Origin of the sequence: Bradyrhizobium jicamae, from assembly GCF_018130695.1 — a bacterium.
In the GTDB taxonomy this organism is placed as follows: Bacteria; Pseudomonadota; Alphaproteobacteria; order Rhizobiales; family Xanthobacteraceae; genus Bradyrhizobium; species Bradyrhizobium jicamae_B.
In genome coordinates this window covers 1-45,000 of record NZ_JAFCJX010000015.1, presented here as the reverse complement: position 1 = coordinate 45,000, position 45,000 = coordinate 1, and the positions used below count along the sequence as shown (strand labels likewise).

General features: G+C 64.5%; 41 protein-coding genes, 1 rRNA gene and 1 riboswitch (1 of these 43 only partly in view). Of the genes, 19 read left to right on the top strand and 23 right to left on the bottom strand.

From position 1 onward, the window contains the following. Positions 1 to 1,458, bottom strand: a 16S ribosomal RNA gene (locus JQ604_RS22175); it reaches 31 nt to the left of the window's first position. A 1,003-nt stretch (positions 1,459 to 2,461) separates the two neighbouring features. On the opposite strand from JQ604_RS22175, the gene JQ604_RS22170 reads away from it, so the two are divergent. Together JQ604_RS22170 and JQ604_RS22165 are read left to right on the top strand one after the other, a co-directional pair. Continuing rightward, positions 2,462 to 4,537: a M23 family metallopeptidase gene (locus tag JQ604_RS22170; RefSeq protein WP_212361655.1), complete on the top strand. Its 2,076-nt coding sequence runs from the start codon at positions 2,462 to 2,464 to the stop codon at positions 4,535 to 4,537. 107 nt (positions 4,538 to 4,644) lie between these two features. Further along, on the top strand, positions 4,645 to 4,905 hold the full coding sequence (locus JQ604_RS22165) for a hypothetical protein (RefSeq protein ID WP_212361651.1): 261 nt from the start codon (positions 4,645 to 4,647) through the stop codon (positions 4,903 to 4,905). A gap of 53 nt (positions 4,906 to 4,958) precedes the next feature. On the opposite strand, the gene clpB is transcribed toward JQ604_RS22165, so the two are convergent. Continuing rightward, positions 4,959 to 7,598 (bottom strand): ATP-dependent chaperone ClpB, encoded by a 2,640-nt coding sequence (gene clpB, locus JQ604_RS22160; protein WP_212361648.1) that lies wholly within the window; start codon positions 7,596 to 7,598, stop codon positions 4,959 to 4,961. Positions 7,599 to 7,799: 201 nt separating this feature from the next. Further along, complete coding sequence (locus JQ604_RS22155) at positions 7,800 to 8,366, bottom strand: helix-turn-helix domain-containing protein (protein WP_212361644.1); 567 nt, start codon at positions 8,364 to 8,366, stop codon at positions 7,800 to 7,802. A gap of 56 nt (positions 8,367 to 8,422) precedes the next feature. Here JQ604_RS22155 and JQ604_RS22150 point away from each other — a divergent pair, with 56 nt between their 5' ends. Together JQ604_RS22150 and JQ604_RS22145 are read left to right on the top strand one after the other, a co-directional pair. Next, positions 8,423 to 8,938, top strand: coding sequence for a GNAT family N-acetyltransferase (locus tag JQ604_RS22150; protein WP_212361640.1), 516 nt, complete (start codon positions 8,423 to 8,425; stop codon positions 8,936 to 8,938). A 38-nt stretch (positions 8,939 to 8,976) separates the two neighbouring features. Then, positions 8,977 to 9,765, top strand: a complete 789-nt coding sequence (locus JQ604_RS22145) for an MOSC domain-containing protein (protein WP_212361636.1) — start codon at positions 8,977 to 8,979, stop codon at positions 9,763 to 9,765. A 2-nt stretch (positions 9,766 to 9,767) separates the two neighbouring features. Here JQ604_RS22145 and JQ604_RS22140 read toward each other — a convergent pair whose 3' ends face one another. After that, a complete protein-coding gene (locus tag JQ604_RS22140) occupies positions 9,768 to 10,445 on the bottom strand; it encodes a TIGR02594 family protein (RefSeq protein ID WP_212361631.1) in 678 nt (225 codons plus the stop codon). A 228-nt stretch (positions 10,446 to 10,673) separates the two neighbouring features. Here JQ604_RS22140 and JQ604_RS22135 point away from each other — a divergent pair, with 228 nt between their 5' ends. Next, positions 10,674 to 11,546: an alpha/beta fold hydrolase gene (locus JQ604_RS22135; protein ID WP_212361628.1), complete on the top strand. Its 873-nt coding sequence runs from the start codon at positions 10,674 to 10,676 to the stop codon at positions 11,544 to 11,546. Here the strand turns inward: JQ604_RS22135 and metW are convergent, their stop codons facing one another. Both metW and metX read right to left on the bottom strand, forming a co-directional pair. Further along, complete coding sequence (metW, locus tag JQ604_RS22130) at positions 11,547 to 12,209, bottom strand: methionine biosynthesis protein MetW (protein ID WP_212361625.1); 663 nt, start codon at positions 12,207 to 12,209, stop codon at positions 11,547 to 11,549. Next, positions 12,206 to 13,426: a homoserine O-acetyltransferase MetX gene (gene metX / locus JQ604_RS22125; protein ID WP_212361621.1), complete on the bottom strand. Its 1,221-nt coding sequence runs from the start codon at positions 13,424 to 13,426 to the stop codon at positions 12,206 to 12,208. The genes metW and metX overlap by 4 nt, the downstream gene beginning before the upstream one ends. Positions 13,427 to 13,513: 87 nt before the next feature. After that, positions 13,514 to 13,593, bottom strand: a riboswitch (SAM riboswitch). Positions 13,594 to 13,775: 182 nt separating this feature from the next. On the opposite strand from metX, the gene JQ604_RS22120 reads away from it, so the two are divergent. The 3 genes from JQ604_RS22120 to JQ604_RS22110 all read left to right on the top strand — a co-directional run bounded on the left by JQ604_RS22120 (position 13,776) and on the right by JQ604_RS22110 (position 16,757). Continuing rightward, a complete protein-coding gene (locus JQ604_RS22120; RefSeq protein ID WP_212361618.1) occupies positions 13,776 to 14,624 on the top strand; it encodes a chorismate mutase in 849 nt (282 codons plus the stop codon). Positions 14,625 to 14,711: 87 nt separating this feature from the next. Further along, positions 14,712 to 15,809 (top strand): histidinol-phosphate transaminase, encoded by a 1,098-nt coding sequence (gene hisC / locus JQ604_RS22115; protein ID WP_212361613.1) that lies wholly within the window; start codon positions 14,712 to 14,714, stop codon positions 15,807 to 15,809. Between the two features lie 9 nt (positions 15,810 to 15,818). Further along, positions 15,819 to 16,757, top strand: coding sequence for a prephenate/arogenate dehydrogenase family protein (locus tag JQ604_RS22110; RefSeq protein ID WP_212361610.1), 939 nt, complete (start codon positions 15,819 to 15,821; stop codon positions 16,755 to 16,757). A gap of 789 nt (positions 16,758 to 17,546) precedes the next feature. On the opposite strand, the gene JQ604_RS22105 is transcribed toward JQ604_RS22110, so the two are convergent. The 3 genes from JQ604_RS22105 to JQ604_RS22095 all read right to left on the bottom strand — a co-directional run bounded on the left by JQ604_RS22105 (position 17,547) and on the right by JQ604_RS22095 (position 18,543). Then, positions 17,547 to 17,810: a hypothetical protein gene (locus tag JQ604_RS22105; protein WP_212361607.1), complete on the bottom strand. Its 264-nt coding sequence runs from the start codon at positions 17,808 to 17,810 to the stop codon at positions 17,547 to 17,549. A 108-nt stretch (positions 17,811 to 17,918) separates the two neighbouring features. Next, the gene (locus tag JQ604_RS22100) at positions 17,919 to 18,080 is read right to left on the bottom strand and encodes a hypothetical protein (protein ID WP_212361604.1); all 162 of its coding nucleotides are present in this window, start codon (positions 18,078 to 18,080) and stop codon (positions 17,919 to 17,921) included. Between the two features lie 220 nt (positions 18,081 to 18,300). Then, complete coding sequence (locus JQ604_RS22095; protein ID WP_212361601.1) at positions 18,301 to 18,543, bottom strand: hypothetical protein; 243 nt, start codon at positions 18,541 to 18,543, stop codon at positions 18,301 to 18,303. A gap of 232 nt (positions 18,544 to 18,775) precedes the next feature. Here JQ604_RS22095 and JQ604_RS22090 point away from each other — a divergent pair, with 232 nt between their 5' ends. Beyond that, on the top strand, positions 18,776 to 19,039 hold the full coding sequence (locus JQ604_RS22090; RefSeq protein ID WP_212361596.1) for a DUF3551 domain-containing protein: 264 nt from the start codon (positions 18,776 to 18,778) through the stop codon (positions 19,037 to 19,039). On the opposite strand, the gene JQ604_RS22085 is transcribed toward JQ604_RS22090, so the two are convergent. Continuing rightward, positions 19,040 to 20,029 carry a Bug family tripartite tricarboxylate transporter substrate binding protein gene (locus JQ604_RS22085; RefSeq protein WP_212361593.1) on the bottom strand — a complete coding sequence of 330 codons (990 nt, stop codon included), beginning with the start codon at positions 20,027 to 20,029 and terminating at the stop codon, positions 19,040 to 19,042. 367 nt (positions 20,030 to 20,396) lie between these two features. After that, a complete protein-coding gene (locus tag JQ604_RS22080) occupies positions 20,397 to 21,515 on the bottom strand; it encodes a cyclase family protein (protein WP_212361590.1) in 1,119 nt (372 codons plus the stop codon). 133 nt (positions 21,516 to 21,648) lie between these two features. Between JQ604_RS22080 and JQ604_RS22075 the strand changes: the two genes are divergently transcribed. After that, a complete protein-coding gene (locus tag JQ604_RS22075) occupies positions 21,649 to 22,665 on the top strand; it encodes a CobW family GTP-binding protein (RefSeq protein WP_212361587.1) in 1,017 nt (338 codons plus the stop codon). A gap of 40 nt (positions 22,666 to 22,705) precedes the next feature. Here JQ604_RS22075 and JQ604_RS22070 read toward each other — a convergent pair whose 3' ends face one another. Further along, positions 22,706 to 24,127 (bottom strand): hypothetical protein, encoded by a 1,422-nt coding sequence (locus tag JQ604_RS22070; RefSeq protein ID WP_212361584.1) that lies wholly within the window; start codon positions 24,125 to 24,127, stop codon positions 22,706 to 22,708. Positions 24,128 to 24,323: 196 nt separating this feature from the next. Beyond that, positions 24,324 to 25,508, bottom strand: coding sequence for a DUF2125 domain-containing protein (locus JQ604_RS22065; protein ID WP_212361581.1), 1,185 nt, complete (start codon positions 25,506 to 25,508; stop codon positions 24,324 to 24,326). A gap of 109 nt (positions 25,509 to 25,617) precedes the next feature. On the opposite strand from JQ604_RS22065, the gene JQ604_RS22060 reads away from it, so the two are divergent. The 4 genes from JQ604_RS22060 (at position 25,618) to JQ604_RS22045 (ending at position 31,022) form a co-directional block, all read left to right on the top strand. Then, positions 25,618 to 26,214 (top strand): gamma-glutamylcyclotransferase, encoded by a 597-nt coding sequence (locus JQ604_RS22060; RefSeq protein ID WP_212361577.1) that lies wholly within the window; start codon positions 25,618 to 25,620, stop codon positions 26,212 to 26,214. A 171-nt stretch (positions 26,215 to 26,385) separates the two neighbouring features. After that, positions 26,386 to 26,622, top strand: coding sequence for a hypothetical protein (locus JQ604_RS22055; protein WP_212361574.1), 237 nt, complete (start codon positions 26,386 to 26,388; stop codon positions 26,620 to 26,622). A gap of 54 nt (positions 26,623 to 26,676) precedes the next feature. Continuing rightward, positions 26,677 to 28,104 (top strand): class I SAM-dependent methyltransferase, encoded by a 1,428-nt coding sequence (locus JQ604_RS22050; RefSeq protein WP_212361571.1) that lies wholly within the window; start codon positions 26,677 to 26,679, stop codon positions 28,102 to 28,104. After that, positions 28,101 to 31,022, top strand: coding sequence for a sulfatase-like hydrolase/transferase (locus JQ604_RS22045; protein ID WP_212361568.1), 2,922 nt, complete (start codon positions 28,101 to 28,103; stop codon positions 31,020 to 31,022). Before JQ604_RS22050 ends, JQ604_RS22045 begins: the two co-directional genes overlap by 4 nt. A gap of 40 nt (positions 31,023 to 31,062) precedes the next feature. On the opposite strand, the gene JQ604_RS22040 is transcribed toward JQ604_RS22045, so the two are convergent. The 4 genes from JQ604_RS22040 to ftsE all read right to left on the bottom strand — a co-directional run bounded on the left by JQ604_RS22040 (position 31,063) and on the right by ftsE (position 34,286). After that, positions 31,063 to 31,830 (bottom strand): lysophospholipid acyltransferase family protein, encoded by a 768-nt coding sequence (locus JQ604_RS22040; protein WP_212361565.1) that lies wholly within the window; start codon positions 31,828 to 31,830, stop codon positions 31,063 to 31,065. 31 nt (positions 31,831 to 31,861) lie between these two features. Further along, complete coding sequence (locus JQ604_RS22035; RefSeq protein ID WP_212361562.1) at positions 31,862 to 32,566, bottom strand: YdcF family protein; 705 nt, start codon at positions 32,564 to 32,566, stop codon at positions 31,862 to 31,864. A gap of 96 nt (positions 32,567 to 32,662) precedes the next feature. Continuing rightward, positions 32,663 to 33,634: a cell division protein FtsX gene (locus JQ604_RS22030; RefSeq protein WP_212361558.1), complete on the bottom strand. Its 972-nt coding sequence runs from the start codon at positions 33,632 to 33,634 to the stop codon at positions 32,663 to 32,665. Further along, positions 33,627 to 34,286 carry a cell division ATP-binding protein FtsE gene (ftsE, locus tag JQ604_RS22025; RefSeq protein ID WP_212361555.1) on the bottom strand — a complete coding sequence of 220 codons (660 nt, stop codon included), beginning with the start codon at positions 34,284 to 34,286 and terminating at the stop codon, positions 33,627 to 33,629. Before ftsE ends, JQ604_RS22030 begins: the two co-directional genes overlap by 8 nt. Positions 34,287 to 34,448: 162 nt before the next feature. On the opposite strand from ftsE, the gene JQ604_RS22020 reads away from it, so the two are divergent. Together JQ604_RS22020 and JQ604_RS22015 are read left to right on the top strand one after the other, a co-directional pair. Further along, positions 34,449 to 35,285 (top strand): MJ0042-type zinc finger domain-containing protein, encoded by an 837-nt coding sequence (locus JQ604_RS22020; RefSeq protein ID WP_212361552.1) that lies wholly within the window; start codon positions 34,449 to 34,451, stop codon positions 35,283 to 35,285. A gap of 34 nt (positions 35,286 to 35,319) precedes the next feature. Beyond that, positions 35,320 to 35,697, top strand: a complete 378-nt coding sequence (locus JQ604_RS22015; RefSeq protein ID WP_212361549.1) for a response regulator — start codon at positions 35,320 to 35,322, stop codon at positions 35,695 to 35,697. 159 nt (positions 35,698 to 35,856) lie between these two features. Here the strand turns inward: JQ604_RS22015 and JQ604_RS22010 are convergent, their stop codons facing one another. Next, positions 35,857 to 36,993 carry a DUF4175 family protein gene (locus JQ604_RS22010; RefSeq protein ID WP_212361546.1) on the bottom strand — a complete coding sequence of 379 codons (1,137 nt, stop codon included), beginning with the start codon at positions 36,991 to 36,993 and terminating at the stop codon, positions 35,857 to 35,859. Continuing rightward, positions 36,981 to 38,912 carry a TIGR02302 family protein gene (locus JQ604_RS22005; protein ID WP_212361543.1) on the bottom strand — a complete coding sequence of 644 codons (1,932 nt, stop codon included), beginning with the start codon at positions 38,910 to 38,912 and terminating at the stop codon, positions 36,981 to 36,983. Before JQ604_RS22005 ends, JQ604_RS22010 begins: the two co-directional genes overlap by 13 nt. A 171-nt stretch (positions 38,913 to 39,083) precedes the next feature. Here JQ604_RS22005 and JQ604_RS22000 point away from each other — a divergent pair, with 171 nt between their 5' ends. Next, entirely contained in the window at positions 39,084 to 39,464 is a 381-nt protein-coding gene (locus JQ604_RS22000; protein ID WP_212361540.1) for a carboxymuconolactone decarboxylase family protein, read from the top strand. A gap of 193 nt (positions 39,465 to 39,657) precedes the next feature. Beyond that, the gene (locus tag JQ604_RS21995; protein ID WP_212361538.1) at positions 39,658 to 40,563 is read left to right on the top strand and encodes an NAD(P)-dependent oxidoreductase; all 906 of its coding nucleotides are present in this window, start codon (positions 39,658 to 39,660) and stop codon (positions 40,561 to 40,563) included. A 178-nt stretch (positions 40,564 to 40,741) separates the two neighbouring features. On the opposite strand, the gene lysA is transcribed toward JQ604_RS21995, so the two are convergent. From lysA to argH, 3 genes are all read right to left on the bottom strand, one after another. Continuing rightward, complete coding sequence (lysA, locus tag JQ604_RS21990) at positions 40,742 to 42,007, bottom strand: diaminopimelate decarboxylase (RefSeq protein ID WP_212361533.1); 1,266 nt, start codon at positions 42,005 to 42,007, stop codon at positions 40,742 to 40,744. A gap of 12 nt (positions 42,008 to 42,019) precedes the next feature. After that, entirely contained in the window at positions 42,020 to 42,289 is a 270-nt protein-coding gene (gene lptM / locus JQ604_RS21985; RefSeq protein ID WP_212361530.1) for an LPS translocon maturation chaperone LptM, read from the bottom strand. A 93-nt stretch (positions 42,290 to 42,382) separates the two neighbouring features. Continuing rightward, positions 42,383 to 43,780 carry an argininosuccinate lyase gene (gene argH, locus JQ604_RS21980; RefSeq protein ID WP_212361527.1) on the bottom strand — a complete coding sequence of 466 codons (1,398 nt, stop codon included), beginning with the start codon at positions 43,778 to 43,780 and terminating at the stop codon, positions 42,383 to 42,385. Between the two features lie 127 nt (positions 43,781 to 43,907). Between argH and tlpA the strand changes: the two genes are divergently transcribed. After that, complete coding sequence (tlpA, locus tag JQ604_RS21975) at positions 43,908 to 44,576, top strand: thiol:disulfide interchange protein TlpA (RefSeq protein WP_212361524.1); 669 nt, start codon at positions 43,908 to 43,910, stop codon at positions 44,574 to 44,576. Here the strand turns inward: tlpA and JQ604_RS21970 are convergent. Then, positions 44,573 to 44,761 carry a putative motility protein gene (locus tag JQ604_RS21970; RefSeq protein WP_212361521.1) on the bottom strand — a complete coding sequence of 63 codons (189 nt, stop codon included), beginning with the start codon at positions 44,759 to 44,761 and terminating at the stop codon, positions 44,573 to 44,575. The two genes, tlpA and JQ604_RS21970, sit on opposite strands and share 4 nt — an antisense overlap. Between the last annotated feature and the right edge of the window lie 239 nt (positions 44,762 to 45,000).

Sequence of the window (45,000 nt, the reverse complement as noted above, 5' to 3'; positions counted from 1 at the left end):
CGGCTACCTTGTTACGACTTCACCCCAGTCGCTGACCCTACCGTGGCCGGCTGCCCCCTTTCGGTTAGCGCACCGTCTTCAGGTAAAACCAACTCCCATGGTGTGACGGGCGGTGTGTACAAGGCCCGGGAACGTATTCACCGTGGCGTGCTGATCCACGATTACTAGCGATTCCAACTTCATGGGCTCGAGTTGCAGAGCCCAATCCGAACTGAGACGGCTTTTTGAGATTTGCTAGGGGTTGCCCCTTCGCTTCCCATTGTCACCGCCATTGTAGCACGTGTGTAGCCCAGCCCGTAAGGGCCATGAGGACTTGACGTCATCCCCACCTTCCTCGCGGCTTATCACCGGCAGTCTCCTTAGAGTGCTCAACTAAATGGTAGCAACTAAGGACGGGGGTTGCGCTCGTTGCGGGACTTAACCCAACATCTCACGACACGAGCTGACGACAGCCATGCAGCACCTGTCTCCGGTCCAGCCGAACTGAAGAACTCCGTCTCTGGAGTCCGCGACCGGGATGTCAAGGGCTGGTAAGGTTCTGCGCGTTGCGTCGAATTAAACCACATGCTCCACCGCTTGTGCGGGCCCCCGTCAATTCCTTTGAGTTTTAATCTTGCGACCGTACTCCCCAGGCGGAATGCTTAAAGCGTTAGCTGCGCCACTAGTGAGTAAACCCACTAACGGCTGGCATTCATCGTTTACGGCGTGGACTACCAGGGTATCTAATCCTGTTTGCTCCCCACGCTTTCGTGCCTCAGCGTCAGTATCGGGCCAGTGAGCCGCCTTCGCCACTGGTGTTCTTGCGAATATCTACGAATTTCACCTCTACACTCGCAGTTCCACTCACCTCTCCCGAACTCAAGATCTTCAGTATCAAAGGCAGTTCTGGAGTTGAGCTCCAGGATTTCACCCCTGACTTAAAGACCCGCCTACGCACCCTTTACGCCCAGTGATTCCGAGCAACGCTAGCCCCCTTCGTATTACCGCGGCTGCTGGCACGAAGTTAGCCGGGGCTTATTCTTGCGGTACCGTCATTATCTTCCCGCACAAAAGAGCTTTACAACCCTAGGGCCTTCATCACTCACGCGGCATGGCTGGATCAGGGTTGCCCCCATTGTCCAATATTCCCCACTGCTGCCTCCCGTAGGAGTTTGGGCCGTGTCTCAGTCCCAATGTGGCTGATCATCCTCTCAGACCAGCTACTGATCGTCGCCTTGGTGAGCCATTACCTCACCAACTAGCTAATCAGACGCGGGCCGATCTTTCGGCGATAAATCTTTCCCCGTAAGGGCTTATCCGGTATTAGCACAAGTTTCCCTGTGTTGTTCCGAACCAAAAGGTACGTTCCCACGCGTTACTCACCCGTCTGCCGCTGACGTATTGCTACGCCCGCTCGACTTGCATGTGTTAAGCCTGCCGCCAGCGTTCGCTCTGAGCCAGGATCAAACTCTCAAGTTGGACTTGAAACCTTGAACCGGCTGATCACAACGTTTGACGAGGTCCCACCATTCTTCGCAAACCGAAGTCTGCGAGCTGCCCGCGATTCACATCGCTGGCAACGATGGTGTAACCTTTAAAACGTGTACCGCCGAAGTCTTTCGTCCACTCCCAGAACCCAAATGCCGAAGCCTTCAGGATTTCCGAGAGACGCAAGGACTCCGCCGTCCACGTTTCTCTTTCTTCATCTTCACTTGTCAAACAGCCCGGGACCGTGGAGGTCCCAACCTTCCAGGGAGGAAGGGTTCCGACACCCTTACCGACGATGAATGACTCCAACCGATTTGTGTCGGCTGTTGTGCACTCAACGAGGTGAGGAGCATCAGTGGCGCGTCCGCTCGCCTTGGTCAGTGACCCGGCGGCGCCGCGCTCAGTGGTCGTGCTTATAGGCCCCTCCCCTCGGCGTTGTCAACGCCCATTGTCAACAAATCGTCGCACGCCAAAATCGCTTGTGCACCGCAGGAAAACTTCCGTGTTTTCCATGACTTAGGTGCAGTGCGAAAAACCGCTCCACCGGGCGCGCCGTAAAAAACTTCAAAAAAAGTTTGCGGCCGAGGGGGGCTCGGGAGGGGCCGGCAGCGCCCCCTCCAGGCCGATCTATTGCGCGTGCCCGTTTAGGGAAACTTTTCCATATTAGGCGCCGCACTTGAGCCACAATCCTGCGACGTTCTGGCTATAAGGAATGCATTGAACCATCCAATACCGGTGGGGGCTTGGATGGTCAGTACCGGGAAAAGGCGATTTCTGACGAACCCGTCGCCTTTCCCCTACGCGGCCGAGCAATATCGAGAGATCTTCACACCATTGATGTTCGAAATATCGGCTGGCTGATGGCCTTCGTGTTTTCGAACTTCCATGCGTGTGGCTCGCCACACTCCCGCTGACCCTTGCCAAGGGGTAAAGATGGGATTCGGGGACGAGCGAAGGTCGATCGCATGTTGATGGAATTTGGGGGGATGCAGGGTTGAGCCAGCGTGTGTCACGCGGAAGCGGCTATGGGCGCGAGACCGGGATGATCGATCTCGGTCACGAGCCGCCGCTTTCTGTCGATGGCACCGAGGCTGCGGTGATCGACCGCCGTCGCGTCTCCGTACAATGGTTCAGCGGCACCATTCTGACTGGTCTGTGCGGCGCGGCCTTGATCGGCGGCGCCGTTTTTGCGTCGCTCGACGGCGAGATGACATTTGCGAAAGTGCCGGAGCGCGTCGAAGGCGCGCTGCGCGGCGCATTCGGCGCCAATGAGCGCGCCGTCACCTTGCACAAGAGCGACCGCCTGCCGCCGCCGAGCGAATCCTCGGCCTCGCGCAATGTGGTGCGCGTCTCGACGGTGACGCGCGTCGGCAACCGCGACGTGATGCGGGTGCGGCCCTTCATCCGGATTTCCGGCAATCTCGCGATGGCGACGAGCGATCTGTCGGCGAAGATTCCGCCCTTCAATGCGCAGCGCATGTTGACCGATGTCGGCTCCGAGACCCAGGTCGCGGCCGATCCGAACAATTCCGACGCCGCCGAGCCCGACGCCGAAGTCTCCTTCGTCACCAAGGATCTGGCGACCGTACTGCCGAAGGCGAAGCTCGCCGCCGTCGTCGCGCTCGACGACGTGTTGATGCGGGTGCGCGATGCCGCCAATTGGCGCGGCGGCGGCGCGGTCCGCTATGCGTCTCTCGCGAATGCGACCGCGGACGCCACCGGCGCAGCCGGCACTGCCGATATCAAGCTCGGCTACGCCGCCGAGGGAGGCAACGTCAACGATCCCTATGCCGGTTTCGAGACCCGCGTGGTGCCGGAAAACGTCACGCTGCTGCCCAAGACCAAGGAGCAGGTCACCGGCGGCAACCCGACCGGCGAGCGCGTCCATGTCGTCAAGAAGGGCGACAGCATCGCCTCCATCCTGCGCGACCAGGGTGCAACTCCCGAGGAAGCCAAGGCGATCGCCGCGACCCTCGGCCCGCGCGGCCGCGACGGCGGCCTGAAGGAAGGCCAGAAGGTGCGGATCCTGATGGCGGCCGCCGCGCCCGGCGCCCGCCTGCAGCCCTATCGCGTCATCGTCGCCAATGAATCCAGCATCGAGGCCGTGGCAGCGCTGTCCGATATGGGCAAATACGTCGCCGTCGACGTCTCGAGCATGAACACCGTCGCCGACACCGCGGATAATTCCAAGGACGACGACGATGAGGATGACGGTACCGGCGTCCGTCTCTACCAGAGCATTTACGAGACCGCGCTGCGCAACAAGGTGCCGAGCAGCGTCATCGAGGACATGATCAAGATCTATTCCTACGATGTCGACTTCCAGCGCAAGGTGCAGCCCGGCGACTCCTTCGACGTGTTCTATGCCGGCGAGGACGAAGGCGCGACGATCACCGAAAAGACCGAAGTGCTCTATGCCGCGCTGACCGTCGGCGGCGAGACCAAGAAATACTACCGTTTCCAGACCCCCGACGATTCGGTGGTCGACTACTATGACGAGACCGGCAAGAGCGCGAAGAAATTCCTGGTCCGCAAGCCCGTCGCCAACGCGATCATGCGCTCCGGCTTCGGCGGCCGCCGCCATCCGATCCTCGGCTATACAAGGATGCACACTGGCGTGGACTGGGCCACCGCCTACGGCACGCCGATCTTCGCCTCCGGCACCGGCGTGGTCGAGAAGGTCGGCTGGGAGGGCGGCTACGGCAAATATGTCCGCCTGAAGCACAACAACGGCTATGAGACCGCCTACGGCCACATGTCGGCGTTCGCCAAGGGCATGGAAATCGGCAAGCGGGTGCGGCAAGGCCAGGTGATCGGCTTCGTCGGTTCGACCGGCGCGTCGACCGGCCCCCACGTTCACTACGAAATCCTGGTCAACGGCCGCTTCGTTGACCCCTTGCGCGTGAAACTTCCGCGCGGCCGCTCGCTCGAAGGCCCGATGCTGGCGAGCTTCGAAAAAGCCCGCGACCAGATCGATACCCAGATGACCAGCCGCGGCGGCCCGCGCGTCGTCTCCGACGCCACCGGAACCACCGGCGCGCCGCAGACGCGATCGATCACCAACCGCTGATTCCCCCGTTCTTTTCGAGAAATTGAGCGCTCGCCCGCGGGAATCCGCCATGGAACCAGCCGCGCTGACGCGACTTGATTCGGTCGGCAACCACAGAGGAGGCGAACATGGCACGCCTCACCCGCGACGACGTGCTGAAGGCCGTCGGCCAAGCCGACGACGTCACCATCTCCAAAATCATCGCATCCGGCGCAAGCGTCACCGAGCTCGCCGAGGCGCAAGCCTGGCTCTCCAATGACGAGCCATTGATCAATGCCGGCAGGCCGCTTGCGACGGGCCGCGCGCGCGAGCTGGTGGATATTCTGAGCGACCTTGAGCCCGTCGATGACGACGAGCCTGCAGCCCCGGCTGCGCCGCCGCAGGAATGAGCGCAAAAAAGCCCTCTCCGCGAGAGGCGGAGAGGGCTTTCAGCTGAGACGAATCAGTTCAGCTTGCGCTTCGGGATCGGCGCCTCGAACTGCGCGATTTCCGCGGTCTGCGGCGCCTTGCCGTTGAAGGTCAGCACGTTGCCTTCGCTGGAGATCACGACGTCGTCGCCTTCCTTGACCTCGCCCGCCAAAATCATCTCGGCGAGCGGATCTTGCACATAGCGCTGGATCACGCGCTTCAACGGACGGGCGCCATAGGCGGGATCCCAGCCCTTGGCGGCGAGCCATTCGCGCGCCGGCGCATCGAGCGTCAGCACGATCTTGCGATCCTCCAGCAGCTTCGTCAGCCGCGCGAACTGGATCTCGACGATCCGGCCCATCTCGCTCCGCTGCAACCTGTGGAACAGGATGATCTCGTCCACACGATTCAGGAATTCGGGCCTGAAATGCGCACGCACCATGCCCATCACCTGATCGCGCACCGCCGCGGTCTCCTCGCCCTCCGGCTGGTTCACCAGGAATTCCGAACCGAGGTTCGAGGTCATAATGATCAGCGTATTGCGGAAGTCGACGGTGCGACCCTGGCCGTCGGTCAGACGGCCGTCGTCGAGCACCTGCAGCAGCACGTTGAAGACGTCGGGATGCGCCTTCTCGATCTCGTCGAACAGCACGACCTGGTAGGGCCGGCGCCGCACCGCTTCGGTGAGCGCACCGCCCTCGTCATAGCCGACATAGCCCGGAGGCGCGCCGATCAGCCGCGAAACCGAGTGCTTCTCCATGTATTCGGACATGTCGAGGCGGACCATCGCGGTCTCGTCGTTGAACAGATACTCCGCCAAGGCTTTGGTCAGCTCGGTCTTGCCGACGCCGGTGGGACCTAAAAACATGAACGAGCCGGTCGGCCGGTTCGGATCCTGCAAGCCCGCACGCGAGCGACGCACTGCGGTTGCCACCGCGCGCACGGCTTCGGCCTGACCGACGACGCGCTTGCCGAGCGCGTCCTCCATCTTCAGCAGCTTGTCTTTCTCGCCCTCGAGCATCTTGTCGACGGGCACGCCGGTCCAGCGCGAGACGACCTGCGCGATGTGGTTGGCGGTGACCGCCTCCTCCATCATCTCGCCGCCATTCTCCTTGGCCTCGATGTCGGCAAGCCGCTTCTCCAGCGCCGGAATCCGGCCATAGGCCAGCTCGCCCGCCTTCTGGAATTCGCCGCGACGCTGCGCGTTGGCAAGCTCGATGCGGAGTGCATCGAGTTCGCTCTTCAGCTTCTGGGCGTTGGAGAGCTTGTTCTTCTCCGCGCTCCAGCGCGCCGTCAGCGCAGCCGACTTCTCCTCGAGCTCGGCGAGTTCCTTCTCCAGCGTCTGCAGGCGGCTCTTGGAGCCGGCATCGCTTTCCTTCTTCAGCGCCTCCTGCTCGATCTTCAGGCGGATGATCTCCCGATCCATCGAATCGAGCTCTTCCGGCTTGGAATCGACCTGCATCTTCAGCCGCGCCGCTGCCTCGTCCATCAGATCGATGGCCTTGTCGGGCAGGAAGCGGTCGGTGATGTAGCGGTTCGACAGCGTTGTCGCCGCCACCAGCGCGGAGTCGGTGATGCGGACGCCGTGATGCTGCTCGTACTTGTCCTTCAGGCCGCGCAGGATCGAGATGGTGTCCTCGACCGAGGGCTCGCTGACATAGATCGGCTGGAAGCGCCGCGCCAGCGCCGCATCCTTCTCGACATGCTTCTGGTACTCGTCGAGCGTGGTCGCGCCGATGCAGTGCAGCTCGCCGCGGGCAAGCGCCGGCTTGAGCAGGTTGGACGCATCCATCGCGCCATCGGCCTTGCCAGCGCCGATCAGCGTGTGCATCTCATCGATGAACAGGATTATACCGCCTTCCGCAGAGGAGACCTCCTGCAGCACGGCCTTCAGCCGCTCCTCGAACTCGCCGCGGTATTTCGCGCCGGCAATCAGCGCGCCGAGGTCGAGCGAGAGCAGCTTCTTGTCTTTCAGGCTTTCCGGCACGTCCTCATTGAGGATACGCAGCGCGAGGCCCTCGACGATGGCGGTCTTGCCGACGCCGGGCTCGCCGATCAGCACCGGATTGTTCTTGGTCCGGCGCGACAGCACCTGAATGGTGCGGCGGATTTCCTCGTCGCGGCCGATCACCGGATCGAGCTTGCCGTCGCGCGCCGCCTGGGTCAGGTCGCGGGCATATTTCTTCAGCGCGTCATAGGCGTTCTCGGCCGTCGCGCTGTCGGCGGTGCGGCCCTTGCGCAGTGACTCGATCGCCGCATTGAGATTCTGCGGTGTGACGCCGCCCTTGCTGAGGATGGTGCCGGCCTCGCTGTTCTTCTCGAGCGTGAGCCCGAGCAAGAGCCGCTCGACGGTGACGAAGCTGTCGCCGGCTTTTTCCGCAGCCTTCTCGGCAGCGTCGAAGGCGCGCACCAACTCCGGCGCGAGATAGATCTGCCCGGCACCGCTGCCCGAGACTTTCGGCAGCTTGTTGAGCTCATCTTCGGTTGCCTTGAGGATCGCGCGCGAGTTGCCGCCGGCGCGATCGATCAGACCGCCCGCGAGTCCCTCGCTGTCATCCAGCAAGACTTTCAGCACATGCAACGGCGAGAACTTCTGGTGGCCATCGCGTATCGCGAGCGACTGGGCAGACTGGATGAATCCGCGCGCACGCTCGGTGTATTTTTCAATGTTCATTCGGTTTATCCCTCGGCCTGCCCTCACCACCCCGTAGGCATAGTGGAGGCATCTTCATTGGGTATCCGCAGGCCGCATTGACGTTCCTCAACCGGCCGTTGGTCTTCGCCATCAATTTTCAGGCTTGGCGCAAATGTGGGCACTTGGGTCTGAAAACGGAAGAGCCACAGCGGCAATTTTGCCTGACGAGCTTAACGAAACTCAGCGCCGCACGATGGCAACGGCATAGCGGCACGGCTTCTCGCTTTCGTTGCGAAAGACGATATCCGCGGGCGGCCCAAGCTCGACACGATCGCCTGCATTGAGTTCGTGGTGAACACTGCCTTCCACCAGGGTCAGGCGGCCGCCGAGCACCCAGACCACCTGACGGATCAGCTGATAGGCGCTGCCGGGAAAGCCGACCTCCTGCCGCGCAGGCAGTTCGACCTCCACCAGTTCCAGCGGATTGGCGGCGTGCAGGAACACCTGACGCCGCAGATACGACGTCTTCGGATCGCGCCAGACCGGCTGATCCTTAGCCCGCAACAGCCGCGAATGATGCGGTGGCGCGGTCTCGAACAGCGCGGCCAGCGTCAGCCCATAGGCCGTCGCGATCCGCGACAGCGTCGCCGCCGTCGGGCTCGCCTCGGCGCGCTCGACCTTGCTCAGCATCGCCTTGGAGACGTCGGCCCGGCCCGCCAGATCAGCCAGCGACCAGCCGCGCGCCTCGCGCTCTGACCGGATCCGCTGTGCCAGACCCGCTCCGGCCTTGTCCTCTATAATTGACATATCGTCTTATATAATGGACGATTGGTGGACTTCAAGATCCAGTCAGGAGCGTTCCCATGACCATCCGCCCCGCCACGGCGCAGGACATCCCCGCGATCACCGCGATCTACAACGAGGTGGTTGCCAACTCGAACGCGGTATGGACCGAGAAGCAGGACAGCGAGGCCGATCGGTTGGCCTGGATGCAGGCACGGCAGGCGCTGGGCTATCCCGTGCTTGTCGCGGTGGATGACACCACCGTGCTCGGCTATGGCACATTCGGCGATTTCCGGGCCTGGCCGGGCTATCGCTACAGCGTCGAGCACAGCGTCTACATCGGCAAGGACTATCGCGGCCGCGGGCTCGGCCGCCTCATCGTCGAGGAATTGGTGACGGCTGCGACTGCGCTCGGCAAGCATGTGCTGATCGCCGGGATCGACGGCAGCAACGAGGCCTCGCTCCGCCTGCACGCCCAGATGGGTTTTGTCGAAGTGGCCCGCATGCCCGAGATCGGGCGCAAGTTCGGGCGCTGGCTCGACCTCGTCTTCATGCAGCGGATGCTGGACGCACCAGGCGCGGCGCGTGCCGACTGACCGGTTTTCACGGCGCGCGAAACGGGATAAGCGAGCGCATGCAAACAACGCACGCGCCCGCCAAGATCAGCGGTATCTACCGCTACCCCGTCAAAGGCCTTACCCCGGAACCGCTGCAACGCGCGGAACTGAAGGCCGGCCAAACCATCCTGTCCGATCGCCGCTACGCCATCGAGAATGGTCCGAGCAGTTTCGACCCCGCCGAGCCAAAATGGCTGGCGAAGCCGCACTTCCTGATGCTGCAGCGGGACCAATGGCTGGCGCCGCTGCGCGCGCATTTCGACGATTCGAGCTGTGTGCTGACCTTGCGTCGTGACGGCGCCATCCTCGCCCAGGGCGATCTCGAAACGGCCGAGGGCCGCGCCGCGATCGAGCAATATTTCGCCAGCCGCCACGCGAGCGAGATCAAGGGACCGCCGAAGGTGCTGACGAGTCCCGGCCACAGCTTTTCCGACGTCGCGCGCAAGGTGGTCTCGATCATCAACCTCGCGAGCCTCCGCGCGATCGAGAATATCGTGCAGGCGCCGGTGCATCCGCTGCGCTTCCGCGCCAACCTCTACGTTGAGGGCTGGCCGGCCTGGCACGAATTCGATCTGCTCGACCAGACGATTTCGATCGGCAGCGCGCGGGCGACGATCGTCAAGCGCATCACCCGTTGCGCCGCCGTCAATGTCGATCCCGACACCGGCGCGCGCGACCTCTCGATCCCGCACGCGCTGATGCAGCGGCTCGGCCACAATGAGTGCGGCGTCTATGCCGAGATCATCGACGACGGCAGCGTGGCGCTCGGCGATGCGATTACCGCCGAGCAGCCGACGCTGCTGTAGCCTCAGTTCGGCATCACATAGGCGTAGATGCGGCCGCGCGAGATCGGCGCCTCGCGGACGCGGTTGCCGTTGTTGCCGGAGATCATGATCGGATTGCCCTTGGCATCGATGCCGGTGATGATGCCGACATGTCCGCCGCCGCGGCCGCGCGACATCACCGCGATGGCGCCGACCTGCGGGCCGGAGATGCGCTGGCCGTAGCTCGCGAACGAGCTCGCCATGTCGGAGCCGGTGCCTTTGTGGCCGGTGTGCTGCAGCACCAGGTTCATGAAGCGCGCGCACCACAGGCTGCCGCGGCCGGTCGGATTGCCGCCGAGATAGCGCCGCGCCTCGGAGACGAGGCTCGATCCAAAGCCACCGATCGAGGCGGCGGTGTCGGTGAAGGTCACGCCACCGGTGTTGGGCACCACGCTCGCAGTCGAAACCACGGTCGCATTGGCATTGCCGAGACCTTGCGTCTGCATCTGCGCGACGCCGCGCTCCCAGCGCGAGAGCCGCGCCGCATTGCGATAGTGATGATGGACATATTGCCGGGCGTGATGGCCGGCGTGGGTGGCGCGCGCGTGGCGCCCATGGGGTCGTGCGGATGCCGGAGAAGCCGCGGAGACGACGAGAGTAACCGAACACAGAGCCAGCGCGATGAGACGAAGCGACCGGCAGAACGCAACCAACTGAACCATCATTGATCCTCTAGCACCCCCAACTCCCCTCATGTTCCCCAGCGGCGGGGAACACGGCGGCGGTTTTGCAAGTCGGGATGTGGCGAGAGGAAGATTTCATGCGGCAGTGCGGAAACGATTTCTGGGTCATTCCGCGCAGATTCGATGACGAAGGCGATCGGATATCGCCGCATTGCAGCCGCGAAAATTAACTGCAACATTCGGGGCGGCCAACGAGAGGTTATTCCAATGCCCTACGCCGTCACGCAAGATCATGTCCGTCTGCACTTTGAGGAGGCGGGCAGCGGAACTCCGATCATTTTCCTGCACGAATTCGCGGCCGACCACACCAATTGGGAGCCGCAGCTGCGCTACTTCTCGCGCGGCCATCGCTGCATCGCCTATTCCGCGCGCGGCTACACGCCGTCGGACGTGCCTGACAATGCCGAGGTCTACACCTACAGGCATTTCTACACCGATGCGCTCGCGGTGCTCGATCATCTCGAGATACGCAGAGCGCATTTCGTCGGGCTCTCGATGGGCTCCTACTCCTCGCTGCAGATCGGTCTCAACGCGCCGGCGCGTGCGCTGTCGATGACGCTGGCTGCAGTCGGCTCGGGTTCGAGCCTTGAGAATCTCGACGCCTTCCGCGCGCAGTGCCGCGCCAATGCCGCGCAGTATGAGGCGATCGGCTCGGTGGAGGTGGCGAAGGTCACGCGCGAGGCACCGAGCCGGATTCCCTTCCTGCTGAAGGATCCGCGCGGCCACGCCGATTTCTACGCGGCACTGGCGCGCCATAGTGCGAAGGGCTCGGCGAACACGATGCGCAGCTTTCAGGGCGGGCGGCCTTCGATCTACACCATGACCGATGCCATCAAGAAAGTGCCGACGCCGGCGCTGATCCTGTGCGGGGACGAGGACGACAATTGCGTCGAGCCGAGCCTGTTCCTGAAGAAGCACCTGCCGGCCGCCGGTCTCGCCTTCTTCCCGAAGTCGGGCCACGTGCTCAATCTCGAGGAGCCTGCGCTGTTCAACGAGATGGTCGAGCGCTTCATCGCCCTCGTCGAGGCCGGCCGCTGGCCGGTGCGTGATCCGCGCTCGCTCGTCACAACGCACGTCTGATCACTTCACCCCGCCGCGGCTGAGCAGGAACACCCCCTGCTCGCCGAACATGTTCCACACCCACCACGGCAAATTCAGCGGCACCGGGCGGCCGTACAGATCGAGCGCCACCGCGCGCTCCATCTTGACGTTGATCTCGTCGCACAGCTGCACGAAATCCTTGATGGTGCAGAAATGGATGTTCGCGGTGTCGTACCAGGTCGCCGGCAGGTTCTCCGTGCGCGGCATGTGACCGCCGATCAGGAGCTGCAGCCGCATCTTCCAGAAGCCGAAGTTCGGGAACGAGACGATGGCCCGGTGGCCGATGCGCAGCAGATTCTCCAGCACCACCCTCGGCTGCCGTGTGGCCTGCAGCGTCTGCGACAGGATCACATAGTCGAAGGCGTCATCGGGGTAGTTGACCAGGTCCGTGTCGGCGTCGCCCTGCACCACCGCAAGGCCTCGGGCGACGCAGCGGTTGACGCCCTCGCGCGACAGCTCGATGCCGCGGCCATCGATGCCGCGGCTCTCCAGCAGCTCCAGCAGGTCACCATCGCCGCAGCCGACGTCGAGCACACGCGAGCCCGGCTGCACCATGTCGGCGACCAGCAGATGATCGGTGCGATAATTGCCGGTGCGCTCGGGCGCAATGCCCGGCAGCGGCAGGGTTTGCTGCATGCTCATGCCTGACCGCCATTTCCGGATTCGCCGCTGCCCAAACCGCGCGCCTTGCCGGCCGATTGCAGGAAGGCGCGGATGATGTCGAAGAATTCGGGCACGTCGAGCAGGAATGCGTCGTGCCCCTTGTCGGTCTCGATCTCCGCGAATGAGACCCGCGCGCTCGACGCGTTCAGCGCATGCACCAGCGCGCGCGATTCCGAGGTCGGGAACAGCCAGTCGCTGGTGAACGACACCACGCAGAACCGCGTCTTGATTCCGGTGAAGGCTTTCGCCAGCACGCCGCCATGGTCGCCGGCGATGTCGAAATAGTCCATGGCGCGCGTCAGATAGAGATAGGAGTTGGCGTCGAAGCGCTCGACAAAGGACGAGCCCTGGTAGCGCAGATAGCTCTCGACCTGGAAATCCGCGTCGAACGAAAAGGTCGGCAGCTCGCGATCCTGCATCTTTCGCCCGAACTTGCGATGCAAGGCAGCGTCCGACAGATAGGTGATGTGCGCCGCCATCCGCGCCACCGCGAGCCCGCGATGCGGCAGCGTGGTGTTGTCGGCGTAGCGGCCCTGGTGCCAGTTCGGATCAGCCATCACCGCCTGGCGGCCCAACTCGTGGAATGCGATGTTCTGCGCCGAATGGCGCGTCGCGCAGGCGATCGGCAGCGCGGAGAACACGCGCTCCGGATAGGCCGCGGTCCATTGCAGCACCTGCATCCCGCCCATCGAGCCACCGACCACGCAGAACAGCGTCTCGATGCCGAGGCGATCGATCAGCATCGCCTGCGCGCGCACCATGTCGGGAATCGTGACGACGGGAAAATCCAGTCCCCACGGCTTGCCGGTGGCCGGGTTGGTCGAGGCCGGCCCTGTCGAGCCCATGCAGCCGCCGATCACATTGGCGCAGATGATGAAGTAGCGGTCGAAATCGAGCGGCAGGCCGCGGCCGACCATGTTCTCCCACCAGCCGGGCTTGCCGGTCATCGGGTGCACATTGGCGACATGCTGATCGAGCGTCAGCGCGTGGCAGATCAGGATCGCGTTGGAGCGGTCGGCGTTGAGCTCGCCATAGGTCTGATAGGCAATCTGGAACGGCGCGAGGTCGACGCCGCAATCGAGCTTCAAGGGCTGGTCCACGCCAAACGTCGCCACCAGCGAGGTGGGATGATCGGCCTCATGGGCGCGATCCTCGCTGTGGATCGATGGACTTTCGACCGAACGCAAATTGCTCATTGATACGACCTCGCCTCCGCCACGCGGAGGCCACGAACAGAAATCAGGCCATAAAAAACCCGGCCTGAACGATAGGTTCGGCCGGGAGCTGATCTGTCCCCGGCCTGTTTAGCGAGTTGTTTAACGTGGCTGCAAGCCGGCCGGCTCAAATGACCACGGAGTGGCCTAAAATTAGTCTCCAGGCCGCCCTTCGTCAAGGCAGCCGGCAAGGGAGCCGTCAAGGCCTGCATGGTTAACCCCGGCATGCAGGGCTGGGCCGCGAGGTTTCTCTTTGCTTTCACCGGCCGTCTTTCCTAATCAAGAGACCTGTCTGCCGCGGCATTTGGGCCCGGCCACACGAGTTCTCGAGATGTCCAAGCTGCCCCCCGCGCCGCCCTCGCTGCAGGAATTGCGCAAAGAGATCGACAGTATCGACGAGCAGGTTCACCGCCTGCTGATGGCGCGCGGCGACATCATCGACCGCCTGATCCAGGTCAAGCAGACCCAGGAAGTCGGCTCCGCGTTCCGCCCGGCGCGCGAGGCCAGCATGATGCGCCAGCTCGTCGAGCGTCACCGCGGCATCCTTCCGCTCGACACCATCGAGAGCATCTGGCGCGTCATCATCTCGACGTTCACCTATGTGCAGGCGCCGTTCTCGGTGCACGCCGACGTCTCGGTCGGCGAATCCGCGATGCGGGATTCGGCGCGCTTCCATTTCGGCTTCACCACGCCCTATGTGTCGCATTTCAGCGCGCAGGCTGCGGTCGAGGCATTGGCCAAAGCCAAAGGCGATCTGGCGCTGGTCTCGGCGATCTCGAGCCGCACGCCGTGGTGGAGCGAGCTCGAGCCCGAGGGCGCACCGAAGATCATCGCGCGGCTGCCGTTCCTGGAGCGCGCCGATCATCCGGCCGCGCTGCCGGTGTTCGTGATCTCGCGGGTCGCCGACGATGCCATGGTGACGGAGGTGCAGACCTGGAGCGTGCGCGTCTCCGGCTGGAATGCCGACACGGCCCGCGCGCTGGCGCCGCTCGCCGACATCGTCGCGGTCCCCGACACCGCCTTCGATGGCGCCGCACTTCTGGTGTCGGACGCCGGCACCGGCTTTGAGAAGATCAAGATGGCCCTGATCAAGGCCGGGGCCTCGGTCCGCTCCTCGGCCCTCGTCGGCGGCCACGCAACGCGCTATACGGTGCCCCCGAACGGGTCGGCCAAAGCTTAAGGCCTGCTCGCCAAGATTCTTTTTCTGACGCGTTTTCTTCACGCGAACCGGTATCCACTTCGCTTGAAAACGCTCTAGGAGCTCAAGATGTCCCGCCCTGTGCCGAACCCCGGCATTCTCGATATTGCGCCCTACACGCCCGGCAAGAGCCCGGTGCCGGAGCCGGGCCGCAAGGTGTTCAAGCTGTCCGCCAATGAGACGCCGTTCGGCCCGTCGCCGAAGGCGATCGCGGCCTACAAGCAGGCGGCCGGGCATCTCGAGGATTATCCGGAAGGCACCTCGCGGGTGCTGCGCGAGGCCATTGGCCGCGCTTACGGGCTCGATGCTGACCGCATCATTTGCGGCGCCGGTTCCGACGAGATCCTCAATTTGCTGGCGCACACCTATCTTGCCCAGGGCGACGAGGCGATCTCGACCGCGCACGGTTTCCTGGTCTACCCGATCGCGACCATGGCGAACGGCGCCAGGAACGTCGTCGTGGCCGAAGCCAATTTCACCGCCGACGTCGACGCGATCATCAAGGCGGTGACGCCGAAGACCAAGCTGGTGTGGCTCGCGAACCCGAACAATCCGACCGGGACCTACATCCCGTTCGACGAGGTCAAGCGGCTGCGCGCCGGCCTGCCCTCGCATGTGCTGCTGGTGCTCGACGCCGCCTATGCCGATTACGTCTCGCGCAACGACTATGAGCTCGGCATTGAGCTGGTCGCGACCACCGAGAATACGGTGGTGACGCACACCTTCTCCAAGATCCACGGCCTCGCCGCGCTGCGGGTCGGCTGGATGTTCGGCCCGGCGCATATCATCGATGCCTGCAACCGCATCCGCGGCCCGTTCAACGTCACGACGCCGGCGATGCTGGCGGCGGTAGCGGCGATCGAGGACACCGCGCATGTGCAGATGTCGAGGACCCACACCGAGCAGTGGCGCAACTGGCTGACGGACGAGATCGGCAAGCTCGGGCTCAAGGTGACGCCGAGCGTGGCGAACTTCGTGCTGATCCACTTCCCGACCGACAAGGGCAAGACGGCAGAGGAAGCGGATGCCTATCTGACGCGGCGCGGCCTCGTGCTGCGCGCGCTGAAGAATTATCAGCTGCCGCATTCGCTGCGCATGACCATCGGCACCGAGGAGGCCAACCGCCTCGTCGTCGAGGGCCTGCGTGATTTCCTCGCTGGAAAGTAAGAGATCGACGTGACCACCGCTCCCATCTTCAACCGTGTGGCCCTGATCGGCTTCGGCCTGATCGGCGGCTCGATCGCGCGCGGCGCCCGCGCGCAGGGGCTCGTCGGCGAGATCGTCACCACCGCACGCTCGGAGAAGACGCGCGCCCGCGTCACCGAGCTCGGCATCGTCGACCGCGTGGTCGCGACCAATGTCGAGGCGGTGAAGGACGCCGATCTCGTCATCCTCTGCATTCCGGTCGGCGCCTGCGGCCCGGTCGCGGCCGAGATCGCCGCCCATCTGAAGCCCGGCGCCATCATCTCCGACGTCGGCTCGGTGAAGGGCGCGGTGGTGCGCGACATGGCCCCGCATCTGCCGAAAGCCGTGCATTTCGTGCCCGCGCATCCCGTCGCCGGCACCGAGCATTCCGGTCCGGACTCCGGTTTCGCCGAGCTGTTCATCAACCGCTGGTGCATTCTCACGCCCCCTGAAGGCACCGACGCGGCCGCGACCGAACGGCTGCGCGCGTTCTGGGCCGGTCTCGGCGCCAGGGTCGAGATCATGACGCCGGACCATCATGATCTCGTGCTCGCGATCACCAGCCATCTGCCGCATCTGATCGCCTACACCATCGTCGGCACCGCCGACGAGCTGGCGCAGGTGACGGAGTCCGAAGTCATCAAGTTCTCCGCCGGCGGTTTCCGCGACTTCACCCGCATCGCGGCGTCGGACCCGACGATGTGGCGCGACGTGTTCCTCGCCAACAAGGAGGCCGTGCTGGAAATGCTCGGCACCTTCACCGAGGATCTGTCGAAGCTCACCCGCGCGATCCGCCGCGGCGATGGCGAGGCCCTGTTCGACCATTTCACCCGCACCCGCGCCATCCGCCGCGGCATCGTCGAGATCGGCCAGGATTCGGCCGCGCCGGACTTCGGCCGGCAGCACGGCAATCTGGCGAAGGCGGAGTAATCCCCACCGTCGCCCTGGCGAAAGCCAGGGCCCATAACCACCGCGTGTGGTTGTGAATGGGATCGTGGCCACAGCGTCGCGCAACGAGCGACATTCGGGGTAATGGGTCCTGGCGTTCGCCAGGACGACGAATGTGTTGCACGCGCCATCCACAAACTCTGAAGTCGTAGGGTGGGCAAAGGAGCGCAGCGACGTGCCCACCATCTTCGGCGTGCTCGTGATGGTGGGCACGCTGACGCTTTGCCCACCCTACGGCAACTGGACGTGTGTTCTCGTTCTCGCGACATGATGTGTCCGAGTTTTACCGCTCGTTCCGCCCTCTCTCCTGAAAAAGGGCGCAGGGAAGGCCGGGTGCACGCTGCACCCGCGGTCCCATGTGCAATGGATAGAAAGTAGCGCACACGGGCATACAAATGCAGCGGAGGCACGCCGGCCTTCCCTGCGCGATGGCTTTACGGCTTATACGTGCTCGCCCTGGTGAGACTCTGCTTTTGTGCCACCATCATCCGCGATCGGCTTTGGACCTCTCGCGGACTTGCCACCAGCATCGGGGCGGCAGGCCCACACGACTTCGCCGTACGCCTTGCGCGCGCATGTCACTCACACGCCCGGCGTCCACCGCATCCCAGCCCGCGTTCGTGACATTGCGCAACGCCCCTCAGTGGGTAGGATGAGCAATTGTTAGCATAATCGGAAGTTCTTATAAAGCGGAAAATTTTTGCCGATGGGCCTTGCGCCGTCGGGCAAATCAGCTGTCTAATGTCAGCGGGAGCGCCCGTCCCGCTCTGCCTACTTCCGCAGGCACTCGACGTTGTAGGCGATGATGATCTGCGCCGGGTCGCCCTTGCCGATCGCTTTCAGCTCCTCGAGCCCGCTTTTCAGCCTGGCGCCTGCGTCCTTCAGGCTGCCCTCGAGTTTTGCCTTCGCAGCCTTGCAGCGCTCTTCGTTGGAGAATTCCTGAAACACCACGGTGGGGAGCAGCCGCCATTCCGCCTTGTCGTTGGTGGCGGCCGGGCTGACCGAATAGGAGAAGACGTACATCAGGACCCACATCGGGAATGCTCCACCTGGATGCGGTGTTGGCGAACTCCCTTGATGACGGCGTCGGTCTCGCCGATTGGCGATGATCTAGATCAATGGGGGCGCGCGACGCGCTGAACCCTATTGCGTGCGTGCCGCCGGCTGCACCAGCCGAACCGATGTCTTGCAGGTCTGGCACCAGAGCGTGTGCAGCTCGTAGCCGGGAGCGATCGGCTCCTTGACGAGCAATCGGCGCTGCTCGCGGCAAGCCATGCAGACCGGGGGGTATTTGTCTGGCTCCATTGGTGCCGCCCTTGTGGTTCATATGCACGGTAGGATGCACACACGGTGACAAGAAAACAATTGCGCCGCCTGTGAGTTCCATCGTGATGTTGGTCACATTCGGTTGGCCACGCATTGCGCCAGCGCAATGCCGAGGGCTCGAGCGCCCATCCGGCAACCCATCCAACAAAAAGAAAGGCCCCGCCGAGGCAGGGCCCTTCTGGTTCATTCACAGGGGCTGTTAATCGTCCCAGTGATGGCGACGGATCACAACGCCGCGGTCGTAGTCGCGGTCACGGTGATACCAGCCCCGATGCCAGCCGCGGTCGTGTTCGTAGATGCGCATCCGCGGGCCGTCATAGCGGTCGCCGTAATAGCCTCGGTCGCCGCCGACATAGACGCCGATGCCGCCAGCATTTGCGATGGTCGGAGCACCGATCGCCAGCGTCGCTGCAGCCGCAAGGGCGTAAGTGAGCTTTCTCATCTGTTCCTCCTTTGCATCGTTCGTGCAGGGGCCAACGGATGCCGACAGGGGATGTTGCAGGAACCTGGCGGAAACTTTCTTGAAGGAACGTTCAGGTTCGAACTCGGGTCACAGTGTCTTGAGCGCAAATGACCGCACCTGATGATGGTGCGCGTCGCAGAATCCGGTGCTAAGATAGGTTTGTTCGCACAACGCTTGGCGACGGCGTTGGCCGGCTCGAACAGGAGCTGGGATGAAACGGATTGTCTTCACAATGGTCATGCTGAGCGGGCTGGCGGTGTTTACGCCGGTGTCTGCGCAGACCTACGATCCCCGCTATCCCGTGTGCATGCATGTCTATGGCGAGCGCATCGGCGATCGGATCGATTGCATCTTCACCTCGATCGCCCAATGCCAGGCGACCGCGAACGGACTGCCGGCGACGTGCCTGGTCAATCCGTATTTCGCCAATGCCGCCGAGTTCGCGCCGCGCCGCTATCGATCGCGAACGTGGTAGCTACGACGGCTGCAAGCCGAGCGATTGCGCGGTTTCCATCCACACCGGCAGCTCGCGCTGATAGAGCGCGTTGGTCTCCTTGAAGCCGAGCGTCGGCTCGAGCACGAAGGTGGCGAGCACCTCCTTGACCTTGGGATCGCCGTTGGCGGCGACGAAGAGCTCGGCGAGGCGGTCGACGATCGGCTGCGGCACAGCTTTCGGCAGCGCCCAGCCGGTGAAACCGCTGACGGTGAAGAACTTCGAGGTTGCGCCCTGCTCGGGCAGCGTCTTCACCGCCGGGAGCGCGTCGACCTTCTTGGAATGCACCGCGAACACCGTGCCGTGGTTGCCCTGCAACACCGGCTGCGCGGCAGTGTAGCTGCCCATCGCGACGTCGAGCGTGCCCTCCATCAGGCCGGTCCACATCGGCGCTTCGCCGCGGTAGTGGATCGGCTCGATGTTGAGGCCGTACTGCTTGTTGAGCTCGTTGATCGTCATGTGCGGCGCGGAGCCCGCGCTGTAGGTGCCGAAATTGACCTTGCCGCTCTTGCGCACGAAGGCGACGAAATCGTCGAGCGTCTTGACGCCGGATTTCAGGCTCGCGATCAGCGGCAGCCCCGCGCCCGGGATGACGCTCACCAGCGTCAGATCCTTGTCCATGTCGTAGCCGGGATTCTTCACCACCACCCGATTCATCACATAGGTGGTCGAGATCGAGCACAGGATGGTGTGACCATCAGGTGCCGCGCGCGCGACCTCGGCCGCGCCGATCGAACCTGCGGCACCAGCCTTGTTCTCGATCACGACGGCCTGCCCGACCTGCTTGGAGATGTATTCGCCGAAGGCGCGCGCCAGCAGATCGGTCTGCCCGCCGGCCGGGTAGCTGCAGATCATGCGGATGTTCCGCGACGGACATCCGCTTTGCGCCGACGATCGGCGGGAGAGGAAGGGTGTTGCGATTGCCGCGGAGCCCGCCGCGATGAAATGACGGCGATCGAGTTTGGCCGACATGAATCCCTCCCTGATTTTTCAGAGAGGGTATCGCATCATCCGATTCAGGCCAGACGCAAAGGCGGGACAGATTGGCGCAGTTCGCTTCCCTTCTTCGCCTTGTGGGAGAAGGTCAAGTTGCGCGCCTCTTCACCTCTCCCCGCCCTTCTGCGGGGAGAGGTCGGATCGCATCGACAGATGCGATTCGGGTGAGGGGCATGGCAAGCGCTGACCGCAAAGACGGCCTATCCGACTCGGGACTGTTTTTGAGACGTGCGTTGCGCTCTAACGGCGAGAGGCGGACTCGCGGAGACTCCCCCTCACCCGGATTGCATCTGCGATGCAATCCGGCCTCTCCCCGCAAGCGGGGAGAGGCGAAGGCGTGCGCTCAGGTGATCGCGATCGGGCAGCCGTTGCTTCCCGTCGCGCCCTTGATCGGGGCCGGCGCGAAGCAATAGACGAACTGGTATTTCTTGTCGGCGATCAGATCGTCGAAGAACAGGTTCTCGTGGTTGTGGATGCGGTGCTTGGTCTGCAGCTCGGCATGCACCACGAAGGCGAGCGACTTGTCGGGATTGGGTACCACCTCGACCGCCCAGGTGTCGGCGCCGGTGAGCGCGAGATCCTTCTCGATCACCCATTTGGCGGCATCGAGGCCGATGCCCGGCTCGCCGCTGTTGAAGCGGTCGTTGTTCTTCATCCACAGCGAGCCCCAGCCGGTGTGGAAGAAGATGGCGTCGCCCGGCTTGATGTCGGCCTCGTTCATGTTCTGCTTGGCAAGTGCTGCCTTGATATCGGCCGAGGTGATCTCCTGGCCGGCGTCCATCATGCCGCCCTTGAGCGCGACCATGTCGATGAGGTGACCGCGCGTGAACAGCGGCTTCAGCTTTTCGACGCCGAGCTTCTTCAGGCCATAGGCGTCACTGATGTCCTGCGCCGAGTGGCCGTTGTAGAATCGCATCTCGCTGCGATCACCGTCCTTGCCCATCTGGATGCCGATGTGGCCGAGGCCGTCGAATTGCGTGCCGGTCTGACCGATCTCGGTGGAGAGGAACTCGTCGTGATAGACCAGCTTGTTGTCGCCGAACGGGCCGCCGGTCGGACCGCCAGGAATCCGCAGCGTGAAGGCGCGCGGACCGAACAGCGGCATGCCGCCCTCATAGACGCGGCCGATCTTGTAGATGTTGCCGTCCTTGATCCACTTCGCGGTATCGAGGACTTTCGCCGGCGTGATGTGATTGGAGGCGCCGGCCTCGTCGTCCTTGCCCCATTTCGACGGCCACCACGGCCCGGTCACGTTCTTGGGCATGGTCGCGGTCTGCGCCTGCGCGGTCGATATCGGCGCCAGCGAGAACTTGCCGTGCATCGCGCCCGCCAGCGCTGCGCCCGCGGCACCGGCGATGCCCGCCGTGCGAAGCAAGGTGCGACGGTCCGTGCCGCCCTTGTCTTGTTGCCGGTCGTTGGTCTGGTCCTGCTTCTGGTCTCGGCCGCTGACGTCGTCGTCCATCGTTACCCTCCCAGGTTTGCGCCCATAGTCTGGGCTGTCAGAAAAAATTTTGCGGCATGCTGTTCCTCCGCTACCCTGTTGTCTAGCGACAAAATGCGACGTTTGGTTGAGGGCGACATCTGATGGTGATGGTGTGAGCATCTTCGAGCATGACAAATCCGCCGAACGCCTGCCGGTCTCGCTGATCACCGGCTTTCTCGGCAGCGGCAAAACGACGCTGCTCAATCGCCTGCTGCGTCACGATGACATGGCCGACAGCGCCGTCATCATCAACGAATATGGCGAGATCAGTCTCGACCATCTCCTCGTCGAGCGCGTCGATGGCGAGGTCGCGGTGCTCGCGAGCGGTTGTATTTGCTGCACAATCCGCAGCGACCTGGAGGAGACGCTGCGCTCGCTGCTGATCAAGCGCGACCGCGGCGAGGTGTCACCATTCCGTCGTATCCTGATCGAAACAACGGGCCTGGCCGATCCTGCACCGATCCTGCAGCTGCTGCTGAACAATCCGCTGGTCTCGCATTTCCTGCGGCTCGACACCGTCGTGACGACGGTGGATGCCGTGAACGCCGAGCAGCAGCTCGATCGGCAATATGAGGCGGTGAAGCAGATCGCGCTGGCGGACCGGCTGCTGATCACCAAATGCGACTTGGTCAGAGATACTGCCGCATTGCATCACCGGCTCGGCCGGCTCAATCCTGCCGCCAAGATCGAACGCGTGACGCATGGCGAGATCGATCCCGATACGCTGTTTGGCGCGGGCCTGCTCGATCCCGCGCAAAAGCGGATCGATGTCGCGCGCTGGCTCAACGAGCGGGCGTTCATCTGCGAGGAGGTGAACGACCACGATGCCGCGATCACGAGCTTCATGCTTGCCTTCGACGAGCCGCTGGACTGGATGACCGCTTCGCGCTGGCTCGCGTATCTGCGTAACGCGCGTGGCGAGGATCTGCTGCGGGTAAAGGGGATTCTCAACCTGACGGGCGAGCCGGCACCGGTCGTGATCCACGGCGTCCACCACGTCTTCCATTCGCCGGTGACGCTATCGGCCTGGCCCGACGCCGATCGCCGCTCGCGGATCGTGTTCATCACTCGCGGCATGTCGCGCGATGAGGTGCTCTCGCTCTGGCACGAAGGCCTCGCTGCGGCCTGAGACGAGCCCCGTAAGCGCAGACAAACACAGGTTCAGACGATCAGGCCGCCCGCCCCTTCGACGAGGTCGCGGTCTTCGGCGGCTTCGCCACGCTGCGTTGGGCGCTGACGGCCGGGCGGTTGATGGCGGGGCGATGGCCCTTCTTCACATCCGCTTTCGCTTGCCGCGTTCCGCCGCCGCGGCGCGACAGATATTCGCCGCCGTCGGTCGGCGCCAGATGCGGCGGATCCCGATTGAGATAGGGACGCCCGACGCCGTACGCCTTGCCGTTGGCGTCAAGCCACTTCCAGAGCTTTTCCGAGGACGCCCATCGATCGTCACGGGTGCCGCCGGTGACGCTGACGACATCGGCCGCAAGCCCGTGGCCATAACCGCCACGCAGGCTGCCGCCGTGGAACGAGCGGTTGCTGGCCGCCTTGAGGCCGCTTGCAATCGACTGGCGATAGTCGTCGCGGAACGCGCTGGTGATGCCGGGCGACAGGCCGGCCTGCTCTGCCGCGTTCAGCGCATAGAACAGCTTGAGCTTGAAGCGCCGGTCCATGCCGCCGATCACGTAGTCCTGCAAGGTCATCCTGGCGCGCTCAGCCGCCTTGGGGTCCTTCCAGGTGAAATCCGCATCGACAAGCCTGATGACGGTCCGGGTGACCGACACCATCTTGCCCTTCCGCTTCACCATCACCTTGGTCTGCTCCGGCACCTTGTTGGTGTCTTCCTTGGGCGTTCGCTGATAGAGCGCCCACAGGAAGCGGTCGACACAGACGTCGACGACGAAGCATTCGTCGAGAATTTCGATCGAGGTCACGGCCGACTTGCTCGCGGCCTTCGGCGCGGTCTCAGCCTCGCGCGCTTGGGGATCCGTCGCGCCCATTGCCGGCTCGGGCATGGCCTGCGTCTGGGGCGCCAACACCTCTGCCGGATCAGTCAGCGCCGCCACGACAATGGTTTTCTCGATGGGCGCGGTCGTCGAGGCGCTGGTGGGAGGCACCACTTCCGGCTCGGCTCTCTCCGGCTTGGCTGTCTCGAGCTTTGCTGTCTCAGACTTGGTTGTCTCAGCCTTGTCTACCTCAGCATTGGCGATCTCAGGTTCGGTAATCTCGGGCTTGGCAAGCTCGGGCTTGGCGATTTCGGACTTGGCTATCTCAGCCTCGGTTATCTCAGTCTTGGTTATCTCAGTCTTGGTTATCTCAGTCTTGGTTATCTCAGTCTTGGCTATCTCACTCCTGGTCATCTCCGGCTTGGCTGTGCTCGCCACATCGGTGAAACCAGCAGCGGCATGGCCAATGATCGTCGAAAGCGATGGTGCGGGGGCCGCGACAACGGCAACTGCGCGATGCCCGATGGCTGGCGCCTCGGCATGCTCGGTGCCGGCCAACGCTGATGCCACAAGCCTGCCGATCATACAGAGGGCGAGCGCCGCCGTGCCGCTCAGCAACGCCTCTCTGATTCGCCGCGAGTTCGTCATTCCCAGCCTCCAATGGCTCCCTCCGGAGCCGGATTGCATAGCCAAGTATGTGACGGTTCGAATTGTTGGCGCGGGTTGTGGTCGCGCAATGGCGCAGCATGCCGGATTTCAGCCTTTTCCGACAGGTGTTGCACGAGGGCAACTAACAGAAATCGTTAACCATTTGACCGACGTGACGGGCTTCTGGTGACCGCGCCTAGAACAACGGCGGAATCTGTCCGACCCGGATCGGCCCCAAGAACACTACGCCGTCGGCGAAGCGCAGCGGGAAGGCGCGTGCCTTCTTGCCTTCGAGCACAGCCTCGGTGCCAAGCGCATTGATGCCGGCGGCGACGCCGACATTGGCGTTCTGCTTGATCACCTTGCCGAGCCCGGGCACCGCGCGGTCGAGCGCGCCGAAGAGATTGTTGAGGTCCTGCGACTTCACGCCGGGCGCGACGCGATCCAGGGTCGCCTGCGGCACGCCCTGCTCCAGCATCTTGTCGATGCCGAGCGCCGGGATCACGCGCTCGAGGCCCGCGACCGTCATCTGCAGCTCGCCGTCGATGCGGCCATTGGCGTTGAGGCGCAGCGTGCCAGATGCGACCGAGACGAGATCGCCCTGCTCGATGCGCGACTGCAGGATCTCCACCATGCCGCCGGCCGCCTGGATCTCGCGGAAACGCTCCGGCCAGGGCTTCGGCTTGAAATCCTTCAAGCCGGTGACCTTGGCGCGGATGTCGGCATTGAACGGCTGCGCCAGCAGCGGATGCACATCCTGCACGGTGCCGCCGGAAATCTGCAGCACGGTCTCGATTGCGGGATCAGCTGATGTCGAGCCCTCCGCCTGCCGGCCGTGCAGCTCGACATGATCGGCATGCGCGAGCGGCGCCTGCACCGCGGCGATGCGGTCGATGGCGAGATCGTCGAACACCAGCGAGGCGCGCTGCGGGACTGCCGGCAGGCCGACCACGCTGCTGCGACCGAGCCGCCAGTTGATCGCGAGTGACGGCTGCGCGCCGCGCTCGGCCAGCGTCGCCGGCGCCTTGAACTCGGCGATCACGAGCTTGGGATCATAGATCTGCGCGACGACGAGGATCTCGGCGAGCTTCGCGGTGAACGAGGCCTGGGGCGAGGCGGTCTGCGAGATCAGCGTGACGCTCGGGTCTTCGCAGCGGATCTCCAGGCGGAACGGGTAACCGGCGACCGAACGCTTGCCGCAATCATAGACCCGGCCGGCCTTGGCCTCCTGCGCGCGCCAGGCGTCGGCGCGCACGCCGACCTCGGAGGCCGCATAGAACCAGAACGCGCTCCAGGCCGCGGCGGCGATGACGAGCAGAATGGGGGCGATCAACAGACGCCACAGCGAACGCCGGCGTGGCGCGGGAAGAGAATTGGACATGCGGCGTCCTTTGACGGGCGAATTTGTCAAAATCTAAGCATTGGAAGCCCTTGTCAAAAGGGCGGAATTCGCTTCGCATCGCGCCGCTTGTTTGCTAGCGATGATGGAAATGTCCGGTATTACCCTCCCCTATACGGAATTTCCTGGCGACCTCTGGGTGTTCGGCTACGGCTCGCTGATGTGGCGGCCGGGCTTCGAATTCATCGAGAAGGTGCCGGCGCGGCTGATCGGCGAGCATCGCGCGCTCTGCGTCTATTCCTTTGTCCATCGCGGCACGCCGGAGAAGCCGGGCCTGGTGCTCGGGCTCGACCGCGGCGGCGCCTGCCGCGGCATCGCCTTTCGTGTCGCCGAGAAGGACGCGAGGGCGACCATCGACTATTTGCGCGCGCGCGAGCAGGTGACCTCGGTCTATCGCGAGGTGAAGCGCTCGGTATGGCTGGAGAACGAGCCGCGCCAGCGGGTCAGCGCGCTCGCCTATGTGGTCGATCGCGGCCATGTGCAATATGCGGGACGGCTGTCGCTCGCCGAGCAGCTCCGCCACGTGCTGCAGGGTCACGGCCAGTCCGGCGTCAACCGCGACTACGTGCTCGCGACCGTCAAGGCGATCGAGGCCGAAGGCTTTCGCGACGCGCCGCTGCATCAGCTGGCGACGATGCTGCACGACACCACCGCACTGCATCCGTCGCGGCCACAGGACGCGACCTGACGGCAACACGTGGAACTTGTGCTCTCCGTGGCACACCACTGCACAATCGGTGCGCAAATTGAGAGGCACGGGCCCGATGCGCCCGCTTCCCCCTATCGTCGCAGTTGACACCACCATGACGAAACGGCGACATCGCGATGAAACACTAAACCACGGCAAATGCCCGCTAGAATGAACAAGCACCTGAACCTTGGCGCCATCGCGCTCGCCGCAAGCTTCTATCTGATCTCGACCGGCCCGAGCTACGCTTATCTCGATCCGGGCACGGGCAGCATGATTCTGACGGCGATTCTCGGGGCTATCGCTGCGACGACGTACACCTTGAAGGGCTATCTCTCGCGGTTCAAAATGCTTTTTCGTAGGGATCAAAAGGATAGCGCGCGCCACGACGGCGACAACAAGGGATGATCGAGCCATTGCGCGGCGACGCGACAGGCCGGATAGACACGCTTTGAAACAAAAATGATTCCCGAGCCCGGCTCATTCCGCGATCCGACCAATCGCGTTTTCTATCACGACGGCGAAGTTTTCCGCGGCCTCAACGCTGACGGTACTGCGCAATGGCACGAGCTCTCGCAGACGGGCTTCTTCCGCAAGCTGGTCGCCGACGGCGCCGTGATCGGCACTGACACCGAAACGCGCGAGGCGATCACCGCACAGGCGCCGGAGTGGAGCGCGGTGCTGTGCCATGAGCGCATCCCCTTCGTGTCCTATTACTACGAGTGGACATTCGGCATGCTGCGCGACGCCGCGCTGCTGCATCTCGACATCCTCGCGGCCGCGCTCGAGAACGGCTGGACGCTGAAAGACGGCTCCGCATTCAACGTGCAGTGGCGCGGCCACAAGCCGGTGTTCATCGACGTCTCCTCGTTCGAGCCCTATCGCGACGGCGACGCCTGGTTCGGCTATCGCCAGTTCTGCATGATGTTCCTGATCCCGCTGCTGCTGAAGGCCTATCGCGACATCGACATCGCGCCGCTCTGCCGCAGCGAGCTGGAAGGCATCGATCCCGAAGCGGCCCTCAAGCTGATCTCGAAGCGCGACGTGTTCCGGCGCGGAATCTTCACCCATCTCTATCTGCATGCACGGCTGCAGGCGCGTGCGCGGAAGGCAGAGGCGAAGATGGCTGACGTCAGCACGCCCTCCAAATCGCCGATCCGGCAAACCCGCATCACCAATCTGCACATGGTGCGATCGATCCGCGCGATGGTCGCCCGTCTCGCACGCAAGGGCGGCGACACCGTCTGGTCGGCCTATGAGACCACGCATTCCTATGACGACGGATCGCTCGCCGAAAAGAAGAGCTTCGTCGAGACGCACGTGCGCGATCGGCGCTGGTCGCTGGTTTACGATCTCGGCAGCAACACCGGGGCGTTCGCGCAATTGTGCCGTGCCCATGCGGATTGCGTCATCGCGGTCGACCAGGACGAGCTCGCCGTCGACACGCTGTATCGCCGCCTCGGCGCGGAGCAGACAGGCAACATCACGCCGCTGGTGATGCCGCTCGGCAACGTCTCTCCCAACCAGGGCTGGCGCGGCCGCGAGCGAACCTCGTTCGACAGCCGCGGCAAGCCGGAGCTCATCCTCTGTCTCGCCCTGATCCACCATCTGGTGATCTCGGCCAATATTCCGCTGCCGCAGGTGCTGCAATGGCTGCGCAGCTTCGGCGCCACCGTGGTGCTGGAGTTCGTCGGACCGGAAGACGAGATGACGTTGCGTCTGCTCAGAAACAAGCGCATCGCCCATTCCGATTACACCTTCGCACGGTTCGAGGCCGAGGCGCTCAAGCTGTTCGACATCGTCGACCAGGCGCCGCTCAAGCAAGGCAAGCGGCGGATCTACCTGCTGCGCCCGACGCCAGGCGCGATCGAACCGCGGGCGGCCGCATGAGCGCGATCGACAAAAGCCGCCGCGACGCGGGACGGGACTCGTTCCTGCTGCATCTCGCACTGTCGGCGATCGCGATCGCGCAGCCGTTCTTTTCGGTCACCGGGCGCGATCTGAACTTCTTCGTCGCCTGGCGCATGAGCGGGCTGGAATATTCGGCCTGCGTGCTGCTGATCTATCTGGGGCCGCCGGTCATCACCTGGCTGCTTGTCAGGGTCGGCTATCGGCTGCACCGCACCATCGGCCGCGTGCTGGCCTTCCTGGCATTCGGCAGCTATATCGCCGCCGCCTGCGTCGTCGGCGCGTTGCAGATCGCCAACGGATTTCGCGTTGTGCCCGGCAACGGCGTTGCGCTCGGCATCGGCGCCGCGCTGCTGGTCGTCTCGGTGAGCCTCGCCACACTGCTGCTTGCGAACCGGACCGCACGAGGATGTGTCCGCATGTTCGCCGTGCTCACGCTGATCTTTCCGGTCACGATGCTGACCAGTGGCTACACCTTCGGCGTGATCGAGTTCACGAAGGTAGAACCGGCCCCGAAGTACGAGATCGCGAACCAGCCGAACGTCATCTTCATCGTCTATGACGAGCTGCCGCTCTCCACGATCCTCGACGCGAACGGACTGATCGACCGGGCGAAGTTCCCGAACCTCCACGCTTTCGCTGATGGCGCGACCTGGCTCGCCAACGCGTATTCGCGCTCCGGCAGCACCGAGACTGCCGTTCCCGCCGTGCTGTCGGGACTGCTGCGGACCCGCATCGTGCCGCCCACCTTCAAGATGTACCCGCACAATATTTTCCAGCAGCTCGGCCCGAGCTACAACGTGCTGGACCTGCAGATCGCCACCGACCTGAATCCGCTGCGGCAACCCGGCGAAGAAGACACCATCGACGACGAACGGGAACGGCTGCGCCATATCGCCGACGACGTCGCGACCATCTACGCCCATCTGATTGCGCCGCCGACGCTCGCCGCCCAGTTGCCGCCGATCGACACCCAGCACAACCGCTTCGGCGAGGACGTGCTGAAATCGACCCACGGCGCGCGACACAGCAACAAATTCATCGCCACACTCGACAAGGCCAAGCCGCCGTTCCTGGCCGTCTATCACAACATCTATCCCCACAACAGCTGGACTCATTATCCATCGGGACAGAGCTATCCCCGCTCGCGCTGGGGCGAGTATCTTTCGCTGGAGGATCGAAACGAGACGCAGCTGGCCTATGACGGCAGCAGGATCATGCACGATGTCCAGGCGCAACTGCTGCAATCGATGCATGCGGACAAGCTGTTCGGCGAGGTGATCGCAAAGTTGAAGGCTACCGGCCAGTACGATAATTCGATCATCATCATGACGGCCGATCACGGCGTGGCGCTGTGGCCTGGCGAGCGTCCGCGCAATCCCGTCGCGGAGGAGCACGCGGCCGACGTCTATAACGTACCCCTGCTCGTCAAGTTGCCGAACCAGAAGCAATCCGGCGTCGTGCAGGAGCCGATCGATTCGACCGACATCTATCCGACGGTGCTCGACTATCTCGGCATAGCCCCGCCAGCGGATGTGCGGGGAACATCATTCCTGGCCGCGCTTCGGGCCGCGACACCGGGCGAGGCGGTCAGTTTGACGTCGCATCGCGACGATCCGACAGTGAAGCGGAAGCTGGAATGGTTCGGCACAGGCACCTCGATCGCCGATCTTTACGGCTTCGGCAGATTTGCCGCGGAGATGGGACGCGACGTCGGCAGCTTCGAGCTCAGCAGCATCCCCGAAGCCCATGTGTCGATCTTCCGCAACGGAAAGTTCTCCCGCGCCGCCGCACCGCTGTCGGCCCGGATCGATGCCGAGATATCAGGCGGGCCCCAGGACGGCCAAAAGCGGGACATCCTGATAGCGCTCAGCAATCGCATCTGCGGCGCGGCGCGAACCACCGATCTCGTGAAGTCCGGGAAAGCCAACGCGTTCACGCTGATCGTGGCGGAGCCATGCCTCGACCTGCTCGACAAGAATCAGATCCGCGTCTTCGTGCCCGGCCCCGCCGGTCATCTTGCCGAGATGACGGTCGACAGCGGACAGGAATTCACGCCCAAAACGATCGTCGACCAGACGATCGAACAGATCGCGATCCTGCTCGACCGCCTCGCTCCAGTCGAGACGGCCAGCCAGGGACAAATGACGCCGCAGCAGCTCCGCGACCTCGGCGTCGACATGCCGGCGGCGTTCCAGAGCGGCGGTGAGTTCGCCTGGCGTTGGGGCGACGTCGACATTATCCGCGACGGCCACAAATGGGTGGTGGATTTGTATTCCGCTCCCAAGGATGTTTGCGAGGCGATCGAGATCGGCGCCGGCCAGTTTCCGGCTGTGGCGCGGATCGCGGCTTCGGGCCGCGCGGCCGACGAAACCCGCGTGCCGGTTTCGGCGGAGCAAGCACGCGCAGCATGCTCGAACACCGAGTCGGACGTCGTCCGGCTGATCACGGTCGACACACCGGCGCGGCGGCTTCCCTCGACCACGGAGGTGCTTGAACGGCTGGGCCTGTTCGTCGATCACCTCGCCAGGGTGCAGGGGAGCAGCCCAGGCCGCGTACCGCTCGCCACGCTACGCGGCCTTGGAGTCGCCGTCCCCGACATGTTCGTCACCGACGATCGGCTGGCATGGCCGTGGGGCAACGTCACGGTGCAGCAGGACGGAGCGCACTGGATTCTCGATCTGTCCGGCGTGCCAAAGCAGCTTTGCCGCGACATTCAACTGGGAGCCGGCCAGATTCGTGGCATTGCGCGCATTGCGGCATCGGACCTTGCGAAAGACGAAGCCAGCGTTCCGGTCACGCCGGAGCATGCCGAGGCGACATGCGGGTCCAGCACCTCCGACATGATCCGCATCATCACGACGGACGCGCCTCTCGCACCGGGTGCCACCGGCAATTGATCCGGATCCTGAAGGCGGCAGGATCCCCGACGTCGCGTCGCTACCCCTTCGCCTTCGTCGGCACCACGCCGAATAGCTGCGCCTGCTCGGCGCGGGCGGCGTCAACGATGCGGGTGGTGGCGGTTTCGATCTGGTCCTGAAGCCGCGTCATGAATTCGTTGCGGGGCAGACCAGGGGCCAAGGGATCGAGGAATTCCACCACCAGCGTGCCCGGATAGCGCATGAAGGTCCGCCGCGGCCAGAACAGTCCGGAATTGAGCGCGACCGGCAGGCACGGCACCGCGCTCTCGGCATAGATCTGGGCGACACCGGCCTTGTAGGCCGGTGGCGCGCCGGGCGCTCTGCGGGTGCCTTCCGGGAAGATCACGAGCTGGCGGCCGCGCTGCACCTCGGCGGCGGCCTGCTTCAGCGTCTTGACCAGCGAGCGCGGCCCGCCGCCGCGCTCCACCGAGATCATGCCGGCCTTCTTCAGGAATTGGCCGAACACCGGGATCATCATCAGCTCGCGCTTGAGGATGAACAGCGGATGCTCGAAGAAGCGCAGCAGCGCAAACGTCTCCCAGAACGACTGGTGCTTCGAGGCGACGACCAGCGGGCCCTCCGGAATCTTCTCGACCCCGCGAAACTCGATCCGGATGTTGCAGATCACCCGCATCAGGAACAGGCTGGTGTTCGCCCACGCGGCGGCGAGCGCCATCAGCGCCCTGCGCGGCAGCACGATGGTCGGGATGGCGATGACGCACAGCACGACCAGCACGAGATAGAACAGCACGTTGAAGAGGAGCGAGCGCAGGAAGATCGAAACCATGCGCCCCTCGTATCAAGTCCTGCCGGCCGGTTCAATTCGCTTGCGCGGTGGCCGGCTGGCGCGGCCGCGGCTCGACAACCTCGGACGTCGGGTCGAGGCCGACAACGTCCAGCCGCACCCGCACCTCGGCGGCGACATATTTGACGTATTCGGACAGCAACAGACGCAACGTCCCGCCGCTGGTCCACCACGGCTCGTCGCGCCATTTGTCGCCGACCACGGAGAACGGGATCAGCGTCACGTCAGGCATCGCATGCGACAATTCCACGATTGCCCGCGGCATGTGATAGTTCGACGTCACCACGATCAGCGACTTGAAGCCGCGCTCGCGCACCCAGCGCCGTGTCTCCGCCGCGTTGCTGCGGGTGTTGACCGCGGAGCGGTCGAGATCGACGCAGCAATGCATCAGCTGCTGGCTGTCCGGCAGCGAGCGCGAGATGTCGTTGGCGTCGTTGGTCGGATGCACGCCTGATATCAACAGACGCTTGCCGTAGCCGGCCGCGAGCAATTCCATCGCGTCCGAGACCCGCGACGAGCCGCCGGTCAGCACCACGATGCCGTCGGCGTTGCGGGGCGGACTGATCTCGACGCCGCGCAGCTGCGACAGGAAGCCGACGAAACCGAACGCGGCCGCAACGAAGATCAGCGCCAACGGCGCGACGATCATCGCGCGCAGCCAGCCCCGCGGGCGCGCGGCGCGCGGCATCGTCGACGTATCGTCGGGCTGCGAACTCATGTCTCGTGGCTATCCCTTCCCCGCTCGAAGTCTAGAAGCGTTTTGAGGCGAAGTGGAGTCGGTTTTCGCGCCACCAACACCGGCGTTTGCGCTGACTCAATCGATGTCATCCAGCGTCGCGAACAGCGTGCGCCGCGACGCCCAGGCCGTGATCGCGGCGATCAGCACCGCCTGTGCCGCCAGCGCCAGATAGCCCGACGGCCGCAGCGAGAACGTGCCGAGCAGCGCTGCGAACTGGTCGCCGACCGGCGTGCCGGAGAACCAGCTCGCGATCGACTCGGAGAAGCCGAACACCAGCATCGCCGCGCCGCCGCCGATCAGCCCGCCTTCGAGACCGAGCCGCAGGAAGTGGCGCAGGAAACGATTGGCAATGTAGCTGTCGCCGGCGCCGACGAAATGCAGCACCTCGACGATCGGGCGATTGGCAGCCATCGCGCCGCGGGTCGCAAACGACACCGAGATGATGGTGGCGATGATCACGAGAATCAGGATGCCGACGCCGGCGAACACGGTGGCACCGGTCATCGAGCGCATCCGCTCGATCCAGGCGCGGTGATCGTCGACGCTCGCGGTCGGCGCGACCTGCGTGATCTGCTGGCGAAGCGATGCGAGATCGAGCGTGGTGCCCGGCTGCACCCGCGCGACGATGACGCGCGGCACCGGCAACTCGTCGATCGACAGGCCGCTGCCGAGCCACGGCTCGAGCAGCTTTGCGGATTCGTCCTTGGTGAAGGGACGCACCTCGACGATGCCGGGTTGCGCGCGCATGGTCTCGGTCGCCGCACCCGCGTCGCGGTCGAGATTGCGGCCAGGTGTGGGGCGCACCTGGATGGTGATTTCGCTGGCGACCTCCGACTGCCACTCGGCGGCGGAGGCGCTGACCAGCAGCACGGTGCCCGTCGTCATCGAGGCGAGGAAGGTCATGATCGCGACCACGGCGACCAGCGCGCGGCCGGAGATCGAGGCGCGCGGCACGATCGGCGACATGTTGCGCGCAGTCGCAGGGACCTGCGGGCGCTCGCGCCCGAGGTCGACCAATGAGACCTGCTCCTCGCCGCTCCTATTCATAGATGTGCAGCCGTCCCTGGTGCAGCACCAATCGTCGTGCCTCGTACTGGTCCATCAGCGTGATGTCGTGGGTCGCGATGATCACGGCGGTGCCTGATTTGTTGAGCTCGATGAACAGCCGCAGCAATCGCCGCCCGAGCGTCGGATCGACGCTGCCGGTCGGCTCGTCCGCGAGCAGCAATTGCGGCCGCGAGATCACCGCGCGCGCGATCGCGGCGCGCTGTTTCTCGCCGCCCGACAGGATCGGCGGCAGCGCGTCCATGCGCTCGCCGAGCCCGACCCATTTCAGCAGGTCGATCACCTCGCGGCGATAGCTGGATTCGTCGCGGCCCATCACGCGGAACGGCAGCGCCACGTTCTCATAGGTCGTCATGTGATCGAGCAGGCGGAAATCCTGCAGCACGATACCGATGCGTTTGCGCAGGTCCGCGATCTGGTCCTTGTTGAGCAGCGAGACGTCCTTGCCGAACAGATTGACCAGGCCACGGGTCGGCCGCATCGACAGGAACAATAGCCGCAGCAGCGAGGTCTTGCCCGCGCCGGACGGGCCGGTGAGGAACTGGAACGAGTGCGCCGGGATCATGAAGGAGAGGTCGCGCAGAATCTCCGGGCCGAGCCCGTAGCGCAAACCGACATTTTCGAACCGAACCACAGCGTTAGCTCCGTTCGAGATGGGCCGTAGCCGGGAACCTGACACGCCGCCGGCTGGGCCGGCCGCAAACCGCACAAAACCGTTGTGCTTCGGTTATGGTTTCCGATTCGTTAACGGTCGCTCTATAGCATCCGGGCAAACACACGGTGGAGATGGGGCTCCATGCATATCGTTTGCCCGCATTGTACAACATCCTACGCGATCAAGCTGGCCACCCTGGGGGACGCCGGGCGCAACGTGCGCTGCTCCCGCTGCAAGGAAGTCTGGCTGGCCCGCCCCGAGGACGCCGTCGAGGAAGCTGCCCTCGCCGCTCCGGTGATGGCGGCCGCAAGCCAGTCGGCCGGTTCCGACAGCGTCGCGGACGAATGGGAGCGGATGGCCCAGCAGGAGGCCGAGGAGACCCCCGTGGTCGACAGCCCCTCGATCTCGGCCGAGATGCCCAGCCAGGACGAGGATTGGCCTTCGGTCGCCAGCGAGGATGCCCAGGCGCATGCGCCCGCCGCGGCCAAGCGGCGCTTCAGGATGCCCCGCCTGCCCCGGATCCGCTTCCTGCCGCAGGTCGGCGCCCTGCCCGCGACCTGCGCGGCCATGGCCGCGCTGATCATTGCGCTGGTGGTCTGGCGCAATGACGTGGTGCGGCTGCTGCCGCAGACCGCGCTGTTCTACAAGACGGTTGGGCTCGACGTGAATTTGCGCGGCCTCGCCTTCCGCGACATCAAGGTCACGCATGAGACCGTTGACGGCAAGCCGGTTCTGGTGATCGAGGGCATGATCGTCGGCCAGACCCGCAAAGCCGTGGAACTGCCGCGGCTGCGCTTCTCGGTGCGCGACGACCATGGCGCCGAGATCTACGCCTGGAACGCGGTGCTGGAACAGACCGTGCTGAAACCCGGCGAGCAGGCGATGTTCAAGTCGCGCCTCGCCTCGCCGCCGCCCGAGGGCCGCAATATCGACGTACGCTTCTTCAACAAGCGGGATATCGCCGGCGGCCACGCTTGAACTCCCTGGCCCGCTTCTCCGATGAGCCGATCGCATGCCGCGTGTCCTGATTGCCGATGACGAAGACTCCATGCGCACGCTGGTGGCCCGCGCCATCGCGATGGACGGCCATGACACCGTGACCGCGCAGGACGGCGCCGAGGCGTTGGAAATCCTGACGCGAGAGAACGGCGCGTTCGACCTGCTGCTCACCGACATCCAGATGCCGGTGATGGACGGCATCGCGCTGGCGCTGACCGCGGCGCGCGACTTCCCCGCGCTGAAGATCCTGCTGATGACCGGCTTCGCCGATCAGCGCGAACGCGCCTCCGGCCTCAACGCCATCGTGCACGACGTGGTGACGAAGCCGTTCTCGGTGGCGGATATCAGGACGGCGGTCGCGGACGCGCTGGCGGCAAGGAAGAGCGCTTAAGGGCCCGGCTTCCCACAAGCCGCACCACATTCTCGGTGTCATCCCCCGCGAAAGCGGGGGACCCAGTACGCCGCGGCTTCTCGGTTCAATCACAACCGTCTCTGGAATACTGGGTCACCCGCATGCGCGGGTGACGACACCGTTGGGTGTGGCGGCGACTCAATTGTCCTTCAACAGCCGCTCGATGTAATCGAGCTCGAGCTGCGGGCGCGACGGATCGGAGAGGCGGCGGCGCAGCTCTTCGAGGATGCGGCGCACGCGCTGCGCGTCGATCTCGCCGGGGATCTTCACGGTGAAGTCGTCGCCATATTCCTTGCCATGCAGGGGACGACCGAGCGGATCGGTCTGGTTGCCGCCGCTCTGCTGGCGGCCGGCGCGGTTGCCGGGGCCATTGCCGGGCTGGTCGCCGTCGCCCGGCTGCATCGCATCGGCAAGGCTCTTGGCGCCCTTGCGCAGCGCCTCGAGGGCGCGTCCCTGCGAATCCACTGCGCCGTCGGCATTGCCCTCGCCGAGCCGGCCGGTGGCGTCCCCCATCGCGGAATCGGCCTGGTCGAGCCCATCCTCGCCGTCGTCGTCTCCCTGATCGCCCTGGTCGCCTTGGCCCTGCTGGCCCTGGTCGCCCTTCTGGCCTTTCTGACCGCGCTGCTTCGGGCCCATGCCGCGCTTGGCGAGCTGGTCCTGCAACTCCTTCAGCCGGCGACGCAGCTCCTGCTGATCGCGCTGCAAATCCGACATCGCCTGATCGTCACCGGACTTGCCGCGCATGCGGTCGCGCCGGGAGTCCTGGCCCTGCTTGTAGGTCTTGTCGCGCAACTGCTGCTGCTTGCGGATCATGTCGCCGAGCTCGTTGAGCGCCTGCTCCATCTCGTCGTCGCCGCCCTGGCCGGGCTGCGCCATCTGCAGGTTTTCCATGATCTGCGCCAGCTGCTCGAGCAGACGCTGCGCCTCCTCCTTGTTACCCTCGCGCATCATCTTCTCGATCTGGCGGACGAGGTCCTCCAGATCGCGCTCGGTGAGCATGCGGCGATCGCGGTCGCGATTGTTCTGCGCGGTGCCCTTCAGCCGCTTGTACTCTTCGAGCTTCGAAATCGCGTCGGACTGGTTGTTCAGGCTCTTGCCGGACTCCTTCTGGCGCAGGCTGTCGCCGGAATCCTGCATCGCCTTTTCGGCGCCATCGAGCAGCTCATCGAGATCCTGGTCCTGCTGCGCGGCCCTGGCGGGAGCGCCTCCCAGCAGCAGGGCGAAGCAGGCGATCGCGATCGGCTTCAGGAGTGGGGCTTGTGCTAGTTTCCGCATTGGCGGTCCCGCGTCACTTGTTTGGCCCCGTCGTCTCCGGCCTTCGCCCGGTTGTTGGCCGCCTTGCGATAGGTCTGCAACTGCTCGCGCAGGGCGTCCTGCTGTTTGGCCAGCTCTTCGAGCTGCTCGGGCGTGGCATTCTGGGTCTTCTCGCGCAGCTCGACGGCCTTGTCGAGGATGAGCTGGACCTCCGCGGGGAAGGGCTGGCGGCCGCCGAGCGGATTCTGCTCGGCGCGCCTTGCGAGATCGCGCACCTTGCCGGCCATCGCCTCGCGGAGTTTTCGCGTCAGCACCCGGATCTCTTCCTCGCTGGCACCGCGCGCGATCGCCGCCTTGAGCGCCTCCTGCGCCGCACGCAGCGCCGCGTTGGCGCTGCCGGAGACGCCGTCGTCCTCGATTGTGGTCGCAAACGACCACATGCTCGCCACCACATCGCGCAGCGCGTCATCGGTGCGCGCCGCTTCCAGCTGGGTGGCGATGCTGCGCAGGCCGAGATAGCAGCCGGCATCCGGCGTGAACAATTCGGGCGCGATCATCAGCGCGTCAAGCGCAGCATAGACGTCGGAATTCTTGTTGGCGTCGAGCGCGAGGATGCGGCGCTGCTCGATCAGCGCGCGCGCGAGCGAGTTGGTGAACAGCCGCTCGGGCAGCTTCATGTTGAACGGATCGCTCTTCGCCTCATTGCCGGCCTCGTCCTTGGCCGACAGCGTCAGGGTCACATCGGCACCGGCATAGGGGTCCTCGGTGAGGTCCTTCACGGTCTGCCCGACGCCGTTGCGGGTGCGCGCATTCGGCAGCACCAGCGGGACCTGTGGCGGCTGGAACAACGGCCGCGGCGCGGCCTTGTCGGCGTCCTTGGTATCAGCCGGGCGTAGCGCAAACTGCGCCTCGGCGCCGGTGACGCCGTAATCGTCCTCCAGCTTGTAGGACAGCTGCAGCCCGCCACGCGCCTGCCGCTCCGGATCCTTGGCCAGCGCAATCTTCGGCGGCTGATCCGGCGTCGCGGTGAACTTCCACACCGGCTGGCCCGCGGGCGCGCGGACATGCGCGCTGCCGTCGGCTGCGATCTTGAAATGCCGCTCGTTGGTGCCCTTCGGCGCCTGCTCGCTGGATGCGACCTCGGTCACGCCGCCGCCGACCACGACGTCGATATTGCCGCCGCTCGAGCGCACCAGCAGCGTGCTGCCCACGGGAACCGCGAGCGGGCCGGCGTCGGCTGTGGCGCCCTCGCGGTTGGCATTGGACAGGATGATCGGCGGCTTGCCGGTGTAGCTCGGCGGGGTCACCCAGGCATCGACCCGGATGTTGGCGGGCGCCATGATGCCGTTCCAGTCGAAGGCGGAGGCGATGCGCAGGCCGCGCTCGTCTCCGGCGGCGACGTAGGCGGCGACCATCATCACGATGACCAGCGCGCGCAGCGCCCAGGGATCATGAAGCGAAAGCCGGGGCGACGGCAGTCCGGCGCGGATGCGCTTGAGCGAGGCCAGCGTGCGCTCACGCTGCGCCTGCCATAGCGCCTGTGCAAAGGGATCGCGCGTGGTCAGCGTGTCCGACAGCGTGGTGGCCGGGCGATGTCGGATGCCGGTGCCGCGGTCGAGCCGGCTCAAGGCCTCCTCGCGGGCCGGCCAGCGGAAGCGGAGCATCGGCCACAGCGCGGCCAGCGCGCCGATCGCGAACAGGCACGTCGCCGCCACCCGTGCGACAAACGGAAGCACGAGCCAGAGACCGGCCCAGGACGCTGTCAGGAACAGACCGACGACGGTCAGGAACCGTGCCAGATGCGGCCAGGCGCGTTCCCAGGCGATTGCATATGTGGCCCGCTGCAGAGCCTGCGTCAGCTTCAGCCGCGCGATCGCATCACGCTCGCGAACAGAATCTCCGCGATCAGGCCCTGACGGGTCGATATTGGTACCGCTCAAACAAATCTCCGCGTTACCGGCAGGTCAGCCTAGCACAGCGGCGGCTTTGAGGCACCCGTTCCCGGCCGTAACCCACACCGGGAAATACGCATAACACGAAGGCGTGACTGCGGCCGTTCGACCCCGTAACTTCCCGGATCGAACCATCGGCTTAACGCATGAGGGAACGTCATGGACCAAAAAACACACGACAAGGGGCTGGAAATCCGCAAAGCGGTGCTCGGCGAGGCCTATGTCTCGAACGCGCTCAAGAACGTCGACGACTTCAACCGTCCGTTCCAGGCCCTGCTCAACGAATATTGCTGGGGCTCGGTGTGGGGCCGCGAGGAACTGCCGCGCAAGACCCGCAGCATGCTCAACATCGCGATGATCTCGATCCTCAACCGCCCGCACGAGCTGCGCGCGCATCTGAAGGGCGCGCTGACCAACGGCGTCTCCCGCGACGAGATCCGCGAGATCCTGATGCAGGTCGCGATCTACGGCGGCATGCCCGCCGCAGTCGACAGCTTCCGCATCGCGCGCGAAGTGTTCGCCGAGATCGACAAGGCGTGAGGCGATAGCCTCACGCCGTCGTCCTGGCGAAAGCCAGGACCCATAACCACCGCTGCCGATGATCGAACGCGCTGTCGCCCCAGCGTGCCTCACAACTTCCAGCTGGGGTAATGGGTCCTGGCGTTCGCCAGGACGACGTTGGGAGGGCGCGCGTCGATCAACAAACAACGACGATGAAGAACAAGGAAACACCATGGACATCGGATTCATCGGCCTCGGGAAGATGGGCTTCCCGATGGTGCGCCGGCTGATCGAGGCCGGGCACAAGCTCACCGTATTCGACACCAGCAAGGATGCGGTTGCCAGGCTCACCGCGCTCGGCGCGCAGGCGGGCTCGTCGCCAAAGGACATCGCCGACCGCGTCGAGACCGTGATGGCGAGCCTGCCCTCGCTGCAGGCCTCGCTCGAGGTCGCGACCGGCCCCGGCGGCGTGATCGAAGGCAACAGCATCAAGCGCTTCATCGATCTCTCCACCGTCGGCTCGCGGATGGCGGTGAAGATCCACGATCTGCTGGCGAAGCAGAACATCGTGCAGATCGACAGCCCGGTCTCCGGCGGCGGCGGCGGCGCCGAGAAGGGCACGCTGGCGGTGATGGTGTCGGGGCCGAAGGCGGATTTCGAACTCCTCAAGCCGGCGCTCGACGTGATCGGAAAGGTGTTCTTCATCGGCACCAAGCCGGGCTCCGGCCAGACCATGAAGCTCGCCAACAACTTCCTCTCGGCGACTGCGATGGTCGCGACCTCGGAGGCCGTGGTGATGGGCGTGAAGTCCGGGCTCGATCCCGCCGTGATGGTCGACGTGATCAATGCCGGCTCAGGCATGAACACCGCGAGCCGCGACAAGTTTCCGCGCGCGGTGCTGCCGCGCAGCTTCGACTTCGGCTTCGCCACCGGCTTGATGGTGAAGGATGTGCGGCTTGCCGTCGAGGAGATGCAGGCGCTCGGCCTGAAGATGGAGGTTGCAGAGGCGGTGGGCCGGCTCTGGGAGGTCATCATCCGCGACGAGGGCGCCGAGTCGGATTTCACCGCGGCGATCAAGCCGATCGAGAAGGCGGCGGGGGTGATCGTCGGCGGCAAAGGCAGTCACGCGGCCAAGTAAACAACCGTCGTCCTGGCGAAAGCCAGGACCCATTACCCCAAGTGTTTGTGGTTCAAGGAAGGCTGGGGCCCCAGCGGCGCAAGACAAGCAGGTGTGGTGGTTATGGGTCCTGGCTTTCGCCAGGACGACACCATTGATGTAGCGCGTTCAGTGCATCACAGATGCCGCGTTCAACGCCTCACAGCCACGGCGCGGGTTTATCCATCGCGATCAGCGCCTCGACGTCGATGCGCGGGCGGACCACCGCGTATTGATCGTCCTTCACCAGCACCTCGGGCACCAGGGGCCGCGTGTTGTAGGTGCCGGACTGCACGGCGCCATAGGCGCCGGCCGTCATGATCGCAACGAGGTCGCCCGCCTTCGGCTCCGGCAGCGAGCGGTCGAGGGCGAGATAGTCGCCGGTCTCGCAGACCGGGCCGACCACGTCGGCCTTGATGGTCGGCGTGCCCGGCCTGGGCTCGCGCACCGGCAGGATGTCGTGATGCGCCTCGTACAGCGTCGGGCGGATCAGGTCGTTCATCGCGGCGTCGATGATGACGAAGTTCTTGGCGTCGCCCGGCTTCACATAGATCACGCGGGCGACCAGGATGCCGGCATTGCCGACGATCATGCGGCCCGGCTCGAACATCAGCGTGCAGCCGAGATTATGCGTCACGCGCTTGACCATCGCGGCATAAGCCGCTGGCTCCGGCGGCGCGGCGCGATCCATGTAGTAGGGAATGCCGAGGCCGCCGCCGAAATCGACATGCGAGATGTCGTGGCCGTCGGCGCGCAGCGTCTGCACGAATTCGGCGAGGATGCGGAACGCGGACTCCATCGGTCCGAGATCGGTGATCTGGCTGCCAATATGGACGTCGGTGCCGGTGACCTTGATGCCCGGCAGCTTGGCAGCGTGGGCATAGACCTCGCGCGCACGCGCCAGCGGAATGCCGAACTTGTTCTCGGACTTGCCGGTCGCGATCTTGGCGTGGGTGCCGGCGTCGACGTCGGGATTGACCCGCACCGAGATCCGCGCGGTCTTGCCCATCTCGACCGCAAGCCGCGACAGCAGCTCGAGCTCGGGCTCGGATTCGACGTTGATGCAGAGGATGTCGGCCGCGAGCGCCGCGCGCAACTCGGCCTCGGTCTTGCCGACGCCGGAGAACAGGATCTTGGAGGCCGGGATGCCGGCGGCCAGTGCGCGCTTCAGCTCACCGCCCGAGACCACGTCGGCGCCGGCGCCGAGCTTTGCCAGCGTGCGCAGTACCGACTGGTTGGAATTGGCCTTCATCGCGTAGCAGACCAGCGCCTTCTCGCCGGCGAAGGCCTCGGTGAAGACGCGGTAGTGACGCTCCAGCGTCGCGGTCGAATAGCAGTAGAACGGCGTGCCGACGGCTTCCGCCAGTTCAATGAGGTTGACCGCCTCGGCATGCAGCACGCCGTTGCGATAGTCGAAATGGTTCATGGTCTGCGCGCTTTAGTTACCCAGCAGCGGGTCGAGGACGAAGGATTTCTTGCTGCCCTTCGACGCGACGGGGCCGGACTCCGACCCATAGGTCGAGTTGAACACGCCGGGCTTCGCCGCCTGGGCGGTCTCGGTATCGGCTGTGGCCTGCGGCGGCGCGTTCGACGCGGTCGGCGGCAGGTCCAGCGGACCCTTGCGTCCGCAGCCGCCCAACGCCAGCGCTGACACGCTGAGCACAATCATGGCCCACCCCGACGGGGTCAGGCGGTTCTTGCTAGTCACGACGAATTCCCCAATGCGCTGAAAGCACCATACAAAGATCGCCCTGTCATGGCGAGCCCCGGAAAGCCACGAAACACTTACGAAATTTTTGGTTCAGCCCAATTTTCGCTCTTTTTCCAACCGCTTCGCCCAGGCCTTGGCCTGGGACAGCACGTTCCTGGGCGCCGTTCCGCCGAAGCTCGTCCGGCTCTTCACTGACGATTCCACCGAGAGCACCTTGAGCGCCTCGGCGGTGATCCTGGGCTCGACCTCCTGCATCGCCTTCAAGGGCAGTTCATGCAGCGCCACGCCCTGCCCGGAGGCAAGGCCGACGATGCGGCCGGTGACGTGGTGGGCGTCACGGAACGGCATCTTCAGCGTCCGCACCAGCCAGTCGGCGAGGTCGGTCGCGGTGGCGTAGCCGTCCCCCGCCGTCGCCTTCATCCTGGCCTCGTCGGCCACGAGGTCCTCGACCATGCCGGTCATGGCGCGGATCGCGAGCGAGAGCGCCTCGAACGCCTCCATCGCACCCTGCTTGTCTTCCTGCATGTCCTTTTGATAGGCGAGCGGCAGGCCCTTCATCACGATCAGCAGCGCGTTGAGCGAGCCGATCACGCGGCCGGTCTTGGCACGGACCAGCTCGGCCGCATCGGGATTGCGCTTCTGCGGCATGATCGAGGAGCCGGTGGTGAACTTGTCAGAGAGCTTGACGAGGCCGACCAGCGGCGAGGTCCAGATCACGATCTCCTCGGCGAAACGCGACATGTGCATGGCGCAGATCGCGGCCGCCGACAGCGTCTCCAGCGCGAAATCGCGATCCGACACGGCATCGAGCGAATTCGCCATCGGACGGTCGAAACCGAGCGCTTTCGCGGTGGCGTGACGGTCGATCGGGAACGAGGTGCCGGCGAGCGCGGCCGCGCCCAGCGGCGATTCATTCAGCCGCTTGCGCGCATCGGCAAAGCGGCCGCGGTCGCGGGCGGCCATCTCGACATAGGCCAGCAGATGGTGACCGAAGGTCACGGGCTGCGCGGTCTGCAGATGGGTGAAGCCCGGCATGACCGTTGAGGCATGCTCCAGCGCGCGGTTCACCAGCGCCTGCTGAAACGCGGCGAGCGCGGCATCGGTCTCGTCGATGATGTCGCGGACATAGAGGCGGAAGTCGGTGGCGACCTGGTCGTTGCGCGAGCGCGCGGTGTGCAGGCGCCCGGCGGCCGGCCCGATCAGCTCCGACAGGCGGCTCTCGACATTCATATGGATGTCCTCGAGCGCGCGCTTGAAATCGAAGTCGCCCTTGGAAATCTCTGACAAAATCGTGTCTAGACCTTTGCCGATATTTTTCGCATCACCCGCGGTGATGATGCCTTGCGCAGCAAGCATGGCCGCATGCGCCTTGGACGCGGCGATGTCCTGGGCATACATGTGACGGTCGACGTCGATGGAGACGTTGATTTCCTCCATGATCGCGTCGGGACGCTCCGAGAACCGGCCGCCCCACATCTTGTTGCTCATGACGTCTCGCTCACGACTTCGTATTTCAGGCCTTGCCACTTTCAGCCCATTGCGGCGAAACGGCGTGGCGGTTCCGGGCGTAATTCCCGGCACTGTTAGCCATATCTGATCCAGGAAGACAAACGATATGCCCGAGACCTCCCCGCCAAAATCAGCCGCGATGCGGCGGATTCCGCTCGTCATCGGCGCGGTGCTGGTCGGCACGATCATCGGCTATGTCGGGGTCTCCAGCTTCAAGCGCTCCCCGGGCGGCGACGTCGCCTGCGCCGGCGCGGTCGACATCGCAAAGAGGATTTCCCCGCTCGCCCAGGGCGAGGTGGCGGCGCTGACCATGGCGACGACGCCGCTCAAGCTGCCCGACCTTGCCTTCGAGGATGCCGACGGCAAGCCGAGGAAGCTCTCGGACTGGCGCGGCAAGACCGTGCTGGTGAACCTCTGGGCCACCTGGTGCGTGCCCTGCCGCAAGGAAATGCCGGCGCTGGACAGCCTGCAGACCAAGCTCGGCGGCAAGGACTTTGAGGTGGTCGCGATCAACATCGACACCCGCGACCCCGAGAAGCCCAAGAATTTCCTGAAAGAGGCCAATCTGACCAATCTCGGTTATTTCACCGACCAGAAAGCCAAGGTTTTTCAGGACCTTAAGAACATAGGCAAAGCCTTGGGCATGCCGACCTCGCTGCTCGTCGACGCCAAGGGCTGCGAAATCGCCAACATCGCCGGCCCCGCCGAATGGGCGAGCGAGGACGCGATCAAGCTGGTGAAGGCGGCGGTGGCGCCGGCCGCGGCTGGACTTTAAGCGACGACGTTGAGGTTCCCGCCGACGCCGGGGGCGAGATTGGCGGTCGAGGGGGCGCCGAGCAGCGTCTGGACCGCGAATTTCTCGGCGTCCGCGTTCTGCTTGATCATCGTGGTCTGGATCTGCTGCTGCATCCCGCCCTGCTGCATGGCGAGGATGCTGGAGACCATGCTCATCATGTCCATACGCGGCACTCCCGGAAACATCGGGACACTAATCAGCGTCGGTTAACGAGAAGTGAGTCCGGTGGCGGGAACCGGTCTGTAGGGTGGGCAAAGGAGCGCAGCGACGTGCCCACCCATTCACGGCGTGCCTGTGTTGGTGGGCACGGCGCAAGAGCGCCTTTGCCCACCCTACGAGACTGTGACTCTTTCAGGCGGATATGATTCTCTACGCAAATTGATTTGCCGGAGAGAATGATGGC

Excerpts from the sequence above, each read along its gene's own strand:
- JQ604_RS22165 (WP_212361651.1), top strand. The coding sequence starts at position 4,645 with ATGGCACGCCTCACCCGCGACGACGTGCTGAAGGCCGTCGGCCAAGCC.
- clpB (WP_212361648.1), bottom strand. The coding sequence starts at position 7,598 with ATGAACATTGAAAAATACACCGAGCGTGCGCGCGGATTCATCCAGTCT.
- JQ604_RS22155 (WP_212361644.1), bottom strand. The coding sequence starts at position 8,366 with ATGTCAATTATAGAGGACAAGGCCGGAGCGGGTCTGGCACAGCGGATC.
- JQ604_RS22150 (WP_212361640.1), top strand. The coding sequence starts at position 8,423 with ATGACCATCCGCCCCGCCACGGCGCAGGACATCCCCGCGATCACCGCG.
- JQ604_RS22145 (WP_212361636.1), top strand. The coding sequence starts at position 8,977 with ATGCAAACAACGCACGCGCCCGCCAAGATCAGCGGTATCTACCGCTAC.
- JQ604_RS22140 (WP_212361631.1), bottom strand. The coding sequence starts at position 10,445 with ATGGTTCAGTTGGTTGCGTTCTGCCGGTCGCTTCGTCTCATCGCGCTG.
- JQ604_RS22135 (WP_212361628.1), top strand. The coding sequence starts at position 10,674 with ATGCCCTACGCCGTCACGCAAGATCATGTCCGTCTGCACTTTGAGGAG.
- metW (WP_212361625.1), bottom strand. The coding sequence starts at position 12,209 with ATGAGCATGCAGCAAACCCTGCCGCTGCCGGGCATTGCGCCCGAGCGC.
- metX (WP_212361621.1), bottom strand. The coding sequence starts at position 13,426 with ATGAGCAATTTGCGTTCGGTCGAAAGTCCATCGATCCACAGCGAGGAT.
- JQ604_RS22120 (WP_212361618.1), top strand. The coding sequence starts at position 13,776 with ATGTCCAAGCTGCCCCCCGCGCCGCCCTCGCTGCAGGAATTGCGCAAA.
- hisC (WP_212361613.1), top strand. The coding sequence starts at position 14,712 with ATGTCCCGCCCTGTGCCGAACCCCGGCATTCTCGATATTGCGCCCTAC.
- JQ604_RS22105 (WP_212361607.1), bottom strand. The coding sequence starts at position 17,810 with ATGTGGGTCCTGATGTACGTCTTCTCCTATTCGGTCAGCCCGGCCGCC.
- JQ604_RS22100 (WP_212361604.1), bottom strand. The coding sequence starts at position 18,080 with ATGGAGCCAGACAAATACCCCCCGGTCTGCATGGCTTGCCGCGAGCAG.
- JQ604_RS22095 (WP_212361601.1), bottom strand. The coding sequence starts at position 18,543 with ATGAGAAAGCTCACTTACGCCCTTGCGGCTGCAGCGACGCTGGCGATC.
- JQ604_RS22090 (WP_212361596.1), top strand. The coding sequence starts at position 18,776 with ATGAAACGGATTGTCTTCACAATGGTCATGCTGAGCGGGCTGGCGGTG.
- JQ604_RS22085 (WP_212361593.1), bottom strand. The coding sequence starts at position 20,029 with ATGTCGGCCAAACTCGATCGCCGTCATTTCATCGCGGCGGGCTCCGCG.
- JQ604_RS22080 (WP_212361590.1), bottom strand. The coding sequence starts at position 21,515 with ATGGACGACGACGTCAGCGGCCGAGACCAGAAGCAGGACCAGACCAAC.
- JQ604_RS22070 (WP_212361584.1), bottom strand. The coding sequence starts at position 24,127 with ATGACGAACTCGCGGCGAATCAGAGAGGCGTTGCTGAGCGGCACGGCG.
- JQ604_RS22065 (WP_212361581.1), bottom strand. The coding sequence starts at position 25,508 with ATGTCCAATTCTCTTCCCGCGCCACGCCGGCGTTCGCTGTGGCGTCTG.
- JQ604_RS22060 (WP_212361577.1), top strand. The coding sequence starts at position 25,618 with ATGTCCGGTATTACCCTCCCCTATACGGAATTTCCTGGCGACCTCTGG.
- JQ604_RS22055 (WP_212361574.1), top strand. The coding sequence starts at position 26,386 with ATGAACAAGCACCTGAACCTTGGCGCCATCGCGCTCGCCGCAAGCTTC.
- JQ604_RS22050 (WP_212361571.1), top strand. The coding sequence starts at position 26,677 with ATGATTCCCGAGCCCGGCTCATTCCGCGATCCGACCAATCGCGTTTTC.
- JQ604_RS22045 (WP_212361568.1), top strand. The coding sequence starts at position 28,101 with ATGAGCGCGATCGACAAAAGCCGCCGCGACGCGGGACGGGACTCGTTC.
- JQ604_RS22040 (WP_212361565.1), bottom strand. The coding sequence starts at position 31,830 with ATGGTTTCGATCTTCCTGCGCTCGCTCCTCTTCAACGTGCTGTTCTAT.
- JQ604_RS22035 (WP_212361562.1), bottom strand. The coding sequence starts at position 32,566 with ATGAGTTCGCAGCCCGACGATACGTCGACGATGCCGCGCGCCGCGCGC.
- JQ604_RS22030 (WP_212361558.1), bottom strand. The coding sequence starts at position 33,634 with ATGAATAGGAGCGGCGAGGAGCAGGTCTCATTGGTCGACCTCGGGCGC.
- JQ604_RS22020 (WP_212361552.1), top strand. The coding sequence starts at position 34,449 with ATGCATATCGTTTGCCCGCATTGTACAACATCCTACGCGATCAAGCTG.
- JQ604_RS22015 (WP_212361549.1), top strand. The coding sequence starts at position 35,320 with ATGCCGCGTGTCCTGATTGCCGATGACGAAGACTCCATGCGCACGCTG.
- JQ604_RS22010 (WP_212361546.1), bottom strand. The coding sequence starts at position 36,993 with ATGCGGAAACTAGCACAAGCCCCACTCCTGAAGCCGATCGCGATCGCC.
- JQ604_RS22000 (WP_212361540.1), top strand. The coding sequence starts at position 39,084 with ATGGACCAAAAAACACACGACAAGGGGCTGGAAATCCGCAAAGCGGTG.
- JQ604_RS21995 (WP_212361538.1), top strand. The coding sequence starts at position 39,658 with ATGGACATCGGATTCATCGGCCTCGGGAAGATGGGCTTCCCGATGGTG.
- lysA (WP_212361533.1), bottom strand. The coding sequence starts at position 42,007 with ATGAACCATTTCGACTATCGCAACGGCGTGCTGCATGCCGAGGCGGTC.
- argH (WP_212361527.1), bottom strand. The coding sequence starts at position 43,780 with ATGAGCAACAAGATGTGGGGCGGCCGGTTCTCGGAGCGTCCCGACGCG.
- tlpA (WP_212361524.1), top strand. The coding sequence starts at position 43,908 with ATGCCCGAGACCTCCCCGCCAAAATCAGCCGCGATGCGGCGGATTCCG.
- JQ604_RS21970 (WP_212361521.1), bottom strand. The coding sequence starts at position 44,761 with ATGGACATGATGAGCATGGTCTCCAGCATCCTCGCCATGCAGCAGGGC.